Genomic DNA, 43,831 nt, shown 5'->3' with positions numbered 1-43,831 from the left:
GTGTTAGCCCGCTTTCTTTTGCCTACTTTTCTTTGCGGCGGCAAAGAAAAGTAGGTGCCGCCCCGCACAGGGGCAACGCCTGAAGTACCAACACCAAAACGCGGATGCCAGCAAAATCACCCCCTCAGTGTTTGAACACCTCACCGAAACCCTGACTCCACATCCCCCACACATTCCACCCATCGTTTCAACCAGCGCCGTCAGGCAAAAAAACCCACACCACATAGAGTCCGGCATCTAACTAGATCCCTTGCATGAACCAATTCAACCCCCTATCGTTACATCAACCAATGTAACAGTAAGAACTGAGCAAAACAGGCAAAAAAACAGGGAGACGCACGGGATGAACGCATCCATGACGCAAAACACCAGCCCCAGGCCGGGCGACACAACCCCCATCGAAACCGACATCGCCATCATCGGCTCGGGCTTCGCCGGCCTCGGCATGGCAATCCGTCTACGCCAATCCGGCATCACCGATTTCGTGATCGCAGAGAAAGCAGACTCGATAGGCGGCACATGGCGCGACAACGATTACCCCGGCTGCGCCTGCGATGTGCAATCGCATGTCTATTCGTTTTCGTTTGCGCCCAACCCCAAATGGTCACGCATGTTCGCGCGTCAGCCGGAAATCCGCGCGTATCTCGAAGACTGCGTGCAACGCTTCGGCATCGCTTCGCATCTGCGCCTGCAACACGAACTCAGCAGCGCAAGCTATGACGAAACGCGGCACCGCTGGCTGCTACGCTTCGCGAACGGCCAGCAGTGGTCTGCCCGCGTGCTGGTGTCAGGTATGGGCGGCCTGTCGCGCGCGGCGCTGCCGGACATCGAAGGCATCGAGTCGTTCGAAGGCAAGATGTTCCACTCACAGCATTGGGACCACGCGTATCCACTCGACGGCAAGCGCGTTGCCGTGATCGGTACAGGCGCGAGCGCGATCCAGTTCGTGCCGCAAATTGCACCGCGTGTCGCGCATCTCGATCTGTTTCAGCGCACGCCGCCCTGGATCATGCCGAAGGCCGATCGCCCCGTGCGTCGTGCCGAGCAGTGGCTGTTCCGTCATCTGCCCTTCACGCAGAAGCTCATGCGCGCAGGTCTGTTCAGCATGCTCGAATCGCGTGCGTTCGGTTTTGCCGTGCATCCTTCGCTGATGAAGACGGCCCAGAAAATCGCCGTACGTCATCTGCACAGGCTGATCAGCGATCCGCAATTGCGCAAGACGCTCACGCCCGATTACACGATGGGCTGCAAACGTATCCTCATTTCCAACGACTACTTCCCCGCCGTCGCACGCGCCAACGTCAACGTGAAAACGGCAGGCATCGCGCGCATCGAACCGCACGCGGTCGTCACCACGGACGGCGTGCGTCATCCCGCCGACTGCATCATTCTCGGCACGGGCTTCCATGTCGCCGATCCGTTTCCGCATGGCGTCGTGAAGGGACGCGGCGGCGTCGATATCGTCGATACGTGGCGCAACGGTGCGCACGCCTATCTCGGCACCACGCTGCCCGGCTATCCGAACTTCTTCATGATCGTCGGCCCGAATACGGGACTTGGACACAACTCGATGGTGTTCATGATCGAGTCGCAAGTCGAATACATTCTGCGCGCGCTCAAGACGATGCAGCGCGAGAACGCCGCTGCGATCGAAGTGCGGCCGCAGGTGGAGCGCGACTACAACGAACGCATCCAGCAAAAGCTCGGGCGCGCGATCTGGTCGGTCGGCGGCTGCAAAAGCTGGTATCTCGATCCGCGCAACGGCAAGAACACCCCGCTGTGGCCAGGTTTCGCCTATCGCTTCCGCAAGGCGACGGGCACGTTCCGCATCGACGATTACTACGCTTACGCACACCCGCAACACGACACGCACGCTGCGCAGCCATCGCAACTCGCCACGGCGCGCATCACGTCCGCCGAAGCAACATGAGCAACATGACTCGACGATAAAGGCACAAGCTCAGGGAGACGATCAATGAAGCACTTCAACGACCGCGTCGCGGCGATCACGGGCGCAGGTTCCGGCATGGGCCGTTCGCTCGCGATCCAGCTTGCGCGCGAAGGCTGCCATCTCGCGCTGGCAGACCGCAACGCCGCCGGGCTTGCAGAAACCATGCAGCTTGCGCAGGCCGCCGCGCCGCAACGCATCGGCGCCCCGCTGCGCATCACGACGTGCGCGCTCGATGTCGCCGACCGCATTGCGATGTACGACTGGGCAGCCGATGCGGCGCGCCAGCACGGCCGCGTGAATCTCGTCTTCAACAATGCGGGCGTCGCGCTGTCGAGCACCATCGACGGCATGGACTACGACGATCTCGAATGGATCGTCGGCGTGAACTTCTGGGGCGTCGTGCATGGCACGAAAGCGTTCCTGCCGCTGCTGAAATCGGCGGGTGAAGGACATATCGTCAATACGTCGAGTGTGTTCGGACTGTTCGCGCAACCCGGCATGAGCGGCTACAACGCTACCAAGTTCGCCGTGCGCGGCTTCACGGAAGCGCTGCGCCAGGAACTCGACCTCATGAAATGCGGTGTTTCTGCGACCTGCGTGCATCCCGGCGGCATCCGCACGGCGATCGCGCAATCGAGCCGCATCGCGCCGAACATGGTCGGCTTCATGATCGAGAACGAACAGCAAGGCAAGGACGATTTCGAAAAATTCTTCATCACCACAGCCGATGAAGCCGCGCGCGTGATTCTCGACGGCGTGCGCCGCAACAAGCGCCGTGTGCTGATCGGCCGGGACGCGCGCGCCGCCGACTGGCTGGCGCGCACGCTGCCCGCTGCGTATCAGGCGCTGGTCGTGCTGCAGACGCGCCGCATGAAGCGGCTCGCGCAAAAGCGCGCGCGGCGCAGCGAAGCCGTTGAAGGAAGGCGCGCATGAGTCCCTTCATGCCGCCACCGAACCTCATTCGTCAGGAAGACACGCCATGATGCCCATCCGCCGCGACCTCCGCTTTGCCCTGCCCGCCGATCGCGCCTGCGACTGGCACCGCCTCGGCCCGCACGTCACACACTTCTTCAACGCGCTGTCGCTGCTGTTTCCTGCGGGCGAGCGCTTCTTCATGGACAGCGTGCGTCACTATCGCGACGACATCACCGAGCCTGAACTGAAGAAGCAGGTGCTTGGCTTCATCGGACAGGAAGCGATGCATACGCGCGAACATGTCGAGTACAACGATCTGCTCGATCGCGCGGGGTTGCCCGCGCATCTGCTCGATAAACGGCTTACGATGTTCCTCAACCTGAACCGCAAGCTGCTGCCGCCTTCGTATCAACTGGCGATGACGGTCGCGCTGGAGCACTACACGGCCATGCTCGCGGGCCTGCTGCTCGATGATAGTTCGCGTATCGAAGGTTCTGTCGAAGGTTATGCGCAGATGTGGACGTGGCACGCGCTGGAGGAAACGGAGCACAAATCCGTGTCGTACGATGTATGGAACACCGTAATGAGGCCCGGCCTCGCGCGCTATCTGATCCGCACAGGCACGATGCTCGCCGTCACCGTGTTCTTCTGGCTGATCGTGTTCGACTACCACGTGCGACTGCTGATCCGCGACCGCAAGCGCGGTCACAATCTGCGTGGCTTGTGGAGCGTCGTGAAGTTTCTGTATGGACCGAAGCATGGTGTGTTTCCGGGCATTGCACTCGAATGGCTGCGCTTTTTCAAGCCTGGTTTTCATCCCTGGGATCACGACAATCGCGCGCATCTTGCGCGTATCGACGGACTCGTTGCTGCTGTCGATGCCGCGAATGCTGCCAATCCCGCAGCGCTGAAAAAAGCACGTCGCGGCGTACGCGCTGCGGCATAGCACGACCCATGCGCATGATTCACGACATGCAAGCCGTCGATGCAGACGGCGTTCAACTCGCCGTCTATGTCAGCGGTCCGCGCGATGCGCCGCCCATCGTCCTCGTGCATGGCTATCCCGACTCCGCGGCCGTGTGGGCGCCCATTCGCGCACTGCTGGAAACGCGTTACCGCGTGATCGCCTACGATGTGCGCGGCGCAGGCGCATCCGATGCGCCGCGCGAACGCAGCGCATACCGGCTCGAACGCCTCGCCGCCGATCTCGCCGCGGTCGCCGATGCAACCTGCTGCACGCAGCCGTTTCACCTGGTCGGGCACGACTGGGGTTCGATTCAATGCTGGGAAGCCGTCACGGACAGTGCGCTCGCGGGCCGCATCGCAAGCTTCACGTCGATCTCCGGGCCTTGTCTCGATCACGCATCGCTCGGACTGCGCGGCGATCGTGCGCAGGCTGCTGCGCGGCCATTCGGCGCGGGTATCCGGCAAATGTTCAAGTCGTGGTACATCGTCTTCTTTCACCTGCCAGTCTTGCCCGAACTCGTATGGCGATTCGGTGGCGCATACGGCTGGCCACTGTGGCTGCGTGTGACGGAGCGCATACGTGCGCCGCGCGACCCGGCGCAACTGCGCAACGCGCTGAACGGGCTGAAGCTGTATCGCGCGAATTTCATTGAGAAGCTGCTGCGTCCGCGTGCGCGGCACGCCCACGCGCCCGTGCATTTCATCGTGCCGCTGCGCGACCGCTATGTCGGCGCCGCGCTGTCGCTGGGTCTCGATACATGGATCGGCCCGCATTCACGCGATGAAATCGATGCAGGCCATTGGGTCGTGCTGCGCGAGCCGGCGCGTATCGCGGCCAGCATCGAAGGGTTTATCACCGCGCGCGAAGCATCGTGTCAGACGAGCGGCATGGTGCGCGTGAACATCATCGGATAGTCGATGACGAGTGCGTCGTCGTCCACGGTCAGTTCGGCAGCAAAGCCGGTGTCGATCCCTTCATAGCGATACGCGCTGCCCGGCTCGATACAGGTATAGGCCTGCTCGACGCGCGAGACCTGCAAATCCGGCGTCGAAATGAACGCGACGGCAATCGGCTCGCGCGCGCCTCGGGCCAGCTGAAGGCGGCGGATCGGCAGCGTGTTCGTGAACGGCGTGGCAGCGATATCGATGTCGATGCAGCCCGTCAGGAACGGCAGCACGAGGTCATGGCCATCGCGCCAGTTGCCTTCGCCGTCGCCATGCAATTCGAGTTCCGGGCCACCTGTCACCTTCAGCCACGCATGCAGCGTGCGCCATCGCAGATCGCATTTCACGCGGTACATCAGGCCATATGCGCGGTCATCGCGCTCGCCGACCAGCACGCTTTCGACATAAAAGCCGTCGGCGCGTGCATCGAAAGCAAGATGCTCGACACCATCGCCCTCTTCCGGAATCCATCGCACTTCGCGCATGACTCGGCCTCCTGTGGAGAAATCGGCGGGAACGCCGCTGCCTGTAGCGACATCGTAACGCGGGCAGCGCAAGGGTGAAGCACGCCGACGCTGGCACTCAAATAGCGGCTATCAACGAATGCACATGCCACTCGCACGCCGGCTGCCCTATGCTCGCGGTTCGTCTGCTTCGAATCGTACGCGCCGCGCGAGTTCCGCCTCGTGCGGCGCTGTCACGTCTTCGTCACGCCCTCGCCACCCAGCTGGAACGGTATTGCCATCATGCCCGCCGCCACCCACGAAGAAACGCTCGATGCATTGCGCACCCTGCTGCGCAGCCTCGGCCAGATCGTCCTGCAACGCCATGCGGCGACGGGCGTCTGCGTGCTCGCGGCGTTGCTGGTCAGCGATACGCGCCTCGCCTGCGCCGCCCTGACGGGTGCGATTGCGGCAAACGTGGGCGCGGTGCTGCGCGGCTACGATGCCGATGACACCCGCGACGGCTTGCACGGCTTCAACGGCGCACTCGCGGCGCTGGCAGCGTTCACCTTCATCGCCGACTATGCCACTGCGATGGCCGTCGCGATTCTCGCGGCGACAGCCGCTGCGTGGCTGCTCGGCCCGTGGGCGCGGTGGCTGGACGCGCGTGGCCTTGGGTTCTATTCGAGCCCGTGCCTGCTGGTGACGTGGGCGTGGCTGCCCTTCATGCATCCGGCACTGGCGCATGTTTCGACGCCCTACGCCGTGTCATGGCACGATGCCGTGCCTGGCGTGTTGACGGGCATCGCGCAAACGTCGTTTGCATGCAATGCGCTAGCTGGCGCGTTCATACTCGGCGGCATCGCATTGTCGTCGATGCGCGCCGCGCTGTTCGCGCTCGCCGGTGCGGCGCTCGCCACGCTCGCGCACTGGCTGGCAGGCGCCGACGGCGCCTCGTTCGGCGCGGGCCTGTTAGGATTCAACGGTGCGCTCGCCGCGCTCGCCCTTGCCGATTGCGGCCTGCTCGCGGCGCTGGCTGGCGTGGGCGTATCGGTTGCGTTGCAGCAGATTGCCGCGATGTATGGCGTGCCCGCGATGACCGCGCCGTTCGTCGTCGCTACGTGGACGGTCCGCCTGCTGATGCGCGATACTCCCCGCACGCGTCCATCGAAGCGTGTGCGTGAATTCTCCGCTGGAGAACACGCACGCTGCGAGGATCGACAGAAAACAACCCGCGCCGTTTCGCCCGAAAGCTGAAGCGGACTGTTACAGGAGACGTCATGTCGTCGTTCGCTCATACGCCTGCGGGCCGCGTTGCGCAGTCGAAGCCAATGTCGGAGGCCGAGCGTCGCACGCGCGTCGATCTCGCGGCCGCCTATCGGCTGGCGGCGCTGAATGGCTGGGACGATCTCGTCTACACGCATATCTCCGCGAGCGTGCCGGACGAGCCGGGCCATTTCCTGATCAACCCGTTCGGACTGTCGTTCGATGAAGTGTGCGCGTCGAATCTGGTGAAGATCGATATTGCGGGCAATATCATTGGCACGAGCGAGCATCCCGTCAACGCGACGGGTTTTGCCTTGCATGCGGCTGTCCACGCTGCGCGCGCCGACGCCTTCTGCGTGATGCATCTGCACAATACGGCGGGCATTGCGGTGTCGTTGCAAAAGGACGGGCTATTGCCAGGCTCGCAGCATGCGTTGCGTTTTCATGGCTATCTTGCGTATCACGACTATGAAGGTCTCGCTTTCACACCGGCCGAAGGCGAGCGGCTCGTCGCCGATCTCGAGGACAAGCCTGCGATGCTGCTGCGCAATCACGGCACGTTGACGGCGGGCCGCACTGTTGCGGAAGCGTATGTGTTGATGGCGACGCTCATCAAGGCCTGCGAGATTCAGTTGCAGGCGCAAGCAGGTGGCGGTGTGCTGGTGATGCCATCCGAAGCGGTGGCTGCACGCACGGCTGAACAGCTTTTCGATGATGGCGCGATTGAAGGCGCGGTCGAGTGGCCCGCTTTATTGAGGAAGCTCGATCGTCTGGATGCTTCTTACAAGGACTGACTTTTTCGTTTAACTCTGGAGGACGGTGGACATGCCTACTTTTCGTATCGAGCTTTTTGAAGGACGTACTGTCGAGCAGAAGCGTCAGTTCGTCGAAGCGATTACCAAGGCGACTTGCGAGTCGTTGAATGTCGAGCCAGGTTCGGTCGAGATCATTCTCGTCGATGTGAAACGGGAAGATTGGGCGACGGGTGGGAAGCTCTGGAGTGATGTGTAAGGGCTGGTTTTGATCCTGTTTAGCGCAGATTGCTAAAGTTTTTGCGTTTTCTGCCGATGTACTACGTGTCGCTCATGACACTATTCGTCGCGCTATGGAACGCAACACCGAAACTGCATGTGATGGTCCTTACTCGATTGCCGATCAGGTTCTGGAAACCGCAGGCGTTGTGCTGGCAGCGGTTTTTACCGTGATTGCCGGGGTGGGGACCGTGATGCAATTTGTTGCGATTTTCAGGTGAGGTCGTTCCCGGCACATGGGATGTGACTGACTGCTTCGTACTTCATGCGTTGCCCCTTCGCGGGGCCGCGCATTCAACGCAAGACAATCCGCGGACGCACGTGCCAGGCTAAACCGCCGCTCCCGGCACGAACGCAACCCGCGATTTTCGAACGAAAAAGCCGCTACGACCCACCCTGCTTACTGGTTATCCGCCGGCGACTTCACACTCGGCGTTGCAAGCGTGTTGTTAGTTTTCGGCGCCGGCGTCGACGTATTGTTCGGCCCTTGCTGCTGCATGGCCGGATTCGGCATACCGCTATCCGAGTTGGTCATGCCAGGCGTGCCGTAACTGTTCGACGAATCGTTCATCTGATTGGGCGCCGGACTCGACGTGCTGCCATGACTCGAACCACCGCCCGCTGAACCGCCTGTCGCCTGCGCATAAGCGCCACCCGACAGCGCAAGCGTTGCCACAGCCGCGATCAGTGCACTGGTTGCCTTTTTCATGATCCGTTCCTCCTGTTTGACTGGATTTATCGACGCAGACGTTCATCGCCTGCTCGTTAATGAATCGAGCAATCAGTGTGCCGCGCGCCGCAATCCTCGCCGTCGCGCTTTAAGGGGCGAACCCTGTCATGCAGCACGACGTGACACATCCGTGCGTGCCACCTTGAGTTGAGAGCGCGTCAGCAGATAGAACGCCGCGACATGCGTAATCGCCAGAAGCGGCACGTAAATGATCGCGACCGCGTATGTCGCACCCAACTCCCCTGCATGTGCGGGAAGATCTGCCAGCACGGCATGGTAGTAATCGACGATCAGGTCCATCGCCCCGACAACATTGAACGCCACGATGCATAGCCAGAACAGCGGCCGTATGCGTGCCGCTGAAAGCGCGAGTATCGCCAGCAGGCCGGTTGCAAAATCGCCATACGCCGCGAACACGGCGAAACTGGCAGGCAACTGCGGACCGACGACACCCGGAAGAATAAAGACCAGCCCGAAAAAGCGGAAGCTATGCAGCGCGGCGATCGCGCGTTGTGCGTCGAACAGTTCCATCGACTTGAGCCTCGGCCACACATACGCGCCAAAGCAAAGCAGCCAGGCCACATAGCCCAGAACGAGATGCGATTGAAAGATCATCTGTGGTGACATCTTGCCTCCTGTCAGGTCAGGGTTCGTCGTTCGCGACGGGTACGTTAGATGTACCATCGGGTCGAACGGGCGACTATTCCTCACAATGTTGACAGGCCATGAAGCAGAACTTCACAGTGAGACAGGGCGCGCTCGATGGCGTAGAGGTGTTCCTGAGCGTCGCCCAGCATCGCAGCTTTCGCAAGGCAGCCGCCGAACTCGGCGTGACGCCGTCAGCCATCAGCCAGACCGTGCGCGTGCTCGAAGCCCGCATCGGCGCCGCGCTGTTCACGCGGACTACACGTAGCGTCGGCCTGACAGAAGCGGGCGAGCGGTTTCTTTCGCGTGCCAAGCCTGCTTTCGAAGAACTCGTCGCCGCCAGCGAGGTGGCGCGCGGACTCGGCCAGCGGCCAGCGGGATTGCTGCGCCTCTCGGTGCCGCGCGCTATCGTGCCGATTCTGCTGGAGCCGTTGATCGCGTCGTTCTGCAAGGCCTATCCCGACGTCGAAGTGGAACTGGCTGCCAGCAAGGAACTCGTCGATCTCGCGGCGGAAGGATTCGACGCCGGCATCCGGCTCGGCCAGTTCGTCGCCGCAGACATGGTTGCCGTCCCGATGACGCCACCGTTTCGTCTCGTCGTGGTCGGCAGCCCTGCTTACTTCGCTGGTCGTCATCAGCCCGTGAACACGGACGCGTTACGCCAGCACGCATGTCTGCGCTGGCGCCGATCGGATGGCGCGCTTGCGCTCTGGTCGTTCAACGTCGATGGCGAGGCGATCGAGATCGCTGTGTCCGGTCCGCTTATCGCCAGCGATTTTCCGACCATGCTTGGCGCAGCGATCGAAGGCCTGGGCCTCGCTCAGTTGCCCGAACCGCTCGCCGCCGAAGGGCTGAGAACGGGAAAACTGGTGCACGTGCTGGAGTCCTATGCGCCCGTCATACCAGGCGTGTTTCTTTGCTATCCGGACCGCCGGCAGATCCTGCCGAAGCTGCGCGCATTCATCGATCACGTGAAGCGTCAGCAGGCTTCCATATCCGCCCGCACGCCTCGCTGATCCGCGCCCGCATCCACCTGTGCGCCAGATCGCGTTCATGACGCGTATGCCACGCCATCTGGCAATCGAACGGCGGGATCGCGAACGGTACGTCGCACGCGTAAATCGACTCTCTCAATGTGTGGGTTTGCACCACGCCTGCAGGCAGTACGGCAATCAGATCGGAAGCCAGCAGAAGCGACGGCGCGCCCGCGAAATTGTTCAGCGTCATCGCTACCCGACGGCGCTTTCCCATTCGTTCGAGTGATACGTCGGCGAATCCAACCGGGTCTCCCGAGAGTGAGACCAACAGATGCTCTGCTTCGAGAAAATCGTCCCCGCTGAGTGGAGCGTTGGCAAGGGGATGGTCGGACCGCATCGCACACACCCAGTTCTCGACGAACAGCCGCTGCAGCCTGAATTCGTCGCCCATATGCTGAAGCCCGCCGATGCACAGATCAATGTTGCTATCCCGCAGCTGGGAAGCCGTCGCCTGACTCGTATAGGGCACCGCGAGAATCCGGATGCCCTTCGCGTGTGTCTCGATGTACTGACGCAGCAACGGCCACAGCGCGCCCGACACGTAATCGGTCACGGCGACGCGAAACGCACGTGTCGATGTGGCCGCATCGAACCGCGTAGGCGATGCGGCCACGCGAATGGCCGCAAGCGGCGCCTGAATGTCGCGCCAAAGCTCCTGCGCTCGCGCGGTGGCCTTGATGCCGCGCCCCGAGCGCGTGAACAGCGGGTCTTCCCACACCACTCGCATCCGTGCGATGGCGTTGCTGACGGCCGACTGCGTCATCGCCAGGCGCTCAGCCGCCTTCGTGACCGAACCCTCGGTCATGACGGCATCGAATATGGAAACCAGGTGGAGGTCGAGATCTTTCATGGTTGCGAGACAATTCATCACTTCAAATGATGATACACCCACAAACCATTGATTAGACGGACAGATAGAGCGCCAGTACGCTCTGTTCATCGCCGCACAGCGGATCAGCAACCGTCAGGCTCGATGCGATGACGCAACGGGCCTGCAACCAGGATGGACAGGACAATGGCAAAGATTCTCGAAGGAAAGGTCGCGCTCGTGACGGGTGGCTCGCGCGGCATCGGCGCCGCCACGGCCAGCCAGCTCGCCGCTCAGGGCGCAACCGTCGTGCTCAGCTATGCCAGCAGCGAGGCTCGCGCAGCCGAAGTCGTTGCGGCAATCGAGGCGTCGGGTGGCAAGGCGCTTGCCGTGAAGGCCGATCAGGCGAATGCGTCGGCGGTCAAGACCTTGATCGCCGACGTCGTCAGGCGGTTCGGCAAGCTCGACATCCTCGTCAACAACGCAGCCGTGTTCGAAACCGGCACCGTCGCGGAAACGACGGATACATCCGGCTTCGACCGGCAACTGCAGATCAACTATGAAGCCGTGGTGACCGCGATTCGCGAAGCGTCGCGAGTGATGGAAAGCGGCGGCCGGATCATTTCGATCTCGTCGGCCCTCGCGCTTCGATCGACGTGGCCGGGTCTCGCCGATTACAGCGCGACGAAACGCGCCATCGAAGGCTATAGCAAAGGTGTCGCACGGGATCTCGGCCCGAAGGGTATTACCGTCAACGTCATCGGTGCGGGTTCGACCAACACCGAGATGAACCCGGACGATAGCCCCTTTGCCGAGGCGCAGGCAGCTGCCACCGCGCTCGGCCGCTTTGGCCGCCCCGAAGAGATCGCTGCCGCGGTGACATTCATCGCCAGCCCGGCTGCGAGCTTCATCACCGGCGCCGTCATTCCCGTCGACGGCGGATACAGCGCCTGACACGGCACGCGCCACACGATGCTCACGCCTGAGCCGCACGATGCGAAGCAGGCGTTGAGGCATCCGGACTTACACGTTGGAGCAGAAAATGAATGACTTGCCAGTAGTTCTCGTCACCGGCGCACTGTCCGGTATCGGCCGCGCGACGGCCATTGCGTTCTCCAGAGAGAAGGCCCGTGTGGTGGTGTCGGGGCGTCGGTTGGAAGAAGGCCAGAAGCTCGCTGAGGAATTGCGCGCGCTAGGTGGCGAAGCCGAATTCGTTCAGGCCGATGTCCGCTTCGAAGATCAGGTGCAGGCGCTGGTGGAACGCGTGATGGCCCGCTTCGGTCGTCTGGATATCGCCGTGAATAGCGCGGGTTTCGAAGGCGAGCCTGCACCGATCGTCGATCAGACGGTGGACCGATATGCTGCCGTGTTCGATGCGAATGTGCTCGGCACCTTGCTCTCGATCAAGCACGAACTTCGGGCGATGTCGGCGCAAGGCCGAGGCAGCATCGTCAACGTATCGTCGACGATGGGGATTCGCGGCGCTGCGAAGAATGCACTCTACGTGGCCAGCAAGCATGCAGTCGAAGGTCTCACGAAGTCGGCTGCCATCGAGGCGGCAGCGTTCGGCGTTCGCGTCAATGCCGTGGCGCCTGGACCGGTGCAAACGGACATGCTCGACCGGATAACCGGCTCTAACGAAAACAAGGCGGCCATGCTGTCCACCGTGCCGTTGCGGCGCGCGGGAACGCCGGAGGAAATCGCGGAAGCGATTGTTTTCGTCGCGTCACAGAAGGCGAGCTTTATGACGGGCGAAGTGCTGCGCGTCAATGGTGGACGGACTGCCGCGTGAAATGCGGGCGTTGAGCACGACACGCCCGTTATCGAGGCCGGATCTGCAGATCGTTGCTCACTGATTGCGCGCCCGACACACCACGCGTGACGGCGAGCGCTTTCTGGATCTGTGCCTCTGAATCCACATAGCCGGACAATTGCACGGCACCTCGATAGGTCGCGACGCTGACGGGCAGCGACCTCAGATCCGGGTCGGCGGTGAGCGCCTGCTTCACCCTGGCGGCGAGTTCGGCGTCGCCGGCGGTGAGTGTCCCCGACGCGGTCGCGGCCTGCGGCTGCGTCGACTTGCAACCGCCGACCAACATCAGCGCGGCACACGCGAATGCCGCGGCAATCAGCACAGTGAGCAACCGGACTTTGATATAGGGTGCGTCTCGCATGTCGGCTATGGCGTTCCGATTCGTGAACTGCTGGCGTCGTTCGGGTTGAATCCGCGGGTGCGCATGTCCGCCCTCCTCGAGTCCATCATGATAGTGCAGAGTCACAAGATCACGCCTCCCGGTGACATAATCCCCACCGGCACGATGTCACGCCATATTCCCAAAAAACCATCGCGAGGGCACCACCATCATGCAACCGTCACCGTTCATTTCGCTCCTTCCGCTCCTGCTCATCTCCGTCATCCTGGGTTTCGTGGGACATTTTCTGGCAAAGGACAAGGGGCGCCCTGTGCTGAAGTGGACCATCGTGTCGTTCATCCCGATCATCAACTACATCTGCATGGTCTATCTGATCGGCTGCACGAACCTGCGCCTCGAGCGCAAGCTGGACGAACTGCTGGCCGCACAGAAATCGCGCACCGACTTTCAGTAAGCCGTAACGAAACAACGCGGACCGCGGGCGCCAGGCCGCCCGCCTCTCATCATCCCGCGACAACCCACCGCACCACACCGTCGCACGCCATCGACACCGGCCATGCTGCGACGCGGTTGATTGCCGCACTTATCGCCCTGCCGCGCGCAACACACGCGCCAAACCGAACACAAAAATCCTGATCCACATCAAGCATTTATCTCGATAAAGCGGGCCAGCAGCCGCGCTATGCTGCGCCATATCGCCACACGGCGCACCGCAGCAAAACTTTCCGCGATCCCCTACGCTTGCCGTCATCTGCTCGAACGCAGTGCGCACCGACATCAGTCGACGCGCGAAGTCGTCAAGACTGTTACCCGGATTCGGAAACATGAACACCGCAATCTCCGCCTTCGACCTGGCGCGCATGCAGTTCGCGTTCACGGTCTCGTTTCACATCATCTTTCCCGCGCTCAGCATCGGGCTTGCCAGCTTCATTGCCGTGCTCGAATGGCGCTGGCTCAAAACCGGTAAGGCCTACTACAAAGATCTTTGTCTGTTCTGGTCGAAGATCTTCGCGGTGGCCTTCGGCATGGGTGTCGTCTCCGGTGTCGTCATGAGCTATGAGTTCGGCACCAACTGGTCGGGCTTCTCGTCGTTTGCCGGCCCTGTCACCGGGCCGCTGCTGATGTACGAAGTCATGACGGCGTTCTTCCTCGAAGCCGGCTTTCTCGGCATCATGCTGTTCGGCTGGCAACGCGTCAGCCCGCGCGCGCACTTCGGCGCGACGCTGATGGTCGCGATCGGCACGCTGATCTCCACCTTCTGGATTCTCGCTTCCAACAGCTGGATGCAGACGCCGCAAGGCTTCGATATCGTCGATAACCACGTCGTCCCTGTCGACTGGTTCAAGATCATCTTCAATCCTTCGTTCCCCTATCGTCTCGCGCACATGGCGATTGCCGCGTTCATCGTCACGGCGCTGGTCGTGGCCGCCGTCGGCGCGTGGCATCTGCTCAAAGGGCGGCGCGATCAGGCCGTCAAAAAGATGTTCTCGATGGCGCTCTGGATGCTGCTGGTGCTCGCGCCCGTGCAAGCCTTCGTCGGCGATGCACACGGCCTGAACACACGCGAACATCAGCCTGCGAAGATCGCGGCCATCGAAGGTCTGTGGGACACGGAAAAAGGCGGCACGGCGCTGAACCTGTTCGGCATCCCCGACATGCAGGCGGAAACCACCAAGTACGCCGTATCGATTCCGCACCTCGGCAGCCTGATCCTCACGCATAGCTGGGACGGCGAGATTCGCGGACTGAAGAGCTTCCCGAAGGAAGACCGCCCGAATTCCACTGTCGTGTTCTGGAGCTTCCGCGTGATGGCGGGCCTCGGCGTGGCGATGATTCTCTTCGCGATTGCCGCGTGGGTGCTGCGCCGCCGCGGCAAGCTCTATGACACGAAGTGGTTCCAGCGCATCGCGATTGCGATGGGTCCGACGGGCTTCCTGTCGCTGCTGGCGGGCTGGGTGACCACGGAAGTCGGCCGTCAGCCGGGGGTCGTGTATGGCGTGAAGCGCACCGTCGAAGCCGTGTCGCCGCTGTCCGCGCAACAGGTCGGCATTTCGCTGATGGCGTTCGTGGTCATCTACTTCCTCGTGTTCGGCACGGGCATCTACTACATGTTCAAGCTGATGCGAGGCGGCCCCGCGTTGCCGGGCCATACACCCGATGGCGTTCCGGACGCGCCTGAGCACGCCGGGCGACGCCCGCTGTCCGCCGTCGACGCCTGATCCTTCAATACGAAATCCGCGAGAGAAAAATGGATGTGACCGTAGTGTGGGCCGCGATCATCGCGCTGGGCCTTTTCATTTACGTGGTGCTGGACGGCTTCGATCTGGGCATCGGCATCGTGTTTCCGTTCTTCCCCGATGAGAAAGAACGCGACCTGATGATGAACACCGTCGCGCCCGTCTGGGACGGCAACGAGACGTGGCTCGTGCTTGGTGGCGCGGGCCTGTTCGCGGCGTTTCCGGTCGTGTATTCGACCGTGCTGTCGGCGCTCTATCTGCCGCTGGTCTTCATGCTCGCGTGCCTGATTTTCCGGGGCGTGTCGTTCGAGATCCGCGCGAAGGCGAATCGAACCAAGCATTTGTGGGATCTGGCGTTTATCGGTGGATCGACGGGTGCGGCGTTCTTTCAGGGCATCGCGCTGGGTGCGTTCCTGCAGGGCATTCCTGTGGTCGATGGCAGCTTTGCGGGCGATGGATTCGGCTGGCTCACGCCGTTCTCGCTGCTGACGGGCCTCGGCCTCGTCGTCACGTATGCGCTGCTTGGCTGCTGCTGGCTCGTCGCGAAGACGGAAGGCGACCTGCAGCGGCGGCTGCATCGCGTCGTCTGGCCGCTGACCATCGTGCTGCTCGGTTTCATCGTGATCGTGAGTCTGTGGACGCCGCTGCAGGAACCCGACATCGCACAGCGCTGGTTCGACGCGGGCATTTTCTGGCGTCTGCTGCCCGTGCCGGTTCTTGTCGCCGTCTGCGCGTTCTTCATGCGCCGCGCGGTGCGCGACCGGCATCACAACACGCCGTTCATGATTGCGCTCGGACTGGTGCTGCTTGGCTATGTCGGGCTGCTGGTGAGCCTGTGGCCGTACGCGATTCCGTCGAGCCTCACGCTCTGGGAAGCGGCCGCGCCGCGTTCGAGCCAGATGTTCACGCTGGTCGGCGCGGCAGTGATCATCCCTATCATCATCGGCTACACGACGATGGGCTACTGGGTTTTCCGCGGCAAGGTGCGCCATGGCGACGCCCACTACCACTAAGCCCGCGCGCGCCCGGCTGCCGGGCTGGCTCTGGTTCGTCATGCTCTGGTGCGGCGGCGTGGGCGGCGCGATGATCGTCGGCTATGCGTTCAAGGCGCTGATGAACGCGACGCTGTTCGCCATTACCTGAGCGGGCCGGAACGGCGGGCGGGATCGGCGCCGGGCAAACGCCATTCGCACGGGCGATTCGCCTATGCTCTTCGCAGGTGAAATCCGCACGCGCATCCGGTGCGCATAACCTGCCGGGCGGCCCGCCGACGCCGCCCGCACGCCTTCAAAATCCTTCCGTGCAACTCGTCTACGTAGCAGGCTGCGAGAGCGGTGTCTTTCCGGCCTCCGTTGTCGTGCCGTACAGACCAAGGGAAACCACACGCGCCAAACCGCGACGGCCCAGCCGGGCATTTTCCGGCAAGGCCGCAGCGGACGCGCGAGCGAGACCAGTAATGCGATAAAGCGCGCCATGCCGTTGCATTCCGGGCGGCGGGCGCGAACAATGAAGCGCCGATGCGCACTGGCCGCAAGGCCGGCGCAGCGCCGACGCAACAGGCATGACCCATCCGACGATCAGGCATATGATCGCGGCTTGGGAAACAAAACAAGCTGTTTGCTGCATGGACGGCCCACTGCTGAGCGGGCCGCAGGGAGTGCAGCGGGTCGCGACACGCAGTGGGCCTTCAGGCCCGGCCGTGCTGCGGCCTTGTGGACGGACCGCGCACCACGGGGCGTGCGCGGCCTGTCCCCGTCCCGACCGACAACATTGGCACAACACCGGCAGGGCCGAAAGCCGTCAGCGGAGCCATCATGAAGTTTCTAGTAGCCGACGATCATGAACTGATCCGCCAGGGCGTCAAGGGTCTGCTACGCGGACTCGATCCCGACGCCATCTTCGACGAAGCCGACAGTTGGGAAACGCTGGCCGCCGCCGCGAGGCCCGACGCCGACCACGATCTCGCCATCGTCGATCTGCACATGCCCGGCATGACGGGCGCGATTTCCCTCCAATCCCTGCTCAAGGCGAATCCGGCGCTGCCGGTGGTGGTGCTGTCGGCGGAAGAATCGCCGGACGAGATGCGCGCCGTGCTTGCCGCAGGCGCGCTGGGCTTCGTACCGAAGCGTCAGCCGGCCAGCGTGATGCTGAAGGCCATCGAACTCGTGCTGTCGGGCGGCGCCTATGTGCCGATGGAAGCGCTCAGCCTGCTCGGCTCGCGCGATGCCGGCACGGCCACGGCAAGCGCTTCCGCGACGTCGGAGACGACTGCAGGCGCATCGGTCTGTGCCACGCAGACGGCCACCACCACCGCCGCGCCGCCGGACGCGGCACCCGTGCGCATCGAGGCGCTGCAACCGCATCAGCAGCATCTGCTGGAGAATCTGTCGCCGCGTCAGCAGGAAATCATGCGACTGGTGCATCGCGGCTGGACCAACAAGATGATCGCGCGCGATCTCGGTGTCGCCGAAGGCACGATCAAGGTCCATCTGTCCGTGATTTTCCGGGCACTGGGCGTGCATAATCGCGCCACGGCGATCGCCGTGATCAATGGCTGGCTCGAAGCCGGCAAGACGCTTTAAGCAAGGAAAAAGAAGGCGACAGAACGTCGCCTTCGAAAAATACACGCGGCCATTGCAGCCGCGCCTGATGCATGCCCGTCAGAGCATTTCCGTCGCGAGCGTGACGCCGAGCGCCAGGCCGCCGATCACGCCGATCACGCGGCCAAGCAACATCGCGTTGAGATCCTCGTCGAGGATAAATTCGCTGCGGCGCTCGCGCAGCACCGTGCGATGCAGCAGCGGCATCGGAAACAGCAGCACGCTCGACAGCGCGACGGGCAAGCCCAGCCGCGCCACCATGCCCGCGTGATGCTCCGAGGGAATGCCGAGATACAGCAGACCGACCACGAAAACGGCCGTCAGCAGCGCGCCCATCAGTACGCCGCCGACGAGCTTGTCGGATGGATGTCCGTTCACTTCTACACCTCTTTGAATCGAAAGCCGCACCGGGTTTGACTGGCCGGATGCGAAGGTTGCCAAAAGCGTTTCCGGCGGCTTCCGCACCGCCGTTATCGCGAAACGGCTTATTTCAGCAGCCAGGCATGGCAGCGGTCGATCAGACACTTCTCAAAAAAGATGGAGAGCGGGTGGGCTCGGCTTTGGAGACGGTGTGGGGAGGGAAAATCGCGCGACAAAGTCCTGGCACGCTGGTGCATTGGCCGATAACGCGACGGCGCAGCGACGCGCAATGCAGCGCTGCCATGCACTCGAAACGAACGCCCGCGCTTCAGAAACGTGGCTCGCCGTAAAGCTCGGCACACCCTGAACTCACGCAGCAACGAAAAGCCGCCCACTTCGCGGCTGAATCCTCTCAACCGCGCGTCGTCGCAGGCTGCGCTTCCGCCATCTGCTGGCCTCGCGCACTCGCGCCCGCGCCATCGGCGACGGCACCCGGCTGCTGCCACAGCATTTCCAGCGTACGGCGCAGCCGCGCCGGGGTGACAGGCTTGTGCAGCACAGGAATGCCCTGCAACGCGAGCGCCTCCAGTTCCACCGACGCCATATCGCCCGTAATCAGCAGCGTCACCACCCGCTCGCGGCCACGCCTGCGCAGCGCATCGCGCACGGCGCCGAGCGCCTGCGCGCCCGTACGATGGTTCGCCAGCTGATAGTCGCACAGCACGGCGTCAGGCATGAAGCCTTCGTCGATGGCCTGCATCGCGTGACGTTCGTCGGGCACGCCGCGCACCACGCAGCCCCAGCGTCCGAGCAGGCTCTGGATACCTTCGAGAATCGCTGGCTCGTCGTCGATACACAGCACGTGACGCCCGAGCGCCGCCGCACTGCTGGCCGCCGAATCGTTCAACCCGGCGACGCTCCGCGCCGGGTCGCCCGCCTGCACCGGAAAACGGAACACCGACCCGCGCCCCGGGTTCGAGCGCAACTGCCGCTGGCCGCCGAGCATGTCGACCAGCCGCTTCACGGGCGGCAGCCCGAGGCCGTGCCCTTGCCGCGCGTCGCGCTGCGGAGTGGCGACCTGATAGAACTCCTCGAAAATCCGCTCCTGCTCGGCTTGCGGAATGCCGATGCCCGAATCGCGCACCTCGATATAGCCGCCCTCGCGCCGCCCCGCACGCCGGACGCCCATCCAGATCGCGCCGCCTTCCGTATAACGCACCGCGTTCGACAGCAGGTTGCTGAGGATGCGCTCCAGCAGCACGGGATCGTCGTGGATCACGGCGTCGGTCGGTGCGATGCGCAGCGCCAGCCCTTTCGCGGCCGCCTGCGGCCAGTACTGGTTGCCGACCCGGTCGAAAAGTTCCGAGAGCCGGAAATGCAGCCGGATAACCTGCGTCACGCCGCTTTCCAGCCGCGCCAGATCGAGCACCTGGTTGAACAGCTGATTCAGCGCCTCGACGTTGTTGGCGATATTGCTGGCCGTCTTCGCGTGTTGCACGGGCGTCGCCGACGTATCGTTCAGCGACGCCGCAAGCAGCCCGAGCGCATGCAGCGGCTGGCGCAGATCATGGCTCGCGGCGGCGAAAAAGCGCGTCTTCGCCAGGCTCGCTTCCTCTGCAACCAGCTTCTGCGCCGCCAGCGATTCGGCCAGCGCCTGCTGATCGACGCGCGCCTGCACGACGCGCTGAAACAGCTTGCGGTAGCTGAGCGCGTAAACGTTGATAGCGCAGAAGAAAAACGCCAGCACGATCGCGAGAATCGTGCGGTCGAAGGTGTGCGTGCCGAAGTGCAACACGATGGCCGGCAGCAGCAGGAACGGGATCGCCGTCACGAAGTTGGCCACGTCGAAGCCATTCGACATGAACACGCCCGCCGCCAGCGTGACGAGCATCACCGTGTGCAGGATGGGGAGATCCGTGTGCGGGCTCTGGAACGCGAACCAGATGGCCAGCCCCGGCGCGCTGTAGAGCAGCGCGCCGCGCGCCGCATGCAGGTTGATCCACGTGCGCGGCGACACGGCTTCGGGCCAGCGCCGGTTGACCATCCACAGCGCGAGGCTCGCGCAATTGGCGAAACCATAGAAGGTAAAGCAGGCCGCAAAAAGATGCGGATGCGGGATGTTATTCCAGTAGATCGCCACCAGCACCGCAATCGAAAACCAGTGCGTAAAGAAAGCGATCGGGTCTTGCGCGTACAGCACGCGCACGAGATCTTCGTCGATCGCGCGCTGGATGGGATCGGCCCGCATTGTGCGGTCTCCTTTGCGGACGGCAGCCGGCGCTTGCGCGCGGCTGCGTTCCATGCGGTTTTGTTGCGCCCGGCCGGAATGGGCGCGCACACGCAGCAGCGCCATGTTCCCGCCCACGCAAAGCCCGGCTGTCCGGCCTTTGCAGTCCGTGTGTTGTTTCGTTTTCTGACAAACCGCCGCCGATTGCACCGGATCGGGAATAAAACCCGCGCGGCGCGCGTCATACACCGGCACCGGTACAGTCTAAAGATAGTTTACCCGTCTTACCGGCGGTTTACCCTTCAGCTATGACTTAATCCATATAGGCGACACCGCGTGCAAACAGCATACTGGTTTCAACGATTCAAATATCAAGCGCGGCCAACAGCCTCCGACGGTCCAGCTTCACGACCTGTTTCACGCCTGTTTGTCGAGGCTCCAATGGCGGTCACCTCCCGCCATCACCGCGCTCCTTGCCCCTTACCGATGGAGGCCTTCATGGGCGCAGTTCCGAGCCAGGATTTCGCACGCACTCTCGACGATGCCGTTCTCCCCGATCTGTGGCGCCGCCGCACGCAGCTCACGGACCATGAAATGATGTCGATGTACGACCTCGTGAAGCGCGCGTTACGCACCTACCACCCGCTCGAATTGCACGCGCTCGGCGAAGACAAGGAAGAGCTCGTGCATCAGTTCATCTATACGAAAGTGCTGCGCCTGGCGCCCGGCCACGTTGAATCGAAGGCGGCGCCGGAAAGCGCGCCGTCCAACGGCTACGCGATCTGCGCCTACTTCCGCCGCTATCTGATCGACTGCCTGAGAAGCGCGAGTCATCAGCGCAACGTGTCGATGGAACACGAAGGCATGATGCAGGAAATCGATCTGCGGGCGCAGGCGCTCGAAGATCCCGTCGAAAGCGTACTGCTGCAATATGGCCTGAGCGAACAGTACGTGCGCGAAGCGGCGCGGCAGTTCATTGCATCGCTCGACTCGCCCGAGCGCATCGTGCTGGCGGGCAGCCTCGGCTGGTGCGCGGAAGCGAAAGGTGGTCTGTCGGCGGTGGCCGCTCAGCATCGGGTGCCCTCCTATCACTATCGCGCCGTCAAGCTCGGTGTCACCATGAAGAAGACGGACGACGCCACGCAGTTTTCGAACACGAAGATCGGCCAGTGGCTGCGCGACGATCTCGGCATCGAGATTCACGCCGAAAACCGCGAGGCGCTCCTCGTCGTGTTCAACCTGCGCGCCGCCGAAGCGACGGAAGCCGCGACCGCGCCCGACAACGACGACATGATCGAGGCGGCCGCGTAAGCACGGGGACGCCGCCGTTCGACATTTGACGTTTGACAGTCGCAGCTTTTCGGTTCGTATCCGACGCATTCGATGTATCTGTTGCACCTGTTGCACCGGTCGCATTTAACAATCCGGCCCGCCTGTAGAGCATTTCGTTCCAGCACGGGCCCTCGCCCACATTGGATTACGCGTGCAGTTCGCGCGACCGCTGCCTGAAGGCATCCGTCCGCCCGACCACTTTTCACGCCTGCCATCACTGCATTTTTTGAATAACGCGGCTAAACGCGCGTTTTCCCTTTGCATTTCGCGGCGCGCCGTCCAGGATAAAGAGGCTGCGCGCACCAGCCTGCCGTTCCTGCCGTCCCTGATGCCGGGATTCCCCCCCAACCGGCGCAAGTCCAATATAACGAGGTGGTCGAATGAACCCCTACCTGTCCAGCGCCCTCGGGGCGATGAAGGACCATTACGAGGTCGTCGTCGTCGGTTCCGGCTATGGCGGCGCGATTGCCGCGAGCCGCATGGCCCGTGCAAAACGCAGTGTGTGCCTGCTCGAACGCGGCCGCGAATTCATGGCGGGCGACTTCCCCGCGACGCCGCTCGAAGGTGTCGCGCAGGTGCAGTACAACACCGACGTCGCACAGGTCGGCTCGCCGCTCGCGTTGCTCGAAGTGCACGTGAACCCGGACGTGAACGTGGTGGTCGGCTGCGGCCTGGGCGGCACCTCGCTGATCAACGCGAATGTCGCGCTCAAGCCCGATCCGCGCCTGTGGGAAGACAAGCGCTGGCCCGCCGCCCTGCGCGACGATCAGGCGAACCTCGACGTCTGCTACGAGCGCGCGACGATCATGCTCGGCGCCACGCCCGTCCCCGACGATTACCCCGATCTGCCGAAGCTCGACGCACTCGCGCTCTCCGCCGACAAGCTCGGCATGAGCAAGCGCTTCTATCGCCCGCCTATCACGGTCACCTTCAAGGACGGCAAGAATGCAGCGGGCGTCGACCAGAGCCGCTGCATCGGCTGTGGTGACTGCAATTCGGGCTGCAATCACGGCGCAAAAAACTCGACGCACATGAACTATCTGCCCGATGCCGTCGCGCATGGCGCGCAGATTTTCACGGGCGCGGCCGTGCATTCCGTAGTGCGCGACAACGAGCGCGGCATGTGGCGCGTGCGCTATCAACCCGCCGATTTCAAGCGCGATCTGTACGACGCGCCCGACCTGTTCGTGACGGCCGACATCGTGATCCTGTCGGCGGGCACGCTCGGCTCGACGGCGATCCTGTTGCGCTCGCAGGAAGCGGGACTTGCCGTATCGAAGCAGTTGGGCCAGCACTTCACCGGCAACGGCGACGTGCTCGCGTTCGCGTTCAACACCGACAAGGTCATCAACGGCGTCGGCTGGGGCACGCATCCGGCGGGCGAGATTCCCGTCGTGGGGCCGTGCATCACGGGCATCATCGATCATCGCGACACGGCGGATGTGAAGGACGGCTTCGTGATCGAAGAAGGCTCGATTGCCGCACCGATCGGGCTGGGCCTGATGAGCGTGCTGGGTCTCGCCGCGCCCGCCGAAGGCGTCGCCATGCCCGATCCGGAAGGCGAACCGCCGCTCGCGGACGAGGCGCGCAAGCTCGAAAGCATTCTGCGCGGTCCGTATCACGGCGCGATGCGCAACACGCAGACCTTTCTCGTGATGGCGCACGACGACGAAAGCGGCCAGATCAGCGTCGCAAGCGGCCGCCCACGCGTGAGTTGGCCGAACGCGGGCAAGCAGGCAATCTACGAAACGGTCGAGAAGACGCTGATCGACGCGACGGGCGCGCTAGGCGGCGATTACGTGCGCAACCCGATCTCCTCCGACATGTTCCAGAACCGCACCGTCACCGTGCATCCACTGGGCGGCTGCGGGATGGGCGAAGACGCCGCGCAAGGCGTGGTCGATCAGGCAGGCCAGGTGTTTTCCGGTACGGACGGAAACGCCGTGCACGACGGCCTCTACGTGATGGACGGCGCCGTGATGCCACTTTCGCTCGGCGTGAATCCGTTGCTGACGATCTCGGCGCTGGCCGAGCGCAACTGCGCGCTGCTCGCGAAATCGCGCGGCTGGCAGATCGATTACGACTCGGCGGGCAACACCGCGCCACCGCCTGCGCCGAAGGTCGGCCTGCGCTTCACCGAGACGATGATCGGCACGTATTACGCCGGCGACGTGAAGCCCGACGGCCAGCAGGACGATCCGGCGAGCGGCACGCCGATACGCTTCACGGTAACCGTAGTCTCCGACGATCTCGACGACATGCTGGTCAACCGGCAACACCAGGCGCGCATGGTCGGCACGCTGAACTGCGATGCGCTGTCACCGCAGCCGATGACGGTCAGCGACGGCATCTTCAATCTGTTCGTCGTCGATGAAACGAATGTCGACCGGCGCAACATGAATTACCGCATGACGCTCGATACCGTCGACGGCAAGCACTTCTATCTGACGGGTCAGAAAATCATCACGCACACGTCGCTGGCGGAACTGTGGAAGCAGACCAACACGCTCTACGCGAAGATACGCGAATCGGCTGCTGACGACGCGCCCGTCATCGGGCACGCAACGCTCGTCATCACGCCGGAGAACTTCCTCAAACAGCAACGCACGATCGAAGTAACGAACGCGCCCAATGTCGAAAAGCGCCTTGCGTACAAGCTTAAGTTCGGCCGCTTTTTTGCGGGCGTGCTGTACACGGAGTACGGCGGGGTCGCGGCGCCGCTGCAATACTTCGATCCCGATGCGCCACCACGCGCGCGCCGCGCGTTGCGTGCGCCCACGCCGCAGGTCAGTTACTTCGACACTGAGGACGGCAAGACGCTGCGCCTCACGCGATATCACAGCGGCGATAAAGGCCCGCTGCTGCTGATTCATGGCTCAGGCGTATCGAGCCGAATTTTCTCGACGGACCTGATCGACACGAACCTGGTCGAGTTTCTGTGCGCCGCGCGCTATGACGTGTGGCTCGTGGATCTGCGCGTGAGCATCGAATTGCCGAGCGCGACCGACCCCACTACCGCCGATGAAATCGCGCGTTACGACATCCCCGCCGCCGTGAAGAAAGTCAGCGAATTGACGGGCGGCAAGCAGATTCAGGTATTGGGCCAGTGTCTGGGCGCGCTGGCTTTCAGCATGTCGCTGATGTCGGGACTCAAGGGCGTGCGCTCCGCGCTGTTGTCGCAGGTGTCGGCACACCCTGTTCCCGGTTTGCTGCAACGGGTGAAAGCCGGTCTGCATACGCCGCAGATTCTTCAGCATCTCGGCGTCAAGGATTTGACAGCCTATACGCAACATGAAAAGTGGCCGCACAACATGCTCGACGAAGCGCTGAAGTACTTCCCGGTCGGGCACGATGAATCGTGCAGCAGTCCCGTATGCCATCGCGCGACGTTCTTATATGGCCTGCTCTATGAGCACGCGCAACTCGACGAGAAATTGCACTCGAATCTGCAGGAGCTATTCGGCATTCACGATATCGAGCTCTTCAATCATCTGGCCGCGATGGTGCGCGAAGGACATGTGATCGATGCAGAGGGAAACGATGTGTATATGCCGAAGATAGAAGGCATGAACCTGCCTATCGCTTTCATTCACGGCGAAGAGAATCTCTGCTATCTGCCGACCAGCACGGAGATGACCTACAACTTACTGGTCGAACAGTTCGGGCAGGATAACTACGAACGGCATGTGATTCCGGGGTACGGACATATCGATTGCATCTTCGGAAAGCAGGCCGCGATCGATGTGTTTCCAACCATGGTCAGATACCTCGACGCGCATCTAGCGTAAATGACAGTTCGTCATGCATGTCTGTTCGTGCATGACGAACTGTCACAAGCAAAGCGCTAGAACAGCTTGCCCGGATTCAGAATCCCGTTCGGATCGAGCGCATGCTTGATTGCCTTCATGACCGCGAGCTCTTCATCCGAACGCGACACGGGCAGGAATTCGCGCTTGAGCGAACCGATGCCATGCTCCGCCGATACCGAGCCGCGCAGCGGCCCGAGCATGTCATAGACGAGTGCATACACGTCGTGATGATCGACACCCGGCACCGAATGCCCATCGACGGTGACGTGCAGATTCGAATCGCCGATATGCCCGAAGTAATACGATGCGTTGCCTGGCCACGCTCGATCGATCGCCGCGCGGCAACGATCGACAAATGCGCCGATCTCGCCAATCGGCAAGCTCACATCGAAGTTGATAGGATCGAGCTTGACGGGAAACTCTGCCGTGCATTCGCGAATCGCCCACAACGCGCGTGTATCGGCGACTGACTGCGCGATCACGGCATCGCGGATCGCGCCTTGTTCCAGGGCTTCCGTGAGCACGCCGGAGAAGCGCGAGCCGTCGTCATCGGTATCGAAGCTCGCGTGCTCGATCAACGCGTACAACGGATGCGCATCGGCAAACGGTGAACGCGTTCCCGTCAGCTTCACGCCGAAGTCGAAGAAGTCCGGCCACATGATTTCGAATGCGCCGATGTCGTTGCCAAAACGCGTCGACAGGCGCCGCAGCAGACTGACTGCCTGCTCATAGTCGCCCAGCGCAACGAGTGCCGTATGACGCGCTGCACGCTGCGGCTGCAGCTTCAGCACTGCGCGCGTGATCACACCGAGCGTACCCTCCGAGCCGATGAACCAGTGCTTCAGGTCGTAGCCCGTGTTGTTCTTCACCATCTTGTTCAGCGAACTCAACACTGCGCCGCTCGCCAGCACAACTTCGAGACCGAGCACCTGATCGCGCGCGGTGCCCGATTGAATCACGCGATTGCCGCCCGCGTTGGTCGCAAGATTGCCGCCGATCTGGCATGAACCGCGCGCACCGAGATCGAGTGCAAGTGCGAAACCCGCTTGCGCCGCCGCTTCCTGCGCGGCCTGCAAGGTCGTGCCGGCGCGCACCGTGATCGTCGCTGCCGCGCTATCGATTTCCTCCACGCCCGCAAGACGGTCGAGCGACAAGGCGATGTCCGCGGCACGCGGAATCGAGCCACCGGCGAGGCCCGTCATGCCGCCTTGCGGGACGACGCTCTGACGTGCGTCGTTGCAGATCATCAGCGCGCGCGCCACCTGCTCCGTCGTACGCGGCAGCAGCAATGCAGCGGGACGGGTCGGTTCGTGACGCGTCCAGTCCGTCATCGACCGTTCGCCGATTTCATCGCCGACGCGCACGGCGTCGTCGCCCAGCGCTTCGCGCAATGCGGCCAGAGTGGAAGTAAGCGCTGCTGCTTCGTTCGATGTCATGCCATTCCTTATGTCGTTCCTTGTGCTGTTGCCAGCTTCTTCCGGTAGCCCATCGAACTGTTGATGCGCCCCAGAATGTAGTCGCCCGCTGCAACCGGCTCGTATTTGCAGTCGGATTGGGCCGTTCCCAGATCGCGCGGATCGACGCTCGACGTGTAGGTCGGATCGTAGAACGTCGCAATCGAATAACGCTCGCGGCCCGACGCGTTGATCACGCGATGCAAGGTGGAACGGAAGCGGTCGTTCGTCCAGCGCGCCAGCAGATCGCCCACGTTCACCACGAAGCTGCCTTCGATGGGCGGCGCATCGATCCACGTCTCGTTGGCAATCTCGCGCACCTGCAATCCACCCACGCGATCCTGCCACAACAACGTGATGCAGCCATAGTCGGTATGTGGCGCGACGCCGAACTGCTGTTCATCCGATTGCGGCGGCTGCGGCGGATAGTAGACCATCTGCGTGCGCTGCATCCGCTTCGTATAGCGCGGCGCGAAGAAGTCTTCGCTCACGCCGAGGCCCGCCGCCACGGCACGCAACAACGCTGCGCCACACGCGCCGACCTCTTCGTAATAGCCGTACAACGCGGGCTGTAATGCCGGCATGAAATCCGGCCAGTTGTTCGGCCCGCGCAGCGCCTGCCCTGCGCGCACATCGGGATCGTCCTCTGGCAATTCCAGACCGATGCTATAGAACTCCTTGTAATCAGGGCGTTTTGCCTGATACATCGTCGCGTCGCCGAGCGCATTGAAGCCGCGATGCCGATGATTGACCGCCGCGCGCCGTTTCGTCTCGACAGGAAACGCAAAGAACTGCCGCGCCGCCTGCTCCGCACGGTCGATCGCCGCTTGCGGCACGCCGTGGTTGATGATGTAGAAGAAGCCGATCGTCGTGCACGCATCGTGAATCTCGCGGCCCGCGCGTAAAAGCGCGTCGCGGTCGCCGTCACGTACGCCGGCCAGATCGACAATCGGAATGCGCGTGGCTGCCTGCATTGCAAGACTCCTTCATCGCAAGGATTGAAACGACGCTCCGATGCGAACGGATCGTCGCGAGTTTCACGTTGTATATACCGCCAAAAGCACAACCGCAAGTTGCGCTGCACGCAGGCTCATTCTTCTGCAGAACACGGGCCATCGGCATTAGGGTTTGACAGCATGCGATTATTTTTTTCGCGCAAAAGCAGCGGTATATACTGCCTCGCATGACTCGCGCCCCCGCCACGTCGAGCGCGACACGCTTTGCCAACGGGAGAATCTCATGGGTATCTTTGCAGGCTGGAAGTGTCGTGTTGCGATGGTGGCGATGTGCGCCACCGCGTCGTTCGCGAGTGTGAGTGCGCACGCGGAAGACCAACTCGCCAAGGTCAAGAAGGCGGGCGAACTGGTGGTCGGCACGGAAATGCAGTTCGCGCCGTTCGACTTCCTCGAAAACGGCCAGCAGGCAGGTTTCAACAAGGACCTGTTCGCAGAGGTCGGCAAAGAACTCGGCGTGAAGGTGCGCTTCATCGATCTGCCGTGGCCCAGCGTGCTGCCCGGTCTGGAAGCGGGCAAGTTCGACATGGTCGGCGGACCGCTCACCGTGACGAAGGCACGCATGGAGCGCTACACGTACACGCTGCCCGTTGCCGACGCGACAGATGCGCTCCTGAAGCGCGCCAACGATACCTCGCTCAAACAATCATCGGATATCGCCGGCAAGCTGGTCGGTGCAGGCAAAGGCTCCGCGCAGCTCGACCAGTTGAAGGCCTACATCGCGACGCTGCCGAAGCCGCCTGAAGTGCGCGAATACGTCGACAACAACCAGGCGTATGCGGATCTTGCCGCTGGCCGTATCGCTGCCGTCGCCAACTCGATGACCAACATCGCCTACGTGGCGAAGCAGCGCCCCGAAACGTTTGCCGTCGTCACGCCACCGTTCGGCGCGAAGGTGTACTTCGCGTACTGTCTGCGCAAGGACGCCGACAGCAAGCCGCTCGCCGATGCGTTCAATGCCGCGCTCGTCAAGATGCACAACGACGGACGCCTCGCCGCGCTGCAAAAGAAGTGGTTCGGCGTAGCAATGGACGCACCGACCACGATGCCGATGCCCAACTACTGATGCTTTGAATCATGCGGCGCGTGTGCTCGACGCACGCGCCGCCTGCATGTCCTCTCTTGCACGCTACAGGCCATGTTCAGCGCTCACGTTTTCGCTCAAGGTTTTCCGTTGCTGCTGCAAGCCGCACTCGCAACCATCGGCATTTCGCTGACGGGTCTCGTGATCGGCTTCTTTGTCGGCATTGGTGTGTGCTCGGCGCGGCTGTCGTCGAATGGCGTTGCGCGGCGACTGGGCGGCGCCTACGTATTCTTCTTTCGCGGCGTGCCGATGCTCGTGCAACTGCTGCTCGTCTATTACCTGCTTCCGTTTGTCGGCATCAACGTATCGCCGATGGTGGCCGCCATCAGTGCGGTGTCACTTTGTTCCGCGTCGTACATCGCGGAGATTCTGCGCGGCGGCTTTCTGAACATTCCGCCGGGGCAGATGGAAGCGGCGCGCATGCTGGGCCTCTCCCCGCTCGACATGCTGCGGCGCATTCAGGTGCCGCAAGCTTTTCGCCTGACGTTGCCTTCGCTCGTCAACGAAATGGTGCTGCTGATCAAGGCTTCTTCGCTGATTTCCGTGGTCGGCGTAGCCGAAATCACACGCACGGCGCAGAACATTGCTGCCAGCACGTACAGACCGCTCGAGGCGTATCTCGCGGCAGGGTTGATCTACTTCGTGATCTGCGGTGCGCTCGCGCTCGTTGCGCACGCCGCCGAACATCGGCTTACGCACGCCTGAGGACCGGACGATGCAGCAATTCGATCCCACCGTCATCACGCACAATCTGCAGCCCATTGCCGCCGGACTCGCGACGACGCTCGGCACATGGGTCGCGGGCGTCGCGCTCGGCTTGCTGATCGGCTTCCTGATCGCCGTGCTGCAACTCTTTTGCGGGCGTTGGGTGCGCGGTGTGTTGCGCGTCTATATCGAACTGTTTCGCGGCACACCGTTTCTGGTGCAATTATTTCTGCTCTACTACGGCGGCCCATCTTTTGGCCTGACGCTCGAACCGCTGACTGCGGGCGTGCTCGGTCTCGGCCTGTACGGCAGCGCGTATTTCGCCGAAGCACTCCGCTCCGGCTTCCAGTCGATTCCGCGCGGCCATCTCGAAGCTGCTTCGTGCCTCGGCCTTTCGCGCTGGCAAGCGGTGCTGCGCATTCAGGTGCCACAAATGCTGGTGCTGATCGTGCCCGCGCTAACCAACCTGATCATCGTGCTCAGCAAGGAAACCGCCGTGCTGTCGATCGTTACCGTGCCTGAGTTGACCTTTGTTCTGACGGGTATCGGCTCGGCTACCTTCGCGTTCGTCGAAACGCTGCTTGTTCTGTGCGTGTGCTATCTCGCGCTCGTCGAACTCACGTCGCGCGCCGGCATGTGGGCTGAAGCGCGCGTCGCCCGCTTCATGGCGTAATCGAAAATCAAGGTTCATCATGAATGCACTCGTCGATATGCCCGCTTCTTCTACGCTCGGCTCGATGCAATCCAGCCAGGCGCCGCTGATCGAAGTGCGCGACTTGCGCAAGCGCTTCGGCGAGGTCGAAGTACTGCGCGGCGTCGATCTCGACATCAACCGCTCGGAAGTGGTGTGCATCATCGGCCCGTCGGGGTCGGGCAAGAGCACGCTGCTGCGTTGCCTTGCCGCGCTGGAAACGTACGATCAGGGCGACGTGCGCATCGAGGGCGAATTGCTCGGCTATTCGGAACGCAACGGCAAGCGCGTGCGCGCATCGCAGGGTGAAATCAACCGCGTGCGGCGCAATGTCGGCATGGTGTTTCAGCAGTTCAATCTGTGGCCGCATATGACGGCGCTCGGCAACGTGATGGAAGCATTGCTGCGCGTGCGGCATCTGTCGCGCGACGATGCGAAGAAGCGCGCCAATGCGATGCTCGAAACGGTGGGCCTTGCGCACAAGGGCGATGCCTTTCCGGCGAAGCTGTCGGGTGGCCAGCAGCAGCGTGTCGCGATTGCACGCGCGCTTGCGATGGAGCCGCATATCATGCTGTTCGATGAGCCGACGTCCGCGCTCGATCCGGAACTGGTCGGCGAAGTGCTGCAGGTGATGAAGCAATTGGCGCGCGACGGCATGACGATGGCTGTCGTCACACATGAAATGGGCTTTGCGGCGCAGGTGGCGGATAAAGTGGTGTTCATCGATCAAGGGCGTATTGCCGTGCAAGGCAAACCGCATGATGTCTTTCATGATGCGAACCAGCCGCGCCTGCGTCAGTTTTTGCAGAACTACTTCGATCGCAATGCTTTCTGGTCGCGCGGTGCGGACGGCGCGGACCCTGTATGAGAGTCACTATCAGCCGATAAAGCGCACCCATGCCCGCCCCTGCTATCCGCGACAAGTTGCGCACGCGCGCCCTTGCGAAGACACGCAAGGTGCGTAGAACGGATGCGCACGCAACTGCGCCTGAGTCAGCAGATAGTGCACCCGCAGCGCGGTACGAACAGGTCAAGCAATATATCCGCAATACGATCGATTCGGGTGAGCGCCGTGCGGGCGATCGCATTCCATCCGAACTCGATCTGGTCGAATCGCTCGGTGTATCGAGGATGACCGTGAATCGCGCGTTGCGGGAGCTCACGAATGAAGGGCTGTTGACGCGTGTGTCGGGCGTTGGGACGTTTGTCGCTGAATCCAAGCCGCAATCGACGCTGTTGATGATTGCGCATATTGGCGATGAGATCCGGTCGCGCGGTCATGAATATAGCTATCAGGCTGTGCTCGTGCAGCGAGAGGTTGCGCCTGTGCATGTGTCGAATGCGTTAGGGTTGCCGTTGGGTGCTTCGGTGTTTCATGTGATCTGTGTGCATCGTGAGAATGGTTTGCCTGTGCAGCTTGAGGATCGGTATGTGAACCCGGCTATTGCACCGGACTTTATCGAGCAGGACTTTTCGGCTACGCGGCCTTCTGAGTATCTGTTTAGTGTCGTGCCTGCGCATGATGTCGAACATGTCGTCGATGCGGGTTTGCCGAGTCGTGCTGAGGCTGAGCTTTTGCAGATTGCTGTTGAGGAGCCTTGTCTGACTTTGATGCGTCGTACTTGGACTAGCGGCGTTGCGGTGACGTTTGCGCGATTTGTGCATCCTGGGTCGAGGTATAGGCTTGGGTGCAGGTTTGCGCCGGAGTCGTCGCAGAGGCAGGGGTGACCCTCGTAGGCTTCAATTATTCATCAATCCTTCGGCGCTCAACACGTGCTGAACGGCCGGCCGATCTCTCACGCGTTCGTACCACGCCTGAAGATGGCGAAGTGAACTGAAGTCGATATTCGCGTTATAGACGGATGTCATCCACGTCGCCTTGCCCCAGCCTGTGAGCGCAAACAGATAGGCATCAACGATTGTGAAGTTTTGTCCCATTAGATAAGGTTTTTCTTCCAGTTGCTGGTTGATCCATTTGAACCGGCCTTCCAGCTTCGGCCTCGCGGTATCGACATACTTTCCCGCTGCAACGGCGTAGAGCAACGGAATAAATCCTTTGTGAATTTCCGAAGTGAGAAAATTAAGCCATTCGAGCAAACGGTAGCGCTCCATCGTGCCGAATACGGGCGCCAGCCCTGAATCGGGTCGAAGATCAGCGAGATACTGAGCAATCACGGGCCCCTCACGCAGAAACGTGCCGTCGTCCAGTTCGAGCAGCGGCACGTAGCCCAGTTCGTTAAGGTCGTAATAGCTTGCGCCATCCTCAAGCAAATGTTTGCGTGCATCAACCTTGACGATGTCAGCAAGCACACCTGCTTCCTGCAAAACGATACAGACTGCCTGCGAACAGCTGCCGGGCGCGTGATAAAGCTTCATACATTGATCCTCGCAATCTGGAAAAATATGCCGTCGGTCGTTGACGGGAAGCTAATATCGCTCAGCAGCGGCAAAAATAGAAGAACGCAGTAGTTTGTGATCTAGGCACAAAAAATATACTTGAGCAGGAAGACGTGATGAAAAAAAGCGCGACCGGATGTTCAGTCGAAGAATCAATGCGCTTGCTGGGTGGGCGTTGGCGTTTGCTGCTGGTGTCGTATCTCCTCGACGGTCCAAAACGGTTTAACGACTTGCGCAGAGACGTGCCGGAGATATCGCAACGCATGTTGACGCTCGATCTGCGCGCACTCGAAGATGCCGGCCTGATCCAACGGACCGTGTTTCCCGAAGTGCCCGTGAAAGTCGAATATCAGCTAACGGATGATGGTCAGCGCCTTAGACCGGTGGTCGAAGTCATGCGCGATTTCGGACTCTGGCTGAAAAGCCGGCCTGGATGGGAGGACGAAGAAGAGTAAGTACCGTTCGGCACTGTGGATTGGACGTGTATGTTGCAACAGGCGCATCCCACCGCCGCACCGCCCCCTACACATTCCCCGCGAGATGAAACCGCGAAGCAGGATGCCACAACTGCACAGAAGTAGCGACATGCTCCCCCACCCAAGTCCTACGCCACAGCATCAGACAAGGCTCCCCAATCTCCATCATCAAATGCCGCCGAACATGCGCATTAGGCTTCTGCGCATAGATCCGAAACTCAGCCCGCTGAATCGGCGCGAGCCGCACCATATAGTGATTCGGCGTCTCCACCGTGAAATCCTGATTCAGATAATCGGGAAACACTCGCGGATTCACATAACGGTCTTCGTACTGAATCGGCTCACTCTCTTCGTTATGCACGATACGCGAATGAAACACAGGCCCCTTCGAAAGTACTAACGACTCAAGCGCAAGCGGATCATCGCTGGCCTCGATCGTCAGCACCCGTGCCGAATGCCGATGACCACGCGCCGCAATCTCATCGGCGATATTTCGAATCTCCAGCACCGTCGATTCATAGCGTTGCGGCGCGACATACGTCCCCGAACCTTGCACCCGCGTCAACACACGCTCTGTGGTCAGCTCACGCAACGCCCGCGATACCGTCATGCGTGCCACGCCAAACTCTTTCACCAGATCCGCTTCTGATGGAATCAATCCGCCCGGCTTCCACACGCCTTCTTCAATCTGCGCGATCACGTAACGCTTGATCTGCTCATATGCCGGCATGGCTTTAGCGGCGGGTGCCGCGCGCACCACCGTCGAACGATCTTCTGCAGTCTCCAGTTGCCCATTCATCGTCATATTTACGTCGCCCTCGTGGGTTGACCGCATGCTTATGCCGCCGATTGCGGCGCGTGCTGCGCAACAGCCGTTGGATCATTCGCGGCGCGCGCGGCAGCAAAGCCGGCCTGATCGCCTTGCGCCGGTGTGGAGGGCACGTTGCCCGAGGCAGGCGGCAACGGCGGCGCCGCTTCACCGATCAGGCGAAACGCCGCAGCCATGTCGTCGGCAAGCGGCCGGTCATCGCGATACGTCGGCACGACGGCACGCACGCGGCGCCACAATGCATCCGTGTGCGGCGCGCGTGATGCATCGACAGGCTGTAGATCGTAGGCTTGCGCCGCGGCGAGCAATTCGATGGCCACGATGCGCCCCGTGTTATCGACGATCTCCAGCGCCTTCAATGCAGCAGGCGTCGCATGACACAAATGGTCTTCCTGCAAGCCCGATGTGATGCCGCCATCCAGGCTCGCAGGCGCCGCCAATCGACGGTTCTGCGCCACCAATGAAGCAGCCGTGTATTGCGCAATCATGAAGCCCGAGCATGTGCCGCCTGGCTCGGCAAGAAACGCCGGCAGCCCGCTCACGAGAGGATTGACGAGCCGGTCGAGACGCCGCTCGGCCATCGCTGCCACTTGCGCAATCGCCGTGGCGAGACTGTCCATCGCAAGCGCGATCGACGCCCCCACCGCATGCGCCTGCGAATACACACGCGGCGCCTCGGGCGTGCCGGCAACGATCGGGTTATCGGTGATCGATGCAAGCTCGCGATTCACGACATCGGCAGTCGCATCGAGTACATCGCGCGCGGCGCCATGCACGTGCGGAATCGTGCGCATCGACAAAGGATCTTGCGTGCGTTGCCCCACGACCGACGCCAGAATGCCGCTATCGGCAAGCGCATTGCGCATCCGTTCGCCTACGAGGTTCAATCCCGGCGACACGCGCAATGCGAGCGAATCGGCATCGAACGCGGCAAGCTGCCCGCGCAGGTTCTCGAAGCTCATTGCCGCGATGGCATCCGTCCAGTCGAGCACGCGTTCCGCGCGTGCCAGCGCGAGCGCCGCCAACCCTGTCACGCAAGGCGTGCCGTTGATGAGGCTCAGGCCTTCCTTCGCTTCGAGCACAAGTGCTTCGCGTCCGAGCCGCGTAAGCGCTTCGCGTCCGCTGATGCGTTCGCTGCCGTGGCGCACATGGCCTTCGCCGATGCACACCAGCGCGATATGCGCCATGTGGCTCAGATAACCGACCGAACCGAACGCAGGCACTTCAGGGATATAACCGGAATCGAGCAACGCCACGAGTTGATCGGCGATCTCGAGACGAACGCCCGAGTGACCATGCGCGAAGTTGTTGATGGCTGCCGCCATGATCGCGCGCGTTTCCGCAACGCCAAGCGGCGCGCCGACACCCACCGCGTGGCTCATCAGGATGTTGCGCGACAGTGCACGCTGTTCCGACGGCGACACGATTACATCGCACAACGCACCCACGCCCGTATTCACACCATAAGCGCGAATGCCGCGCTCGACGATCTGCTCGACCAGCACGCGCGCCGCTGCGACGCGCGCACGCGCGGCTTCGGAGAGCACGAGCGGCTCACCCGCCGCAACCGCGGCCAGTTCACGCCAGTTCAGAGGACGGTCGGTTCGGATGACAGCCATGATGTTGCCTTTCTCAGTACGTGTACTGCTTTTCTAATGTTGTGTGCGTCTCAGGTTCCAGCGCCGGCAAAACGTTTTAATTCGTCGTGCGCGAATGATGGCTCGATACGAACTGCCGGAAGCGCTCCGACTTCAGGTCGCCGAACACCTCGTCGGGCGTGCCGTCGCATTCCGTTTGCCCTTGATGCAGGAACATCACGCGATTCGATACATGCCGCGCAAAACCCATTTCGTGCGTGACGACCAGCATCGTGCGACCTTCCTCTGCAAGCGAGCGCATCACGCGCAGCACTTCGCCGACCAGTTCGGGATCGAGCGCGGAAGTCGGTTCGTCGAACAGCATCACTTTCGGATGCATCGCGAGCGCGCGTGCAATCGCCACACGCTGCTGCTGCCCGCCCGACAGATGCGCCGGATAATGCCCGCGCTTCTCGGCAAGGCCAACCTTCGCGAGCAGCGCTTCCGCTTCTTCAACCGCTTCTGCACGGCTGCGCTTCAGCACGCGCATCGGCCCTTCGATCAGATTGTCGAGCACCGTCATGTGCGACCACAGATTGAAGTTCTGAAACACCATGCCGAGTTGCGAACGGATGCGATCGACCTGCTTGCGGTCATCCGGTTGCAGCTTGCCGTCCTTGCGGCGTTTCATTTTCAGCGTCTCGCCTGCGAGCGCGACGCTGCCGTCATCGGGTGTTTCGAGCAGGTTCAGGCAGCGCAGGAACGTGCTCTTGCCCGAGCCGCTTGCGCCGAGGATCGAAATGACATCGCCTTCATGTGCATCGAGCGAAATGCCCTTCAAAACATGATGGTCGCCGAACGACTTGTGAATGTTCTTGACCGACAGTGCAACGGGTGCCGTAGCGTTCATGGGATTCTCCGGTTTGGGCCGTCAGGGAGCGGCACGACGTGCTTCGGTTGCGGACGGCATCGTGCGCGGCGCAGCGTTCGACGGCATCGCGCGCAGATGGCGCGACAGACGGCGTTCGAGCAGACCCAGCACACGCACGACGACAAAGTTCAGGAACAGATAGATCAGCGCAGCGCAGATGAACACTTCCGTGGTGCGATACGTCTGCTGGATGATCTGCTGCGCGACGCCCGTCACTTCCCACACGGTGACCAGGCTCGCGAGTGCCGTCGACTTGACGAGCAGCACAGCCTCGGTCGAATACGCGGGCAGACACTGGCGAATCGCAATCGGGCCAATAATGCGGCGCAGCAGCCCGAAGCCCGACAGACCGATTGCATAACCCGCTTCGATCTGTCCGACAGGCACGGCCATCAGACCGCCGCGAATGATTTCAGCCGTATAACCCGCCGTGCACAGCGCCAGCGACAGCACCGCGCACACATACGGCTCACGCAGCACAGGCCACAAAAAGCTCTCGCGGATCACACCGAACTGACCGAGCCCGTAATAGACGAGAAACATCTGGATCAGCAGCGGCGAGCCGCGAAACACCAGAATGTAGGCACGCGCAAATCGGTTCGGCAGCCAGTGCGGCGACACACGCATCGTCACGATCACGAGCGACAGCAGACCGCCCAGCACCAGCGACGCGAAAAACAGGCCCAGCGTAGTCGGCACGGCTGCGAGCAACTGGCGCAGCGTGTCGAACAGAAAGTCGAAATCGAATGACATGGTGGCGCTCCGTCGTCAGTTGCGCGCGAAGTTGCGCCGGAAGGATTTGCCCACGTGCGCTTCGGCACGGTTGAAGACGCGGTTCGAAAGAACCGTCATCACCAGATACAGCGCGCCGCCCACGACGAAGAAGAGGAAGTACTGATGCGTCGAACTGGCGGCGATCTGGCTGGCGCGCAGCAGTTCGGCAAGACCCGTCACGGAAATCAGCGCCGAGTCTTTAAGGCTTAGCTGCCACACGTTGCCGATGCCCGGCAGCGCGAAACGCAGCACTTGCGGAATGAGAATGCGGCGAGCCATCACCATGGTCGGCATGCCAATGGAGCGCGCCGCTTCGAGTTCACCTTTCGATACCGCCAGCACAGCCGAGCGATACACCTCGGCCTGATACGCGCCCGAAATCATGCCGACGGCGAGCGCGCCGACCACGAACGGCGGCACGCCGACGAAGCCATCGGCACCGAACCACTGGCCGACCGTCGTCACGAGCGTCGAACCGCCGAAATAGAACAGATAGATGACGAGCAGTTCAGGCACGCCACGAAACACCGTCGTGTACAGATCGCCCAGCACGCGCGCCGTGCGAAAGCGCGACAGCTTCGCAGCCGCGACGATTGCGCCGAACACGGCACCTACTGCGAGCGCCGCGAGCGTCAGTGCCACGGTCATCAATGCCGCGAGCAGCAGCACGCCGCCCCAGCCTTCCTGCCCGAAGCCGAGTGTCTCGATCAGAGCCATGGCCTACTCCTCATCCGTACTTCCGTTGAGCGACCTGCGATGCTGCTTCACTGCAACAGGTCGTTCCCATCAACGCGCGCCGCAAGGGCGCGCGTCACCCACTCACGCGACTGACGATCAGGGCGTGACGTCGGTCTTGAACCACTTGTCCGAAAGCTTCTTCACGGTGCCGTCTTTCAGCGCGTCGGCGATTGCCGTATCGAACTTCGCCTTCAGGTCGGCGTCCTGCTTGCGGAACGCGAGGCCTTCGCCCGGACCCCAGATCGGGCCGCCGATCTTCGGGCCAGCCATCGAGATCTGCGCCGCTTCCTTCTTGTCAGCGTTCGCTGCGTAATACGTGACGTCGTCGAACGATGCGTCGATGCGGCCATTCGCCAGGTCGAGGTCACGTTCCGGCGAGGTCTTGTAGACGCGGATCGTCGAGATGTCCTTGAAGCCGTCGTTGATGAACTTCGTGTAGACCGTGCCCGACTGGATACCGATGGTCTTGCCCTTCAGCTGCTTGCGCAGTGCGTCGACGGTCGGCTGGTCGGTTTTCGGATCGCCCGTCAGCTTGACGACAGGTGCGCCGGCAGCGGCCTTCGGCAGGATCTTCGTATCGGAGACGGCGAAGGTGGCGGGCGTGGCAGCATACGGACGCGAGAAGGCGATGATCTTTTCGCGCTCAGGCGTGATGGAGATGGCGTCCATCAACACGTCGAACTTGCCTGCCTGCAGGCCCGGAATCATGCCGTCCCAGTCTTGTGCAACCAGGTTGCACTGCAGCTTGATGCGCTGGCACAGATTGGCGACCAGTTCGGGTTCGAAGCCGCCCAGTTTGCCGCCCGGCAACGTGAGGTTCCACGGCGCGTAGCCGCCTTCCAGCGCGATCGTCACGGACTTCCATTCCTTCGCCTGAGCGGGCGAACCTGCCAGCGCCACGGCGCCGAGGACCGCGCCCATCATTACCTTCGACAACATAGTGCGGTTTGCCTTCTTCACCTTCACGTCGAATCTCCTTTTCGTCTGAACGGTCCCTGCGCGTGTCGCGTGCTGGACATGTATAGACAAGTCTGCATGAGGTCAAAAATCATCGCAACTGGATTTCCAAAAAATTATTGAATTGTTCGGGTAAGCCCTTAGGTCAAGGGGTTCACGCGGTACGAATGATCGATCGGATACGCGACAGCATCGCGCCACACTGGTGCAGCTGACTAGACAAGTTGGCGATTCCAACCGGCAATTGCACCGCTATCGCACTGACGTTGCACCGCTTTTGTTCTTTACACCGTGGCATCGGCTCATCCTTGCAGTATTGAAAGCCGCTTCTCTGCATTCAGGCGTTGCTCATACATTGGTATGGCGAACAGGAGCCCGCGGTGTGGTCCGCTCATCTGCGTGGCGGTCTTGCATCAGACGTACGCATGGCGCCGCAGTGTTTTCATCATCCACACGGTCAGGCGGCCCAACGTTAGTTGGTGTCGGCTCGTGCGCAGGTACGGCTGGAGCAGGACGCGCCGTCGCACTACATTGCATGCACACCGCTGGCCGATCCAATGACCAGCCGATAAAAGAGCCGACAAAACAACGCTTATTCACTCCAGAACAAAAAAGTTTGGCTGGCCGGGAATGAAATTCGACGTCGCCGTGTTTGCCTGTATGTAGCAAGCGAAATCGAAACAGGATTCACCGAAGGGCAAGACCAGACAGCCGTACGACAGCAGGTGTTGCAGCAGCTTTAACGACGTTTCAAGCGCATTCAGCCGGATCGAATCGAAACCCATTCGATCAGGATGCCGAACTAAAAGAATCGGCATTCGAATGGATTGAACGTTTAAACACACCCATTCAGGAGTTACATCATGAAGAAGATTTTTGTTTGCCTCGCAGTCGCAGCAGGTGCACTCGCCGCTCCCGCCCTGAGCTTCGCGCAATCGAATGCGCCGCTCACCCGTGCCGAAGTTCGTGCCGATCTCGTGCGCGTCGAACAGGCCGGTTATCGGCCGGGCCAGGGTGAAGACATCAACTATCCGGCCGACATCCAGGCCGCTGAAGCGAAGATCGCTGCGCAAGGCAACCAGACGGCAAGCAACGAAGCAGTCGGCGGTGTCGCGCAAACGGGTACGTCGTCGTCGGGCAAGCCGTCGCATGCCACATCGAACGCGGCGTCGAATAACAACGCGTGCGTCGGCCCGGTTAGCTACTGCAACATTTTCTTCGGCAGCTAATGGCGCTCGATTGGCCCTGCGCCCCCACTGTCAGGCGCAGGGTCGCGTCGCATTTCCCTTCTGGTCTGTTTCCTGTGTTTGATTGATGGAGTTTCTTGTGAAAAGTATGTTGCATGCAGCAGCGGTCCTCGCCTTGTCTTCAGGCCTTCTCGCCTCCGCAGGCGCGATGGCGCAGGACGCCACGCCGGCGCACGGCCCCGTGAAGAACATCGTGCTCGTTCACGGCGCATGGGTGGACGGCTCGGGCTGGAAGCCCGTCTACGACATCCTCACGAAAGACGGGTATCACGTCTCGCTGGTGCAGGAACCGTTGACCTCGCTCGACGACGACGTCGCAGCAACAAAACGCGTGCTCGATCTGCAGAACGGTCCGACCATTCTCGTCGGCCATAGCTACGGTGGTTCCATCATTACGGAAGCCGGCGTCGATCCGCATGTGGTTGGCCTTGTGTATGTCGCCGCGCATGCGCCGAATGTCGGCGAAGACGAAGCCGAACTCGGCAAGGGCAAGCCCAGCTACACGTCGAAGCAGCCGGGCGCAATCGAGAAGACGGATGACGGCTACACCTATCTGAACCCATCCGTATTCCCGAAGGATTTCGCGGCCGATCTGCCGCAAAAACAGGCGCAATTCGAAGCGAACTCGCAGATGCTGACGGCTGCGAAGGTGTTCTCGCAACCGCTGACAGCTGCCGCGTGGACGACCAAGCCGAGTTGGGGCATCGTCGCGGGCGCCGACAAGATTATCAATCCCGATCTGGAACGCTGGTACTACGCACGCGCGCATAGCCATACCACGGTGATTCCGGGCGCGAGCCACTCGGTCTACGAATCGCGTCCGCAACAGGTCGCGGCTGTCATCGAAGACGCGGCGAAGCACGCCCAGCAGTAATCGTTCGCGCCCCGTCAAACACGGGCGCCAGATGCGAAACGGCGCGCCCACGAGGCGCGCCGTATGCTCATGTGCGACCGGCGAAATCTCAATTCCCGAAGTAGATATTGCATTGCGGCCCAGTCGAGCAATTGCGCGTATGCGGCATCTGCATCGCCGTGCCCGACGAAGTGCGCGTATCCATCGCGCCGCCGTACGACACGTCCGTCGTCGCTTGCGCCGACGAGTTCGCGTTGTTCTGCATCGCGGCTTTCGACGGATCATTGCTCTGCGCAATGTCGTCGGCCATTGTCGCGACGGGCATCGCGATCAGCAATGCGCCCGCCGCGGATAACGCCATCAGGATCTTCATGTCGACCTCCTTCCATGCAGACGGATCGTCAAGGTCTGCATGACGATTCGCCGTATGCCCGTCTACGCCTGCGCCATCTGCATCGTTTCGACCGATGCCTGCAGGCGTGAAATCGCGCGCAGCAGCCACCTGCGCCGCAGCGTGCCTTTGTTCTGGTTACGATTGATTGGCTCAAGGCCCCCGAGTCTGTCGGGCGGCGCAGCACGGCGCAACGCGAAAAGCGCCGGTTTCTGATGGTTGGATTGTCGGCTGCGCAAAGAAGGTCCGCACTGCTGCTTCAGTTATAGACCTTTGGAAGGAGACTGCAATGTCGGGGTGCTGCAGTGCAATGCAGCGCGCATCGGCAAGCGACGCGCGCTGTGTCATGGCTAGCGAAGATTGGTCTTCACCAGTTCGACGATTTCATCGCCGCGGCCGTTGAGAATGGCGCGCAGCATGTACAGGCTGAAGCCTTTGGCCTGCGCGAGTTCGATGGTGGGCGGCATCGCCAGTTCGTGCTTGTCGGTGACGACATCGACGAGCGCCGGCCCTTGATGCGCGAACGCTTCTTTCAGCGCGGCCGGCAGTGCTTCGGAAGCCTCGACGCGAATCGAAAAAATGCCTGCACCTTTCGCGATCTGCGAGAAATCGGTCTTGCTCAGATCGACGTTGGTGTCGAGATAACCGCCCGCCTTCAGTTCCATCGACACAAAGCCCAGCAGGCTGTTGTTGAACACGACGACCTTGATGGGCAGAGCGAGTTGCCGCGCGGTGAGCAGATCGCCGAGCAGCATCGACAGGCCGCCGTCGCCCGACAGCGACACGACCTGGCGCCCCGGATGCGCCGCCTGCGCGCCAAGCGCCTGCGGCATCGCGTTGGCCATCGAGCCGTGATTGAACGAGCCGTGCAGCTGCCGCTTGCCGTTCATCGTCAGATAGCGCGCGGCCCAGAGCGTGGGCGTGCCGACATCGGCGGTGAAGATGGCGTCGTCGCCTGCCGTTTCGTCGATCATGCGCGTGAGGTACTGCGGGTGAATCGGCGCGCCGGGGTCCGAGGGCGTGGCGAGATCGTCGAGATCGCGGCGCGCTTCTTCGTAGTGTGCAGTGGCCATATCGACGAAAGTGCGGTCGTCCTTGCGCTTGAGCTTCGGCAGCAGTGCGGCGACGGTTTCCTTCACGGTGCCGACCAGTCCCATCGCAAGCGGCGCGCGCTTGCCGAGTTGCGAGCCCTTCCAGTCGATCTGAACGACTTTCGCTTCGGGTGGATAGAACGGCCGGTACGGAAAGTCGCAGCCGAGCAGCAGCAGCACGTCGCACGACATCATCGCGTGATAGCCGGAACTGAAGCCGATCAGGCCCGTCATGCCGACATCGAATGGATTGTCGTACTCGATGAACTGCTTGCCGCGCAGTGCGTGGACGATGGGCGCGCCGAGCGTATCGGCGAGCTTGACCACTTCATCGTGCGCGCCCGCGACACCGCTGCCGCACATGATCGTGACGGCTTCGCAGTCGTTGAGCATGGTGGCGAGCTTGCCGATTTCGCTATCCGGCGGCAGGATCGCGGACGGCAGGGTCGGATTCCATACGGGCGCTTGCGACGGGCCTTCGCTCAGCGCGATATCGCCGGGCAGCACGATCACGGCCACGCCGCGCTGTTCAATTGCCGTGCGCATCGCGCGTTCCAGCACGCGGGGGAATTGCGACGCGTTGATCACCAGTTCGGCGAAGTGGCTGCATTCCTTGAAGACTTCCGTGGGATGCGTTTCCTGGAAGTACCCGAGGCCGATTTCCGTCGATGGAATGTGTGCTGCGATGGCCAGCACGGGTTGCTGGTTGCGGTGACAGTCGTAGAGGCCGTTGATCAGGTGCAGGTTGCCTGGGCCGCAACTGCCTGCGCAAACGGCAAGCTGACCGCTTGCTGCGGCGTCGGCGCCGGCGGCGAAGGCGGCTGCCTCTTCGTGGCGGGTGTGCATCCAGCGGATGGAGCCTACCTGGTCCAGGCTGAACGCCAGGCCGTTCAGGCTGTCGCCTGTTACGCCCCAGATGCGTTTGACGCCTGCGGCGGCCAGGGTTTTTGCAAGGTAGTCGGCGATTGTTGGCTTTGCCATTTGTATCGTCCTCGAGGTTGAGGGGGTTTTTTTGTCTGCGACGCTTGTTTGGGTTTGCTTGTTTTTTTTGTTGCTGGCATCCGCTTTATGTTAGTGGTCTGCCTGGGTCGCCCCTGTGCGGGGCAGCACCTACTTTTCTTTGCCGCGGCAAAGAAAAGTAGGCAAAAGAAAGCCGCTGAACACCGCC

At 61.9% G+C, this 43,831-nt stretch carries 45 protein-coding genes; 27 read left to right on the top strand and 18 right to left on the bottom strand.

Annotated features, from left to right (window positions below):
* The first annotated feature begins 343 nt into the window (after nucleotides 1–343).
* Genes DK391_RS30730 through DK391_RS30715 form a run of 4 tightly spaced genes read left to right on the top strand, consistent with a single transcriptional unit; the run spans nucleotide 344 to nucleotide 4,747 of the window.
* Nucleotides 344–1,930, top strand: coding sequence for an NAD(P)/FAD-dependent oxidoreductase (locus DK391_RS30730; protein ID WP_109481769.1), 1,587 nt, complete (start codon nucleotides 344–346; stop codon nucleotides 1,928–1,930).
* 45 nt (nucleotides 1,931–1,975) lie between these two features.
* Nucleotides 1,976–2,884, top strand: coding sequence for an SDR family NAD(P)-dependent oxidoreductase (locus tag DK391_RS30725; protein ID WP_109481768.1), 909 nt, complete (start codon nucleotides 1,976–1,978; stop codon nucleotides 2,882–2,884).
* Nucleotides 2,885–2,930: 46 nt separating this feature from the next.
* Nucleotides 2,931–3,812, top strand: a complete 882-nt coding sequence (locus DK391_RS30720) for a metal-dependent hydrolase (RefSeq protein ID WP_109481767.1) — start codon at nucleotides 2,931–2,933, stop codon at nucleotides 3,810–3,812.
* Nucleotides 3,813–3,826: 14 nt separating this feature from the next.
* The gene (locus DK391_RS30715; protein WP_109481766.1) at nucleotides 3,827–4,747 is read left to right on the top strand and encodes an alpha/beta fold hydrolase; all 921 of its coding nucleotides are present in this window, start codon (nucleotides 3,827–3,829) and stop codon (nucleotides 4,745–4,747) included.
* On the opposite strand, the gene DK391_RS30710 is transcribed toward DK391_RS30715, so the two are convergent.
* Complete coding sequence (locus DK391_RS30710) at nucleotides 4,708–5,262, bottom strand: putative glycolipid-binding domain-containing protein (protein ID WP_109481765.1); 555 nt, start codon at nucleotides 5,260–5,262, stop codon at nucleotides 4,708–4,710. The two genes, DK391_RS30715 and DK391_RS30710, sit on opposite strands and share 40 nt — an antisense overlap.
* A gap of 261 nt (nucleotides 5,263–5,523) precedes the next feature.
* Here DK391_RS30710 and DK391_RS30705 point away from each other — a divergent pair, with 261 nt between their 5' ends.
* The 4 genes from DK391_RS30705 to DK391_RS44505 all read left to right on the top strand — a co-directional run bounded on the left by DK391_RS30705 (nucleotide 5,524) and on the right by DK391_RS44505 (nucleotide 7,738).
* Entirely contained in the window at nucleotides 5,524–6,477 is a 954-nt protein-coding gene (locus DK391_RS30705) for an urea transporter (RefSeq protein WP_109481764.1), read from the top strand.
* Between the two features lie 23 nt (nucleotides 6,478–6,500).
* A complete protein-coding gene (locus DK391_RS30700; protein WP_109481763.1) occupies nucleotides 6,501–7,280 on the top strand; it encodes a class II aldolase/adducin family protein in 780 nt (259 codons plus the stop codon).
* 31 nt (nucleotides 7,281–7,311) lie between these two features.
* A complete protein-coding gene (locus DK391_RS30695; protein ID WP_109481762.1) occupies nucleotides 7,312–7,497 on the top strand; it encodes a 4-oxalocrotonate tautomerase in 186 nt (61 codons plus the stop codon).
* A 94-nt stretch (nucleotides 7,498–7,591) separates the two neighbouring features.
* A complete protein-coding gene (locus tag DK391_RS44505; protein WP_162600951.1) occupies nucleotides 7,592–7,738 on the top strand; it encodes a hypothetical protein in 147 nt (48 codons plus the stop codon).
* 179 nt (nucleotides 7,739–7,917) lie between these two features.
* Here the strand turns inward: DK391_RS44505 and DK391_RS30690 are convergent, their stop codons facing one another.
* Together DK391_RS30690 and DK391_RS30685 are read right to left on the bottom strand one after the other, a co-directional pair.
* On the bottom strand, nucleotides 7,918–8,226 hold the full coding sequence (locus DK391_RS30690) for a hypothetical protein (RefSeq protein WP_109481761.1): 309 nt from the start codon (nucleotides 8,224–8,226) through the stop codon (nucleotides 7,918–7,920).
* 126 nt (nucleotides 8,227–8,352) lie between these two features.
* Nucleotides 8,353–8,874: a hypothetical protein gene (locus tag DK391_RS30685; RefSeq protein WP_109481760.1), complete on the bottom strand. Its 522-nt coding sequence runs from the start codon at nucleotides 8,872–8,874 to the stop codon at nucleotides 8,353–8,355.
* 98 nt (nucleotides 8,875–8,972) lie between these two features.
* On the opposite strand from DK391_RS30685, the gene DK391_RS30680 reads away from it, so the two are divergent.
* Nucleotides 8,973–9,908 (top strand): LysR family transcriptional regulator, encoded by a 936-nt coding sequence (locus DK391_RS30680; RefSeq protein ID WP_109481759.1) that lies wholly within the window; start codon nucleotides 8,973–8,975, stop codon nucleotides 9,906–9,908.
* Here the strand turns inward: DK391_RS30680 and DK391_RS30675 are convergent.
* Nucleotides 9,853–10,779, bottom strand: a complete 927-nt coding sequence (locus tag DK391_RS30675; protein ID WP_275426836.1) for a LysR family transcriptional regulator — start codon at nucleotides 10,777–10,779, stop codon at nucleotides 9,853–9,855. The genes DK391_RS30680 and DK391_RS30675 overlap by 56 nt on opposite strands.
* 165 nt (nucleotides 10,780–10,944) lie before the next feature.
* Between DK391_RS30675 and DK391_RS30670 the strand changes: the two genes are divergently transcribed.
* Nucleotides 10,945–11,691, top strand: coding sequence for an SDR family oxidoreductase (locus DK391_RS30670; protein WP_109481757.1), 747 nt, complete (start codon nucleotides 10,945–10,947; stop codon nucleotides 11,689–11,691).
* 88 nt (nucleotides 11,692–11,779) lie between these two features.
* Nucleotides 11,780–12,529, top strand: coding sequence for a glucose 1-dehydrogenase (locus tag DK391_RS30665; protein ID WP_109481756.1), 750 nt, complete (start codon nucleotides 11,780–11,782; stop codon nucleotides 12,527–12,529).
* A 28-nt stretch (nucleotides 12,530–12,557) separates the two neighbouring features.
* Here the strand turns inward: DK391_RS30665 and DK391_RS30660 are convergent, their stop codons facing one another.
* A complete protein-coding gene (locus tag DK391_RS30660) occupies nucleotides 12,558–12,911 on the bottom strand; it encodes a BON domain-containing protein (protein ID WP_109481755.1) in 354 nt (117 codons plus the stop codon).
* 190 nt (nucleotides 12,912–13,101) lie between these two features.
* Here DK391_RS30660 and DK391_RS30655 point away from each other — a divergent pair, with 190 nt between their 5' ends.
* The 5 genes from DK391_RS30655 to DK391_RS30635 all read left to right on the top strand — a co-directional run bounded on the left by DK391_RS30655 (nucleotide 13,102) and on the right by DK391_RS30635 (nucleotide 17,709).
* The gene (locus DK391_RS30655; RefSeq protein ID WP_109481754.1) at nucleotides 13,102–13,344 is read left to right on the top strand and encodes a hypothetical protein; all 243 of its coding nucleotides are present in this window, start codon (nucleotides 13,102–13,104) and stop codon (nucleotides 13,342–13,344) included.
* A gap of 370 nt (nucleotides 13,345–13,714) precedes the next feature.
* On the top strand, nucleotides 13,715–15,109 hold the full coding sequence (locus DK391_RS30645) for a cytochrome ubiquinol oxidase subunit I (protein WP_109481752.1): 1,395 nt from the start codon (nucleotides 13,715–13,717) through the stop codon (nucleotides 15,107–15,109).
* Between the two features lie 29 nt (nucleotides 15,110–15,138).
* Entirely contained in the window at nucleotides 15,139–16,140 is a 1,002-nt protein-coding gene (gene cydB, locus DK391_RS30640; protein ID WP_109481751.1) for a cytochrome d ubiquinol oxidase subunit II, read from the top strand.
* A complete protein-coding gene (locus DK391_RS45030) occupies nucleotides 16,118–16,270 on the top strand; it encodes a hypothetical protein (RefSeq protein WP_204117473.1) in 153 nt (50 codons plus the stop codon). Before cydB ends, DK391_RS45030 begins: the two co-directional genes overlap by 23 nt.
* A 671-nt stretch (nucleotides 16,271–16,941) precedes the next feature.
* On the top strand, nucleotides 16,942–17,709 hold the full coding sequence (locus tag DK391_RS30635) for a response regulator transcription factor (protein ID WP_109481750.1): 768 nt from the start codon (nucleotides 16,942–16,944) through the stop codon (nucleotides 17,707–17,709).
* Between the two features lie 78 nt (nucleotides 17,710–17,787).
* On the opposite strand, the gene DK391_RS30630 is transcribed toward DK391_RS30635, so the two are convergent.
* Both DK391_RS30630 and DK391_RS30625 read right to left on the bottom strand, forming a co-directional pair.
* On the bottom strand, nucleotides 17,788–18,168 hold the full coding sequence (locus DK391_RS30630; RefSeq protein ID WP_239482995.1) for a hypothetical protein: 381 nt from the start codon (nucleotides 18,166–18,168) through the stop codon (nucleotides 17,788–17,790).
* Nucleotides 18,169–18,499: 331 nt separating this feature from the next.
* Complete coding sequence (locus tag DK391_RS30625) at nucleotides 18,500–20,335, bottom strand: hybrid sensor histidine kinase/response regulator (RefSeq protein ID WP_239482994.1); 1,836 nt, start codon at nucleotides 20,333–20,335, stop codon at nucleotides 18,500–18,502.
* A gap of 477 nt (nucleotides 20,336–20,812) precedes the next feature.
* Between DK391_RS30625 and DK391_RS30620 the strand changes: the two genes are divergently transcribed.
* Together DK391_RS30620 and DK391_RS30615 are read left to right on the top strand one after the other, a co-directional pair.
* Complete coding sequence (locus tag DK391_RS30620) at nucleotides 20,813–21,625, top strand: hypothetical protein (protein WP_109481748.1); 813 nt, start codon at nucleotides 20,813–20,815, stop codon at nucleotides 21,623–21,625.
* Nucleotides 21,626–22,026: 401 nt separating this feature from the next.
* Entirely contained in the window at nucleotides 22,027–25,434 is a 3,408-nt protein-coding gene (locus DK391_RS30615; protein ID WP_109481747.1) for a GMC oxidoreductase, read from the top strand.
* 56 nt (nucleotides 25,435–25,490) lie between these two features.
* Here DK391_RS30615 and DK391_RS30610 read toward each other — a convergent pair whose 3' ends face one another.
* Entirely contained in the window at nucleotides 25,491–26,891 is a 1,401-nt protein-coding gene (locus tag DK391_RS30610) for an FAD-binding oxidoreductase (RefSeq protein WP_109481746.1), read from the bottom strand.
* 8 nt (nucleotides 26,892–26,899) lie between these two features.
* Complete coding sequence (locus tag DK391_RS30605; RefSeq protein ID WP_109481745.1) at nucleotides 26,900–27,883, bottom strand: 2-oxoglutarate and iron-dependent oxygenase domain-containing protein; 984 nt, start codon at nucleotides 27,881–27,883, stop codon at nucleotides 26,900–26,902.
* Nucleotides 27,884–28,148: 265 nt separating this feature from the next.
* Between DK391_RS30605 and DK391_RS30600 the strand changes: the two genes are divergently transcribed.
* The 5 genes from DK391_RS30600 (at nucleotide 28,149) to hutC (DK391_RS30580) (ending at nucleotide 32,130) form a co-directional block, all read left to right on the top strand.
* Entirely contained in the window at nucleotides 28,149–28,988 is an 840-nt protein-coding gene (locus DK391_RS30600) for a transporter substrate-binding domain-containing protein (RefSeq protein WP_109481744.1), read from the top strand.
* 72 nt (nucleotides 28,989–29,060) lie between these two features.
* Nucleotides 29,061–29,711, top strand: coding sequence for an amino acid ABC transporter permease (locus tag DK391_RS30595; RefSeq protein ID WP_109481743.1), 651 nt, complete (start codon nucleotides 29,061–29,063; stop codon nucleotides 29,709–29,711).
* Between the two features lie 10 nt (nucleotides 29,712–29,721).
* Nucleotides 29,722–30,384: an amino acid ABC transporter permease gene (locus DK391_RS30590; protein WP_109481742.1), complete on the top strand. Its 663-nt coding sequence runs from the start codon at nucleotides 29,722–29,724 to the stop codon at nucleotides 30,382–30,384.
* 19 nt (nucleotides 30,385–30,403) lie between these two features.
* On the top strand, nucleotides 30,404–31,270 hold the full coding sequence (locus DK391_RS30585; protein ID WP_109481741.1) for an amino acid ABC transporter ATP-binding protein: 867 nt from the start codon (nucleotides 30,404–30,406) through the stop codon (nucleotides 31,268–31,270).
* A gap of 29 nt (nucleotides 31,271–31,299) precedes the next feature.
* Nucleotides 31,300–32,130, top strand: a complete 831-nt coding sequence (hutC, locus tag DK391_RS30580; protein WP_109481740.1) for a histidine utilization repressor — start codon at nucleotides 31,300–31,302, stop codon at nucleotides 32,128–32,130.
* A 12-nt stretch (nucleotides 32,131–32,142) separates the two neighbouring features.
* On the opposite strand, the gene gstA is transcribed toward hutC (DK391_RS30580), so the two are convergent.
* A complete protein-coding gene (gstA, locus tag DK391_RS30575) occupies nucleotides 32,143–32,778 on the bottom strand; it encodes a glutathione transferase GstA (RefSeq protein ID WP_109481739.1) in 636 nt (211 codons plus the stop codon).
* A gap of 137 nt (nucleotides 32,779–32,915) precedes the next feature.
* On the opposite strand from gstA, the gene DK391_RS30570 reads away from it, so the two are divergent.
* Complete coding sequence (locus DK391_RS30570; RefSeq protein ID WP_109481738.1) at nucleotides 32,916–33,254, top strand: helix-turn-helix domain-containing protein; 339 nt, start codon at nucleotides 32,916–32,918, stop codon at nucleotides 33,252–33,254.
* Nucleotides 33,255–33,321: 67 nt separating this feature from the next.
* Here the strand turns inward: DK391_RS30570 and hutC (DK391_RS30565) are convergent, their stop codons facing one another.
* The 6 genes from hutC (DK391_RS30565) to DK391_RS30540 form a co-directional block, all read right to left on the bottom strand.
* Nucleotides 33,322–34,080, bottom strand: a complete 759-nt coding sequence (gene hutC / locus DK391_RS30565) for a histidine utilization repressor (protein WP_109481737.1) — start codon at nucleotides 34,078–34,080, stop codon at nucleotides 33,322–33,324.
* A 32-nt stretch (nucleotides 34,081–34,112) separates the two neighbouring features.
* The gene (hutH, locus tag DK391_RS30560; protein ID WP_109481736.1) at nucleotides 34,113–35,723 is read right to left on the bottom strand and encodes a histidine ammonia-lyase; all 1,611 of its coding nucleotides are present in this window, start codon (nucleotides 35,721–35,723) and stop codon (nucleotides 34,113–34,115) included.
* Between the two features lie 76 nt (nucleotides 35,724–35,799).
* Nucleotides 35,800–36,591, bottom strand: coding sequence for an ATP-binding cassette domain-containing protein (locus DK391_RS30555; RefSeq protein ID WP_109481735.1), 792 nt, complete (start codon nucleotides 36,589–36,591; stop codon nucleotides 35,800–35,802).
* 21 nt (nucleotides 36,592–36,612) lie between these two features.
* Nucleotides 36,613–37,365: an ABC transporter permease subunit gene (locus tag DK391_RS30550; RefSeq protein WP_109481734.1), complete on the bottom strand. Its 753-nt coding sequence runs from the start codon at nucleotides 37,363–37,365 to the stop codon at nucleotides 36,613–36,615.
* 15 nt (nucleotides 37,366–37,380) lie between these two features.
* Complete coding sequence (locus DK391_RS30545; protein ID WP_109481733.1) at nucleotides 37,381–38,103, bottom strand: ABC transporter permease subunit; 723 nt, start codon at nucleotides 38,101–38,103, stop codon at nucleotides 37,381–37,383.
* 117 nt (nucleotides 38,104–38,220) lie between these two features.
* Nucleotides 38,221–39,063, bottom strand: a complete 843-nt coding sequence (locus DK391_RS30540; protein ID WP_204117474.1) for a transporter substrate-binding domain-containing protein — start codon at nucleotides 39,061–39,063, stop codon at nucleotides 38,221–38,223.
* Between the two features lie 881 nt (nucleotides 39,064–39,944).
* Here DK391_RS30540 and DK391_RS30530 point away from each other — a divergent pair.
* Together DK391_RS30530 and DK391_RS30525 are read left to right on the top strand one after the other, a co-directional pair.
* On the top strand, nucleotides 39,945–40,310 hold the full coding sequence (locus DK391_RS30530) for a DUF4148 domain-containing protein (RefSeq protein ID WP_109481730.1): 366 nt from the start codon (nucleotides 39,945–39,947) through the stop codon (nucleotides 40,308–40,310).
* A gap of 97 nt (nucleotides 40,311–40,407) precedes the next feature.
* Nucleotides 40,408–41,202, top strand: a complete 795-nt coding sequence (locus DK391_RS30525; protein ID WP_109481729.1) for an alpha/beta hydrolase — start codon at nucleotides 40,408–40,410, stop codon at nucleotides 41,200–41,202.
* A gap of 88 nt (nucleotides 41,203–41,290) precedes the next feature.
* On the opposite strand, the gene DK391_RS30520 is transcribed toward DK391_RS30525, so the two are convergent.
* Nucleotides 41,291–41,554 carry a hypothetical protein gene (locus tag DK391_RS30520; RefSeq protein ID WP_109481728.1) on the bottom strand — a complete coding sequence of 88 codons (264 nt, stop codon included), beginning with the start codon at nucleotides 41,552–41,554 and terminating at the stop codon, nucleotides 41,291–41,293.
* A 39-nt stretch (nucleotides 41,555–41,593) separates the two neighbouring features.
* Here DK391_RS30520 and DK391_RS44500 point away from each other — a divergent pair, with 39 nt between their 5' ends.
* Nucleotides 41,594–41,788: a hypothetical protein gene (locus DK391_RS44500; RefSeq protein ID WP_162600949.1), complete on the top strand. Its 195-nt coding sequence runs from the start codon at nucleotides 41,594–41,596 to the stop codon at nucleotides 41,786–41,788.
* A 134-nt stretch (nucleotides 41,789–41,922) separates the two neighbouring features.
* Here DK391_RS44500 and poxB read toward each other — a convergent pair whose 3' ends face one another.
* The gene (poxB, locus tag DK391_RS30510) at nucleotides 41,923–43,644 is read right to left on the bottom strand and encodes a ubiquinone-dependent pyruvate dehydrogenase (RefSeq protein WP_109481726.1); all 1,722 of its coding nucleotides are present in this window, start codon (nucleotides 43,642–43,644) and stop codon (nucleotides 41,923–41,925) included.
* Nucleotides 43,645–43,831: the final 187 nt, after the last annotated feature.

The sequence above is a fragment of the Paraburkholderia sp. C35 genome, assembly GCF_003121405.1.
GTDB lineage: Bacteria > Pseudomonadota > Gammaproteobacteria > Burkholderiales > Burkholderiaceae > Paraburkholderia.
The sequence above is the reverse complement of the archived record's forward strand: the minus strand, read 5'-3'. Positions and strand labels throughout refer to the sequence as shown.

Bases quoted from the DNA above. Each gene is read 5' to 3' on its own strand.
- DK391_RS30730 (WP_109481769.1), top strand. From the start codon at position 344: ATGAACGCATCCATGACGCAAAACACCAGCCCCAGGCCGGGCGACACA.
- DK391_RS30725 (WP_109481768.1), top strand. From the start codon at position 1,976: ATGAAGCACTTCAACGACCGCGTCGCGGCGATCACGGGCGCAGGTTCC.
- DK391_RS30720 (WP_109481767.1), top strand. From the start codon at position 2,931: ATGATGCCCATCCGCCGCGACCTCCGCTTTGCCCTGCCCGCCGATCGC.
- DK391_RS30715 (WP_109481766.1), top strand. From the start codon at position 3,827: ATGATTCACGACATGCAAGCCGTCGATGCAGACGGCGTTCAACTCGCC.
- DK391_RS30710 (WP_109481765.1), bottom strand. From the start codon at position 5,262: ATGCGCGAAGTGCGATGGATTCCGGAAGAGGGCGATGGTGTCGAGCAT.
- DK391_RS30705 (WP_109481764.1), top strand. From the start codon at position 5,524: ATGCCCGCCGCCACCCACGAAGAAACGCTCGATGCATTGCGCACCCTG.
- DK391_RS30700 (WP_109481763.1), top strand. From the start codon at position 6,501: ATGTCGTCGTTCGCTCATACGCCTGCGGGCCGCGTTGCGCAGTCGAAG.
- DK391_RS30695 (WP_109481762.1), top strand. From the start codon at position 7,312: ATGCCTACTTTTCGTATCGAGCTTTTTGAAGGACGTACTGTCGAGCAG.
- DK391_RS44505 (WP_162600951.1), top strand. From the start codon at position 7,592: ATGGAACGCAACACCGAAACTGCATGTGATGGTCCTTACTCGATTGCC.
- DK391_RS30690 (WP_109481761.1), bottom strand. From the start codon at position 8,226: ATGAAAAAGGCAACCAGTGCACTGATCGCGGCTGTGGCAACGCTTGCG.
- DK391_RS30685 (WP_109481760.1), bottom strand. From the start codon at position 8,874: ATGTCACCACAGATGATCTTTCAATCGCATCTCGTTCTGGGCTATGTG.
- DK391_RS30680 (WP_109481759.1), top strand. From the start codon at position 8,973: ATGAAGCAGAACTTCACAGTGAGACAGGGCGCGCTCGATGGCGTAGAG.
- DK391_RS30675 (WP_275426836.1), bottom strand. From the start codon at position 10,779: ATGAAAGATCTCGACCTCCACCTGGTTTCCATATTCGATGCCGTCATG.
- DK391_RS30670 (WP_109481757.1), top strand. From the start codon at position 10,945: ATGGCAAAGATTCTCGAAGGAAAGGTCGCGCTCGTGACGGGTGGCTCG.
- DK391_RS30665 (WP_109481756.1), top strand. From the start codon at position 11,780: ATGAATGACTTGCCAGTAGTTCTCGTCACCGGCGCACTGTCCGGTATC.
- DK391_RS30660 (WP_109481755.1), bottom strand. From the start codon at position 12,911: ATGCGAGACGCACCCTATATCAAAGTCCGGTTGCTCACTGTGCTGATT.
- DK391_RS30655 (WP_109481754.1), top strand. From the start codon at position 13,102: ATGCAACCGTCACCGTTCATTTCGCTCCTTCCGCTCCTGCTCATCTCC.
- DK391_RS30645 (WP_109481752.1), top strand. From the start codon at position 13,715: ATGAACACCGCAATCTCCGCCTTCGACCTGGCGCGCATGCAGTTCGCG.
- cydB (WP_109481751.1), top strand. From the start codon at position 15,139: ATGGATGTGACCGTAGTGTGGGCCGCGATCATCGCGCTGGGCCTTTTC.
- DK391_RS45030 (WP_204117473.1), top strand. From the start codon at position 16,118: ATGGCGACGCCCACTACCACTAAGCCCGCGCGCGCCCGGCTGCCGGGC.
- DK391_RS30635 (WP_109481750.1), top strand. From the start codon at position 16,942: ATGAAGTTTCTAGTAGCCGACGATCATGAACTGATCCGCCAGGGCGTC.
- DK391_RS30625 (WP_239482994.1), bottom strand. From the start codon at position 20,335: ATGCGGGCCGATCCCATCCAGCGCGCGATCGACGAAGATCTCGTGCGC.
- DK391_RS30620 (WP_109481748.1), top strand. From the start codon at position 20,813: ATGGGCGCAGTTCCGAGCCAGGATTTCGCACGCACTCTCGACGATGCC.
- DK391_RS30615 (WP_109481747.1), top strand. From the start codon at position 22,027: ATGAACCCCTACCTGTCCAGCGCCCTCGGGGCGATGAAGGACCATTAC.
- DK391_RS30610 (WP_109481746.1), bottom strand. From the start codon at position 26,891: ATGACATCGAACGAAGCAGCAGCGCTTACTTCCACTCTGGCCGCATTG.
- DK391_RS30605 (WP_109481745.1), bottom strand. From the start codon at position 27,883: ATGCAGGCAGCCACGCGCATTCCGATTGTCGATCTGGCCGGCGTACGT.
- DK391_RS30600 (WP_109481744.1), top strand. From the start codon at position 28,149: ATGGGTATCTTTGCAGGCTGGAAGTGTCGTGTTGCGATGGTGGCGATG.
- DK391_RS30595 (WP_109481743.1), top strand. From the start codon at position 29,061: ATGTTCAGCGCTCACGTTTTCGCTCAAGGTTTTCCGTTGCTGCTGCAA.
- DK391_RS30590 (WP_109481742.1), top strand. From the start codon at position 29,722: ATGCAGCAATTCGATCCCACCGTCATCACGCACAATCTGCAGCCCATT.
- DK391_RS30585 (WP_109481741.1), top strand. From the start codon at position 30,404: ATGAATGCACTCGTCGATATGCCCGCTTCTTCTACGCTCGGCTCGATG.
- hutC (WP_109481740.1), top strand. From the start codon at position 31,300: ATGCCCGCCCCTGCTATCCGCGACAAGTTGCGCACGCGCGCCCTTGCG.
- gstA (WP_109481739.1), bottom strand. From the start codon at position 32,778: ATGAAGCTTTATCACGCGCCCGGCAGCTGTTCGCAGGCAGTCTGTATC.
- DK391_RS30570 (WP_109481738.1), top strand. From the start codon at position 32,916: ATGAAAAAAAGCGCGACCGGATGTTCAGTCGAAGAATCAATGCGCTTG.
- hutC (WP_109481737.1), bottom strand. From the start codon at position 34,080: ATGACGATGAATGGGCAACTGGAGACTGCAGAAGATCGTTCGACGGTG.
- hutH (WP_109481736.1), bottom strand. From the start codon at position 35,723: ATGGCTGTCATCCGAACCGACCGTCCTCTGAACTGGCGTGAACTGGCC.
- DK391_RS30555 (WP_109481735.1), bottom strand. From the start codon at position 36,591: ATGAACGCTACGGCACCCGTTGCACTGTCGGTCAAGAACATTCACAAG.
- DK391_RS30550 (WP_109481734.1), bottom strand. From the start codon at position 37,365: ATGTCATTCGATTTCGACTTTCTGTTCGACACGCTGCGCCAGTTGCTC.
- DK391_RS30545 (WP_109481733.1), bottom strand. From the start codon at position 38,103: ATGGCTCTGATCGAGACACTCGGCTTCGGGCAGGAAGGCTGGGGCGGC.
- DK391_RS30540 (WP_204117474.1), bottom strand. From the start codon at position 39,063: ATGTTGTCGAAGGTAATGATGGGCGCGGTCCTCGGCGCCGTGGCGCTG.
- DK391_RS30530 (WP_109481730.1), top strand. From the start codon at position 39,945: ATGAAGAAGATTTTTGTTTGCCTCGCAGTCGCAGCAGGTGCACTCGCC.
- DK391_RS30520 (WP_109481728.1), bottom strand. From the start codon at position 41,554: ATGAAGATCCTGATGGCGTTATCCGCGGCGGGCGCATTGCTGATCGCG.
- DK391_RS44500 (WP_162600949.1), top strand. From the start codon at position 41,594: ATGACGATTCGCCGTATGCCCGTCTACGCCTGCGCCATCTGCATCGTT.
- poxB (WP_109481726.1), bottom strand. From the start codon at position 43,644: ATGGCAAAGCCAACAATCGCCGACTACCTTGCAAAAACCCTGGCCGCC.